This is a genomic window from Pseudonocardia acidicola (assembly GCF_012911935.1).
In the GTDB taxonomy this organism is placed as follows: Bacteria; Actinomycetota; Actinomycetes; order Mycobacteriales; family Pseudonocardiaceae; genus Pseudonocardia; species Pseudonocardia acidicola.
The window spans coordinates 1-55,736 of sequence record NZ_JAAXLA010000034.1 but is presented as its reverse complement, the minus strand read 5'-3'; the positions used below and the strand labels follow the sequence as shown (position 1 = coordinate 55,736).

Sequence of the window (55,736 nt, the reverse complement as noted above, 5' to 3'; positions counted from 1 at the left end):
AACCCGTCCGCCACGATGCGGCGCAGCACCGACCGGCCGATCGAGTCCCGCCGCCGCCCGGCCCCGATGACGACGATCGACCGCGGCTCCAGCAGCGGGCGCAGGCTCTGCGCGTCGGCCCGGCTCTCCCGCTCCAGCACCGCGTCCCGGTAGCCGCGCGGCGGCGTGCCCGGCGGCAGCTCCAGGACCAGATGGGTGATCTCGCCGTCGACCCGGCGGGTGACCGGCAGCCCGGCGTCGGCGAAGACCCGCAGCATGTCGTAGTTGATCGCCAGCACGTCGGCAACCAACCGGCGGACCCCACGCAGCCGGGCCAGCGAGGTCAGGTGCTCCAGCAGCAGCGTCGCCACCCCCTTGTGCTGCTGGTCGTGGGCGACGGCGAAGGCGATCTCCGGGTCCTCCGGCGCCGTGCCCTCGCCACTGCGCCGGTAGTGCGCCACCCCGATCAGTCGCGCGGACCGGAACGCCCCCACCGCCACGCTGTCCGGACCCACGATCGACCGGGCCGCCGTATCGGAGCCGGCCCGGGAGGCCGTGAAGAACCGCAGATAGTGATCGTCGAGGGGCAGTTCGCGGTGCAGCCGCTCCACCTCAGCCAGGTCGTCGGCACCGAGCCGGCGCACCAGGACCGGGGTGCCGTCGGCGAGCAATGCGCGGTGCCGCAGCGCCGCGGCGCCCGGTGCGGCCGCCGTGCTCACCCGAGCACACCCGGCGGACGACGCCGCAGCTCGGCCATCACCGCCCCGGGCGGCGCGGGCCGGGGGCCGGGTTCGCGCCGGAAGCGCCGGCGGGAAGTCGCCATCCGCCGACCCTGGCACCCGGGGGCGCCACAGCGCCTGCGCACTAGGTCCCGTTCCGAACGGGCCGTCCGACCCCGGCCCGGGCCCCGGTCGGCCGTGGAGCGGCCGGCCACCGGGCGCACAGGCTCTACCGATGCGCATCCGGGTGATGCAGTTCGACCTGGTGGCCCGGACGCCGCCGGACCGGTGAGCGGTGCGCCGGGCACGGGGGCGCGACCCGGACGGTGGTCCGCCACCGCACTGCGGCCCGGCCTGACCGCGCTGCTCCACCACCTCAGCGACGAGCTCGAGCGGCGCGGGATCGTGCCCGCGCCGGCGCGGGTCGAGAAGGAACTGCTGGCCGACCTGCACAGCGTCGGCCTGGTGGAGCGGATCGGGCCACAGCGGATCTTCCCGACGCTGCCCACGGCGGTCGCGGGCGTCAGCAGCAGAGCCGTCAGCCCGGCGGTCAGCACCCCGGTCCAGCGGCCCACGGCGCTCATCCCACCCCCGAGGACTCGGTGGCCGTCGACCCGGTCGCGGCCCCGCGCACATCGGCCGCCGCCGCGAAGTCGGACTTCGTGACGATCACCGGGCAGGCCGCGAACTCGACCAGCGCACGGCTGGTGGACCCCAGCAACATCCCGCTCCCCTCGGCCGAGCCGCGGTGCCCCACGACGGCCAGCCGGGCGGCCCGGCAACGGTCGATCAGGGCCCGCAGCGGGCTGTCCCCCACGACCTCGCTCTCCACCGCCAAGCCCGGGTGGCGCTCCCGCACCGGCTTCAGGTGCGCGGCCAGCAACTCGGCCCCGCGGGCGCCGAGGGTGTCCCAGTCGACGGGCAGCCGCCGCACCCCGCCCGCGGCGTCGGCGACGACGTCGGCCCAGGTGTGCAACGCGAGCAGCCGGGCCCCCTCGGCGGCGGCCAGATCCGCGGCGAACTCGAGCGCGGCGTCCCCCGCCGCAGAGCCGTCCACCCCGACCAGGATCGGGCCGCCCCGCGGCGGCGGCACCTGCGGCGAGGTGCCGCGCACGATCGCGACCGGGCACGCCGCCCGCCCGACGAGTGCGAGCGCCGTCGGCCCGGCCAGCATCCCGGACCACGCACCGTCGCCGTAGCTGCCGACCACCAGCAGCCGCGCCGACACCGAACGCTCGACCAGCTGCTCGATGGCGCTGCCGGACACAACCTCGGCCCCGGCCCCGGTGACCCCGCACCGCTCGGCGGCGTCGACCAGCTCACGCAGCCAGTCCGGGACGGTGCTGATCGGCGGCGCATCCGGCTCACCGAGCACGGTGTGCACCAGCCGCAGCGGGACCTGCCACAACGACGCGAGGTCACCGGCCCACTCGGCGGCGTCGCGGGCCGAGTCGGACTCGTCCACCCCGACGACGACCGGCCGCCGGTCGGGAGGCCCGGGGGTGGGCGTGCTGGCGTCCATGGAGGGACCTCCTCGTGATCACCCGCGGCCTGGTCGTCACCAGCGTCGTCACCCCGGTGCCCCGGCCCCAGAGCAGCAGGTCCGCCGCGTAGGGGCCCAAAGCCCCCCGCCCGGCGCGCGACCCTCGCGCGGCCCTCCAGCCGGACGCCGGTGCGGTCTGCTCAGTACAGCGGTGTGCTCAGTACATCGGTGTGCTCAGTACATCGGTGCCACGGCGGAGTCGGCCACCCGCTCGTCCACCTCGTACGTCAGCCGGTCGACCACGCCGACGACCCCTTCGAGGCGCTCGGCGAACCGGACGGCCAGCCGCGCGTCGGCCCGGGTTCCGACCGTGCCGGCCAGGGTGACGACGCCGTCGTCGACCTGCACCTCGACCCGGCCCGGGGCGAGGTGCAGGGTGTCTCGCAGCACCTCGTCGGCGACCTCGCCACGGATCTCCGCGTCCTCACGCAGGAACACCGTCAACAGGTCGGAACGCCCGACCACCCCGATCACCCGGTTGTCGACGTCCACCACGGGCAACCAGCCGAGGCTGCGGTCGTGCATGATCCGGGCCGCGCGGGCGATGCTCAGGTCCGCACCGGCCGTCACCGCCGGTGCGCTCATCAGCTCACCGGCCGTGGTCCGGCCGGTGGCGTCGCGGCGCTGCGCGAACCGGCTGCGCAGCCCGTGCGCCTGGTCGTCGCCGGCCCGCTCGACGGTGCGCAGCAGATCGCCTTCGGAGACGACGCCGAGGAGTCTGCCGTCGGCGTCCACGACGGGCACGGCGCGCACCGCATTGCCGTACAACTCCCGCGCCACTTCGGTGAAGGGAGCGTCCGGTGACACCGAGACCACCGCGGTCGTCATCACGTCACGGACGGTGGTGCGTCGCACGGCACCGCCCCTCAGGCCGACGCCGGTACGGCGGTGCCGGATTCCGTGGCCGGCTCGTCCACCGGGACCTCGGCCGGCCGGACGATCGTCACCGGGCAGGCCGCATGCAGCACGCACTGCATGCCGACCGAGCCGAGCAACGCGCTGGTGAACCCGCCCCGACCGCGGTGGCCCAGCACCAGCAGCTGAGCGCCCTGCGCCTGATCGATCAGCGTCTTCGCCGGCGCACCCGCCAGGGCCCGGATGTCGACCGGCACCCTCGCCAGGCCGGGGTGTTCGGCCACCACCGCGGCGACCATCTCCTCGGTGCTGGTCTCGACGTCCGCCGCCACCTCCTCAGGTGTGGGTGGCGCCGCCATCCCGTAGGCGATCGCCCAGTACTCCGGGGGTTGGAACACCGAGACCACACGTACCCGCGCAGTGCGGCGGGCAGCGTCCTCGAGGGCGTGCCTCAACGCGGCCCGCGACTCCGCCGACCCGTCGACGCCCACCACGATCGTTCCCGACTCGTCCATCCCGTCTCCTGTTCGCCGTCGCGGCCGGACCGCCCGGACGTCGCTGACCACCGTGCCGGGCCGCACGGCGACCGGCGACGGGCGGAAGCCCCCGGTCGGCAGGTCGGTGGTCCCCGCCCGCCTGCCGGTCGGCAGGTGACCACAGGCCGATCCGCCCTACACCCCGCCCCGGCCACGGTGGACACTGATTCGCGGCCGATCGGCCGCGAATCATGGAGGTCACTCAGATGCGCCACGCCAGCACGGCCTTCGCCACCCGGCCGACCGGTCGCGTCGGCCCTGGTCGCGTGGTGGTCGTCGTGGACCCGGCGGCCGGCGGTTCACCCGCGCCGGAGTGGGCCGTGACATGGTGCCGGCGTTCCGGCCGGGAGTTGGTGCTGCATCCGCTGGAGACCACACCTGCCGGGTTGCTCGTCGCGGATCGCTGCGCCCAGGCCGCCGCGCACGTCGCGGCCCTGCTCACCGAGGCCGACGGGACCGCAGTGCTCGTGCCGCGGCGCACCATCGCCCACGCCGGCCCGCCCCGCGTCGTCGCCGCCCTGCGGGACCTGCCGGACGACGCCGCGGTGCTGGCCGACGCCGCCGACAGCGCCGCGCAGCTCGCGGCCGGGCTCACGATCGTGCACGGGGTGCCGACCTCCTTCGGTGAGCGCAGCGTCGGGCTGGCCGCCGCCGTCGACCACGGCCGGCGACTGCTCGACGCCGGGGTCGAGCAGGTGGCCGCGTTCGCCCCCGAGCTCGCCGTGACTGCGGACCTGGTCCGCGCCCGCCCGCACGAGCTCGTGGGTGAGGAGCTGGAGGCGGACCTGCTGGTCCTCGGCGGTCCGCGGGCCGGTGGCCGGGGCGAGCTCGGCCTGGTCGCCCGCACCGCGCTGCACCACGCGCCCTGCCCGGTGCTCCTGGTGCCGCGCCCGGCCTGAAGCGGGCAATGAGCCGGCCCGCCGGGCCGGATCGCAGCCGGGCATCGGCCGGGTCAGGCGCTGCTCGACGGGCAGGTGCCCGCGGTGGAGAGATCAGGACTCGGCGTGCTGGGGGCTCCCCACCCCGGTCCGCCGCCGCCACACGTCCTCCGAGGTCAACTCGCCCCGGGCCACCACCCGCAGCACGTCGCGACGGCTCACGATCCCCACCAGGACCCCGTCCTCGACGATCGGAACCGACCGAACCTGCTCCTCGAGCATCAGCGAGACGACGTCGGCGAGGTCGTCCTCGGGCCGCATCGTCACCGGCACCGGGGTCATCACCCGCTCCACGGGCGGGTCGGGACGCTCGGCGGCCCGCGGCCAGCCCTCCGGACGGATCCGGTCACGAACCAGGTCGGCCTCGGTCGCGATGCCGGTGATCCGGCGCTCGGCGTCGACCACCGGCGCGGCCGTGAACCCGTGCGAGACCAGCAACGCGGCGGCCGCCCGCGCCGGGGTGTCCGGACGCAGGGTGATCACCGGGGCGCTCATCACGTCGCGTGCCTTCATCGCCTCTCCCCTTCATCTACCGCGGGCGCCGCGACGGCCCACCGCCACCACACGCCGTCGCCGCGACATACCGACACAGTGGCCGGGCGGGTGAGCACGGGCACGGGCCGAACGACCCCTCTGCGCCCCGGCGGCCTGGGCCCGGCGAAGGCCTTGGGCCCAGGCCGGACGCCGCCGCCGGAGGCCGGAACGACCGGGCCTGCGATCACAGGCCAGAGGTCCCCCGACCTCACGCCTTCGGCCCCTGCGCAGCGACCCCACCGCGGACCAAGCTCGCCACGACGGTCTGCAGGGCGGAGGAGAGCGACATGCGAGACGCGAAGCGCTGGACGGTCATCGTCGACATCGATGAGCACGACGGGCGAACCCGCGCCGTCGCCAGCCTGCACACACGCGACACCGAACGGCTCGTCGGCGTCGGGACGGCCCGGTTGAACCCCGCCGACAAGGACGTGCCCGAGATCGGCGACGAGCTCGCCACGGCACGCGCCCTGTCGGAGCTGAGCCACCGGCTGCTGAACACGGCTGCCGAGGACATCGAGCAGGTCACGGCGCAGCCGGCGCAGCCGCACCTCTAGGCCCGGTCCGGCGTGCCCTTGGGGGGACGACAGGGCCGCAGATGGCGGGCGGCGGGGGCCCTCGCCGCGGCGCTCGTGGTGGGTTACGGCGCGGCGATACTGCTGCCCGGCGCCCACGATGCGGCGCACCGGCTGGAGCGGATCGGCCCGGTGTACCTGGCCGCCGGGCTGCTCCTGGAGCTCGCCGCACTGTTCACCTATTCGCTGCTCACCCGCACCGTCGTGCCGGTGGGGCACCGGCCACCGCTCAGTGTCCTGTTCCGCATCGATCTGACCAGCCTCGGTGCGAGTCATGTGCTGCCCGGGGGAGCGGCCACCGCGGCGACGTTCCGGTTCGGGCTGCTCATCGCCGCCGGAGTCCGCCCGGCGGACACCCTGTTCGTCGCGACGGTGCAGGGCATCGGCTCCGCGATCGTGCTCAACCTGCTGCTCTGGGCGGCACTGGTGATCTCGGTCCCGACACACGGCGGCGATCCGCTGTACGTGGTCACGGCGGCGTTGGGCGCGGTGCTGATGCTGGCGGTCGGTGTGGCGGTGATCGGCGTGACCCGCGGCCAGGACCAGGTCATCCGTGCCTTGCGGGCCGTGGCGGCCCGCACCTCGCGGATCGACCCGGACCGCATCGAGCGGGTGATCCGCCGGGAGGCCACCAGGCTGCGTGACTTCGGCACCGACCGGCGCCGGCTCGTCACCGCAGTGAGCTGGGCCGGCGCGAACTGGCTGCTCGACGCGGCGTCGCTGTGGGTGTTCGTGGCCGCGTTCGGCCACCACACCCCGCCCGCGCTGCTGCTCATCGCGTTCGGGCTGGCGAACGTACTGGCGGTGCTGCCGGTGACCCCGGGCGGGCTCGGTGTCGTCGAGGGTGTGCTGATCCCGGTGCTCGTCGGGTTCGGCACACCCGCCGGCACGGCGATCCTCGGCGTGTTGAGCTGGCGGCTGGCGAGCTTCTGGCTACCGATCCCGGTGTCGGGGCTGGCGTACCTGTCGCTGCGGATGGGGCCGTTGCGGCGCCGGGAGCAGCCGCCCGACCCGGCCCCGGCGGGGCGGATGGTGCCGCCGGGCGGGTGAGAGGTCCGTGGGCCCGCGGCCCCGGGACGACCGGCCCTGCCGCCGCCGGACGCCGACGCCGCAGGCTGGGCGATGTGAACGAGCAGCATGGTGGGCACGACTCGTCCGGCGTGGTCGTCGGCGTCGACGGAACCGACATCGCCCTACGGGCGGTCAGCTGGGCGACAGCGGAGGCCCACTCCCGCGGGTTGCCACTACGGATCGTGCACGCCGCGCCCTACGCGGCGGAACCGGCCGGGCCGGGGCGGCGCCGGGCCGCCACCATCCTGGCCCGCGCCTACACCGTGGCGCACCGCCGCGAGCCCGACGTGCCGGTGCGCACCGAGCGCACCGACGACCCGGCGGTCCGGGCGCTGCTCGACGAGAGCGGCCGGGCCCGGCTGCTGGTGCTCGGGATGGGCGGCGGCCAGCGGCTCGAGGAGGCGCTGGCCGGCTCGACCGCGCTGGCCGTCAGCGGGCACGCCGACTGCCCTGTGGTCGTGGTGCGTGGGCATCACCGCTCCCGCGCGTCCCGCCGGCCGGTGCTGATCGGGCTGGACGACCCGCATTCCGAGGCCGCGGTGCTCACGGTCGCCTTCGACGACGCCCGGCGGCGCGGGACCGGGCTGACCGTGCTGCACGCCCGGCACGGCGCCGGCCCGCTGCGTGACCACCTCCTCGGCCACGACGAGGAAGCGCACGCCGAGGCGGTGCGCCGGCTGAACGCGGCGCTGCGGCCCTGGCGGGCCCGCTACCCGGACGTCCCGGTCGAGCTGCGGGTGATCCGGGGCCAGCCGACCGACCACCTGCTGGAGGCTGCAGCGGGGGCCCGGCTTCTGGTGGTCGGGACCCGCGGGCGGGGCGCGCCGGTGCGCGCGCTGTTCGGCTCGACGAGTCGTGAGGTGATGCGGCGCAGCCCGTGCCCGGTCGAGGTGGTCCGCCCGGGCATCACGATCACCGAGGACGGCGACCGGCCGATGGCGGCGGCGGAGCACCGGACCCTGACGCCCGGTGGCCCGCCGCAGTGGCTGGAGCACCCGCACGACCTCGGCGAACTCTGGTGACGGGGATGCCGCCCGACCCGTTCGCCGCCGTCCGGGAGACCCACATCGGGGTGGTGTTCCTGCTCGGCGACCGCGCGTACAAGCTGAAGAAACCGGTCCGCACCGGCTTTCTGGACTTCAGCACGACGGCGCGGCGGCTCGCGGCATGCCACCGCGAGGTGGAGCTGAACCGGCGGCTGGCCCCCGACGTGTACCTGGGCGTCAGCGACGTGACCGAGCCGATGCACGACGCAGAGGGTCGGGCGGCGGCGATCGACCATCTCGTCGTGATGCGCCGGATGCCGGGCGAGCGGCGGCTGTCGACGCTGGTCCGGTCCGGGGCGCCGCTCGGTCCCGGGCTGCGCGGGCTCGCTCGGCTGCTGGCCGCCTTCCATGCGCGCGCACGGCGCGGACCGCAGATCAGCATCGAGGGCGGCCGCGAGGCCCTGCACCGTCGGTGGGCGGACAATCTGGCCGAGACCCGCCCGGTGCGCGGCGCGGTGCTCGACGACGCCGTCGCCGACACCATCGAGCGGCTCGCGCTGCGCTTCCTGGCCGGTCGCAGCGCCCTGTTCAGCGACCGGCAGGCCCAGGACCGGATCGTCGACGGCCACGGCGACCTGATCGCCGACGACGTGTTCCTGCTCGACGACGGCGCCCGGGTGCTGGATTGTCTGGAGTTCGACGACCGGCTGCGCTACGTCGACGGACTCGACGACGTCGCGTTCCTGGCCATGGACCTGGAGCGGCTGGGCCGCCCGGACCTCGCCGAGGGTTTCCTGGGGGCCTACGTCGCGTTCTCCGGCGACCCGGCGCCGGCCGGGCTGCGCCATCACTACATCGCCTACCGCGCATTCGTGCGGGCCAAGGTCGCGGCGATGCGCCATCAGCAGGGGGACCCGACCGCGGCCGAGGAGGTCGCCCAGCACGCCGAGCTGGCGCTGCGCCACCTCGACGACGGGGCGGTCCGGCTCGCCCTGGTCGGCGGCCTGCCCGGGACCGGCAAGACCACCCTGGCCGGTGGGCTGGCCGACCGGTTCGGCGCCGTGCTGCTGTCCAGTGACCGGATCCGCAAGGAGCTGGCCGGTCTCGATCCCGGGGCGCCCGCCCCCGCCGGGTTCCGGCAGGGGCTCTACGACCCCGCGCACACCGCTGAGCTCTACGACGAGCTGCTGCATCGCGCGGGCGAGCTGCTGGTGCGCGGCGAGTCGGTCGTCCTGGACGCCTCCTGGACCTCGGCGAAGTACCGGCACGACGCCGCGGAGCTTGCCAGGCGCACGCACAGCGACCTGCTCCGGTTGCAGTGCCGGACCACCGCGGAGTCGGCGGGCCGCCGGATCCGGACGCGCCCGGCCGGCCCGTCGGACGCGACCGTCCCGGTGGCCGCCGCGATGGCGGCGGAGGCCGATGAGTGGCCGGAGGCGGTGACCATCCCGACCTCCGCGACGATCGAGGAATCGCTGGCCCGGGCGTCGTCGGTGTGGCGCTTGGCCCCCGCGCGGACGGAGGCGCATCGATGAGCGCGACCCGGGTCGACCGTGACACGCTGCGGACGGCACTCGAGCTCGCCTCCCGGGCGCCGTCGGTGCACAACACCCAGCCGTGGCGCTGGCGGGCCGGGGACCGGACCCTGCATCTCTACGCCGACCGCACCCGCCAGCTGTCCGCCGCCGACGCCGACGGCCGCGATCTGGTGGTGAGCTGCGGCGCCCTGCTGCACCACGCCCGGGTCGCACTGGCCGCGGTGGAGGTGGCCGCAGTCGTGCACCGGCTGCCGAACCCCGCCGACCCCGACCACCTGGCCGCCCTGGAGCTGTTCTCGGGGCACTGCCCCGGCGCCGACCTCGGTCTCGCCGGCGCGATCACCGCGCGTCGCACCGATCGCAGGCGCTTCACCGACTGGCCGGTGCCCGACGGGTTCGAACACGAGCTCGTGCAGCGGGCCGCCGACCAGGGGACCGCGCTGCGCCCGGCCACCGACCCGGGTGTGCGCCGCCGGCTCACCGCGGCCATCCGGGCCGCCGCGCAGCTGCAGGAGGCGGCGGCCGGCTACCCGGTCGAGCTGGCCCTGTGGAGCGGGGTCGTCGCCGGCGCAGACGGGGTGCCCGTGGCCAACGTTCCCGGCGATCTCTCCGGCTACGGTGACCTGTCGATGCGCCGGTACGCCGGCACCGGCCTGCTCGCGCAGACCCCGGCCGCCGGGGACGTCGACGGCGCCACGCTCTACGTACTGGCCACGGCCTCCGACGACCCGCTGTGCCGGCTGCGGGCCGGCGAGGCGGCCAGCGCGGTCATGCTGCACGCCACGGAGCTCGGCCTGGCCGGCAGCCCGCTGAGCCAACCGCTGGAGATCGGCCGGACCCGGGCGATGGTCCGCGAGGAGGTCCTCGACTGCGCGCTGTGTCCCCAGCTGATCCTGCGTATCGGGTGGGCGCCGACGGGGTCCGCGCCGCCGCCGCTGACGCCGCGACGCCCGATCGACGAGGTGTTCGGCCACCTGCCGCGCTGAGCCCCCGCTGATCCGGCGGGCGTCAGCGGATCCGCCGGGACCACTGCGGTTCGACCCGCTCCCACTCCCGCGTCCAGCGGGCGTCGTTGCGGGCCGCGATCAGGTGCCGGCCGCCGACCCACAGCGAACCCAGCAGCGTCCAGCCGGCCCCCAGCACGCCGAGCGCGACGATGACGGCCGAGATCCCCGCGGACGCCGCCGACGACGGCGCGGGGGCCAGCGCCCCGCTCCGGTCGACCCAGGAGCGCACCGTGGCGCCGGCCTTCAGGATCCCGCGGACGGTGACGAGGCCGGTGTGCGGCTTCCCGTCGGGCCCGGTCCAGCTCGCGGGCACCCGGGACGGCGCCAGCCACGGGCTCCCCTGGGACGCGGGCAGCACCGGTGAGGCGGTGAGCAGCACCGCGTTCACCGGTGTGCGCTCGCCGTTCTCCCGCTGGACCCGTGCCATCTCCCGGCCGTGCACGGCGAACCCGGCGAGGATCGCGGCGAGCAGCACGAGCAGGGCGAGCGAGCTGAGCAGCCAGGCCAGCGCGTCCTCGACCCGGTCGGTGTGACGGCGCGGCATCCGCCCCCCGGCGGACGAGTGGCGGCGACGGTACGGTTCGGCGCGCACGGTCCTCACCGCCTGCCGGGGCCGGCCTCGCGAGCCATCACGCGGTCCCGTCGTCGGTGGGGCGGACGATCGCGACCGGGCACACCGAGTGGTGCAGCAGCGCCTGGCTGACCGACCCCAGCATCAGCCCTTTCATGCCGCCGCGGCCGCGGGATCCGACGACCACGAGCTGGGCGCGGCCGGACTCCTCGACCAGCGCCCGGGCGGGACGGTCCCGGGTGACGAGCCGCTGCACCACGACGTCGGGGTACTTCTCCCCCCAGCCGGCCAGCCGCTCGGCAAGCTGCAGCCGCTCGTCGGCCTCGATCGCCGGCCAGTCCAGCAGCGGAGCCATGGTGGGGTCCACGAGGAGGTCGTGCCAGGCGTGCACCGCCACCAGCGGCACCCGCCGGGCGTCGGCGGCGGCATAGGCGAAGGCGAGCGCGGCCTCGCTGAGCGCAGACCCGTCGACACCGACCACGACCGGGCCGTCCTCCGGCGAGTGCCCGTCCTCGCCATCCCGGACCACGACCACCGGGCACGCGGCGTGCGCGGCCAGTGCGATGGCCACCGAGCCGGCGAGCAGCCCGGAGAAGCCGCCGAGCCCCCGGTTGCCGACCACGACGAGCTGCGCGGAGGCCGACTCGTTGGTCAGCACCGCCACCGGGTAGCCGCTCGACACCTGCCGGTCGATCTGCACGCCCGGCGCGGTCTCCGTGGCTGCGGCCGCGGCCCGGGCCACCTCGTCGCGGGCGGCGTCGAGGAGCACCTCGCGATAGCTGTCGCCCAGCCCGGGGTCGGTGACGCGCTCGGTGGACATCCAGCCGAAGGCGTTGACCAGCCGTAACGGGCTTCCGCGCCGGGCGGCCTCCCGCGCGGCCCAGCGCACGGCCTCGAGGGCCGAGTCCGACCCGTCGACGCCGGCCACCACTGGCGCGCCCGCCCGAAATCCGCTCATGATCATCCTCCTCGGTGTCTGGTCGCGACGCTTCCAGCGCGCCCGAAGCGGCGGCAGCGGCTCCCGGCCCGAGCGGGGCGGGCCGTTCGACCCGGTCCGGCCGAGCCGGTTCTGCCCGGCGTCAGGCCGGTGTGGTCTCGCGCGCGCCCACCCGCAGCACGACCTGCGGGTGCAGTCCCGGCCCGACGAGTCCGGTCAGCGTGCGTCGCACGTCCGGGTCGTCGACGGCCACCGGGAGCACTGCGGTGTCGAGTCCCAGAACGGACGCGGTCAGCTCGACACGGCGCATCGCCTGACCGGCCTGCAGCTGGGCGACGGGGCGGTCGTCGTAGCCGCCGAGCACGACGGTCAGCGGGACCGGGCCGCCGGCGGGCGGGGTCTCCCCGGTGGATCGGGAACGGGTCGTCGGCACGGTGCGCAGCCAGGCGCCCTCGGTCTCGGCGGCGCGGCGCAACAGGGCTGCGGCGCGCACCGGGGGCACCGCCGGGCGGGGTGCGAAACCGTCCGCCGCGGCCTCGTGGAGCGCGAGCTCCTCCGGCGTCGGACGACCCCGCTCGCCGATGCGCAGCACCGCCAGCAGGCCGGGCTGGGACGGGTCGGGGACCAGCGTCGTCACCGGTCGCCGGCCCTGCACCGACACTCCGAGCCGGATCTCCAGCAGCGCCGCCCCGGACACCAGGCGCAGCTCACGCGCGCCCGGGTCGTCGTCGGGCAGCGAACGCCGGTTCGCGCGCAGCTCGAAACCGCGGTCGACCCAGCGCAAGCGCCAGGGCAGGCCGGCCCGGTGCGCCGGTACGGCGGCGGCGAGGATCGCTGCGGAACCCCGGCAGGCCGCCTCGGCCGGTGTCGAAGGGCCGATCGCGGCGACCCGACCGTGCGGGCCCGCGCGTTCTGCCGTCATATCCGGAAGTCTGCGGGCCGCCGCGGACACCGACGAGGGTCGAAGGTCCCGCGGCCTGGCGCCGTCCGACCACGGACGTCGGGTCAGGACCTCCGGTGGCCGGGCCCGGGCCGTGTGGCCCCTGGCCCGGTGCCCGGCGGCGCCGGAGCCTGGACGGACCGCGGGGCTCCGCCCGCCGGGGCAGGGAGGAACAGCCATGGCCACCCGTCCGACGACCGGCGGGCCACCGATCACGGTGTGTGTCGACCACCGGGCACCGGGACGCACCGCGGTGCGCTGGGCCGCGGCCGAGGCCGCCCGCACCGGGGCCCGGCTGCGCATGGTGCTCCCCGACTGCCGATCCCGGCCACCGGCCAACCGCGCGGCGTTCGCGCTGGCGCTCGCCACCGCCCGCGGAGTGGCCCAGGACATCGAGGTACAGGTCGAGACGACCGCCGCGGCCGCCGCCGAGGCGCTGCGGGCCCTGTCGATCGAGTCCGCGATGGCTGTGGTTCCCGGCGACGTGCCCGACCTGCGGCGGCTCGTCGCCCACGCCTACTGCCCGGTGGCGGTCCTGCCGCCGGTGGCCCGCGACGACGACGGACCGGTGGTGGTGGGGGTCGCGCCGTGGACCCCGGAGGCGGTCGTCGAGCTGGCGTTCCGGGCCGCGGACGCCCGCGGCGCTCCGCTGAGTGCGGTGCGGGCCTGGACCGAGCGGGGGATCGATCTCGGCCGGATCCTGCCCGGGCGGCTGGCCCGCTGGGACGCCACCCAGAACCGGGTGCGCCGCGAGCTGGAGATCGCGTTGTCGGCCTCGGCCACCGCGCATCCGGAGGTCGCGGTGACGCCGATCGTGGTCAACGACCGGCCGGCCCAGTTCCTGCTCGCGCTGTCGCGCCGGGCCCGGCTGCTGGTGCTGGGTCGCTCGCTGCGCGGGCCCCTGTTCTCCGGGATCGCGGGCTCGCCGGTCGAGGGGCTGGCCCGCAGGGCGCGCTGCCCGGTGCTCCTGGTCCCCGGGGACGGCCCACCGCGGTGGGTCTGGCTGCCCAGCCGGCGCCGCGGCCTCGCCGAGGTCGGCACGTGACCGAGCGCCGGCGGCCGCGCACCGCTGCGGTCCGACGTCATGGTCGACCGGCTCGGCCAGGGCAGCCGGTGGTGTTCCGGAGGGGGTCATCACGACCGCCGTCACCCCGGCGCCGGCCCCGTGCGGGGCAGCGGCTGCTGGCTGTAGCGCCCGGTCCAGACGGCGTGGGCCCCGGAGTCGCCGACCCGGTAGCACTGCACCACCGTGCCGGCCGCGACCACCACCGCCAGCACCCCGACCACCGCGCTGAGAAGCACCCACTGCCGGTGGCCTGCCGGGGCCCTGCGCCGCTCCGCCAGGAGCGTCGCCACCCGGGTGCGGCCCGGCTCCGGTGCGGCTGAGCCGGGCTGCGCCGCACCGGGGTCCGGCGGCGCGCCGGGCGCGGCGGTGCCGGCCGGCCGGGCCGGCAGCGGCTCGACGAAGCGCAGGCCCCATACCGCGAGCGCGGCGATGAACAGCGCGATCGCCCAGGGCAGCATGTCATCGCCCAGCCGGACGTGGGCCAGCACCAGCGGGGTGAACGGCACCCGGTGCAGCAGCCAGCCTCCCGCGTTCGTCGTCACCGGCACGCTGATCACCATGACCAGTGCGAGCAGCGGCAGGCCGATGCCGAGACGGTGACGCACCGCGGGCCAGAACGCTGCGGCCACGGTGAGCAGTGCGGTCAGGGGGACCAGGACGACCACGACATGGACGAGCAAGGCATGCGCAGGCAGTCCGTTGATCTGTGTCGGTCCCATGCTCCAGATCCCTCGCCAAGGCGTCGGGAGGGGACTGGCCGTCGGATCCGGGGACGACCGGTCGGCTCGTGCTGCTGGCTTCGTCGCTGCGGCTTCGCCCCCGGGAGTGAGCGCCCGGCAGACCCCGGGCGTGCGACCGTCCCCTCCCCCAGGGTCGTCCGACCCTGACACTCGATACGGTCCGGCCGTCCGGATGGATTGCGCGCCCGGCGATTCGCCGGAGATCGGCACCTGCGCTGCGCCCGCCGACGGGCGGGCCTGCCCGCGCAGCGCCGATCCTCTCCGTTCGGGCCTTTCGGTCCTTACCGCGGACGACCCCACAGGGGACGCTCGGGCCTGAGCTCATCCACCAGCGGACCCGGGGGGCCGAGGTGAGGAGGCCCATATGCGCCGTACGAGGCTGTTCGTCGCACTCGGACTCGTCCTGTTCGGCATCACGTTCCTGTGGTTCACCCCCGCCTTCGCCGGCACGCCTGCGCCGCCGGTGGGGCCGGCCTGGGTGGTGATCCGGGTGCTGGCCCCGGTGACCGTGCTGGTCTTCGCCGCGGCGGGGTGGGCCGTGTACCGGGCGCTGACCTGGTGGCGGGCGGTCGCCATCATCGGCTCGATCCTGGCCGCGGCGCTGATGCTGGTCTGGTGGATCGCGGTCTCCGGGGTCCCGGGCGTCCCCAACGTGCTGACGAACCTCGGGTTGCACTGGGCCGGCGCGATGGCCGTGCTCGTCCTGGCGTTGCTGGCACCGGGCGCCGACCGCCCGCTCGGCGCCGGCCGCTGCGCACCCCCGGGCCCGGGCCCGGACCGATGAACGGCCGGGCCGGGCAGCCGGCCAGGACCTGGGGCCGAGAGGCACCCGGATCACGGTTGCGCCTGCGATGCGGTGGTAACCGGGAGGCGCCGTGACCGCTCAGGAGAGGCCTGAGGACCGTGCCCGCTGCGCCGCCGTCGATGTTGCTGGTCGCCGTGCCCACCGCCGTGGCCGCAGCGGCGAGCTTCGGGCTCGCCAGCGCGTTGCAGTGGCGTGCCACCAAAGAGGTTCCGGCCACCGGCGTGCTCAGCCCGCGGCTGCTGCTGGAGCTGATCCGTCAACCGCTCTGGGTGCTCAGCACCGGCATCGTCGTCCTCGGGCTGGCTCTGCAGGTTCTCGCCCTCGCGTTCGCGCCGCTGGCTCTGGTCCAGCCGCTGCTGGTGACCGACATCCTGTTCGGCACGGTCTTCTCGGCGTGGCTGGGCCACCGCCGCCTGGACCGGCAGATCCTGCTGGGGGCGTCGGCCTGTGCGGTCGGGCTGGCGGCGTTGCTGTCCCTCGCCCAGCCGAGCGGCGGCAGCGCCGACCTTCCGCCGTTGCCGGAGGTGCTGCCGCTGGCGGTGGTGCTCGTGGCGATCGTGGTGGGGTGCCTGGTCGTCGCCGCGGCGTCGCGGTTCTCGGGCAACGCGCACGTGGCGGCCTTGGCCGTGGCCACCGGGGTGTGTTACGGGGTCACCGCCGGCCTGATCAAGGTCGTGACCGGGGAGATCCGCAGCGGGGGGCTGCCCGAGATGTTCTCCCACCCCGCGTTCTACGTCGTCTGCGTCATCGGACCGATCGGGTTCCTGCTCAGCCAGCACACGTTCCAGCAGGGTGTTCTCATCGCCCCCGCCCTCGCGATCATCACGATCGTGGACCCGCTGGTCGGGATCGCCATCGGGGTGGCCTGGCTGGGCGAGCGCTTGGACATCTCACCGCCCGCCCTCGCCGGTGAGGCGATCTCCGGGGTGGTCGTGATCGCCGGTGTCGCGCTGCTGGCTCATCGCGGCACCCAGCTACGCCACGACGTCGACCGGCAGGCAGAGGCCGGCACGGGCGCACGATCCGCCGGATGAGGAGGAGGTCGCGGGACGGTGCCACCGCCGAGCTCCGCTCTGGACGTGATCGCGCTCGGTCAGATCGCGCGGGATCTCGCCGTCCTGGTCGACGCGCTGCCCGGGCCGCACGGGACGACGCCGGTGCGGGAGCGGCGCGAGATGCTGGGCGGCAAGGGGGCCAACCAGGCTGTCGCGATGGCCCAGCTGGGGCTGCGGCCGGGGATGGTCGGGGTGGTCGGTGATGACGCGGTCGCCGACCGGCTGCTCGAGCAGCTGGCGTGTGACGGCGTGGCGGGAACGTGGGTGACCCGTCGGCCCGGCGCGGCCACCGGCCTGGTCGTCGACGTGGTGGACTGCGGCCGGAGCTGGCGCTACCTGGAGGATCTGCCGCCCGAGGTGCTGCTCGGCGAAGCCGACCTCACAGCGGCGGCGGACGCGTTGGCCGACGTGCAGACCGTCGTCATCCAGCTGCAGCAGCCGGCGCCGGTCGCGCTCACGGCGGCCCGGATGGCACGCCGGGGCGCGACCACGGTCGTCTTGGACGGCGCGCCGCAGGACCCCCGGCTCCGCCCGGCGCTGCTGGCCGAGGCCGACGTGCTGCGCGCGGATCATCGCGAAGCCGAGCTGCTGGCCGGCCGGCCGCTGCGCGGGGCGGACGACACCGTGCGCGCCGCACGGGAGCTGCTGGAGTGCGGCCCCGGTCTGGTGGTGCTCGACGCCGGGCAGGAGGGCAACGTGCTGGTCTGGGACGGCGGTGAGGTGGTCGTGCCGTTGGCCGACGTCGTCGTGGTGGACACCACCGGCGGGGGTGACGCCTTCGTCGCCGGCCTGGTCGCCGGGCTGGCATGTGGCGCGGGGCCGGAGCAGGCAGGCCGGCTGGCCACTGCGGCGGCAGCGTCGACCGTTCGCCGGCTCGGCGGACGCCCGCACCTGACGCCCGTCGGGGTGGTCGAGCAGCTGGCCCGAATGCAGGGGCGCGCCTGGCACACGTGACGGGAACCGCCGGCTCACCCACCGGATGGGTGCCGCGGCACCGGAGCACGAACGAGTGCCGGGCCGGTGAGCGGGTGCCGAGGGGATGGTCAGCGCAGCTCGGGGAGAACCTTCTCCGCCCAGGCGTCGAAGAACGCCTCCTGGTTGCGGCCGATCTGCTGCACGTAGACCTCGTCGAACCCGGCGTCGGCGTACTTCCACGCGGCGACGAGATGGCGCTCCGGGCTCGGGCCGCACGCGATGTGCGCGACGACGGCCTCCCTGGATATCAGGCTGCCGGCCTGCTCGAAGTCCTGTGGCCGGGGCAGCGTCGAGCGGAGCCGGCCGGGCAGCAGCTCGCTGGCCCACAACCGGTGTGCGGTCGCCACCCCGAGCTCCTCGGTTTCCGCCCAGCACACCTTCAGCCCGCCCTGCACCGGCTTGTCCCCGCCACCCGAGGAGCGGAACAGCTGCACCATCTCGGGATCGGGGTCGGCGGTGCAGTACCCGTCGCCGATCCGCCCGGCCAGCCGGGTGGCGCGCGGCCCGAACCCGGCGACGTAGATCGGCACCGGCCGCTCCGGGCGGGTGTAGATCCGGGCGTTCTCCACGGTGTAGTACCGGCCGTGATGGCTCACCTCACGGCCGGTGTGCAGCTCGCGGATCACACCGATGGCCTCCTCGAGCATCGCCTGGCGCACCGCGGCCGGCGGCCAACGATCACCGAGGATGTGCTCGTTGAGTGCCTCGCCGGTCCCCACCCCGAGCACGAACCCGCCCTCGCACTGGGCTGCTGCGGTGGCGGCGGCCTGCGCGATGAGCGCGGGGTGGATCCGCATCGTGGGGCAGGTGACCGCGGTGCTGATCGGCAGCGTGGTCACCTCCGACAGGGCGCCGATCACCGACCACACGAACGGGCTGTTGCCCTGTGCGTCGTTCCACGGGTGGAAGTGATCGGAGATCCACAGCCGCTCGAACCCGGCCTGCTGGGCCAGTCGGGCCTGCCGCACCAGCTCCCGGGGGCCGAACTCCTCGCAGGAGAGGAAGTAGCCGACGCTCACCATGGCGATCGACCCCGGTTCTCGTCCTGAGCCTTGTGGGCCACCACGACCGGGCACCGGGCGTGAGCCACGCAGTACAAGCTCACCGAGCCGAGTGTGATGCCGGCAACGGTATTGCGGCCCCGGTTTCCGACGGCCAGTACATCGGCGTCCTGGGCTTCCCGCACGAGCACGAGGGGCGGATAGCCCTCGAACACCGACGTGCGGACCTTGACCTCCGGAGTGGGGCCGAGCACCGTGTCCACGGTCTCCTTGAGGACGGAGAAGGCATCAGCGGCGAAATCCGTGTCGATGCCGACCGGCATCTCCAGGCCGAACATCACCGGAGGTTCCCAGGCGATCACGGCGTGCACCGTCTCGCCCATCGCCTTCGCATAGCGAACGGCCCACCGCAGCGCGCTCCTGGACGGTTCCGACCCGTCGACGCCGACGACGACCGCCGGCTGGTCACGGGCCTCTTGCGTCTCGGTCATGATGCGATCCGTCCCGGCTGTCGACCTGGACCGCTGCGCCGATCGGGGTGGCGTCCGTCGCTTCGGTGTCACGCTGCGGAGCAGCGGTCCAACGCTCTACGTCTATCGCGGAGCCGCGGCCGCGGAAAGGACTCGCCAGGTCGACCCCGGGCGCCGGATCTCACACCCCGAGGACGAGGGCCGCCCCCGGCGAGCGAGAGTGGCTCACCCTGCATCAGATGCAGCCGACGCCACTTTCGCTCCACGGAGGTTTGATCGGCGCGGTGCGGGTCACCCGGGTCGGTCCCGTGCAGGATCCGACACCACCGGATGGGCAGCCATGGACTACGACCGATTCCTCTCGATCGTCGCTCGTGAGGCCGGTGTCGATCACGACACCGCCGAGCGGGCGACGCGCGATGTGGTGGTGGCCCTCGCGCACCGCGCCCACGAGGGGCCGCTGGCCGAGGTCACCCGGCATGCGCCCGAGCCGATGCGGCCGTGGTTCTCGCCGAAGCATCCCCGTGAGACCTTCGACGCCGAGGAACTCGTGAGACGGGTCGCCGAGAAGGAGAACCTCGACATCGCCCAGGCCGCGCGGCGCGTCCGGGCGGTGTTCTACGCGTTGAGCCGGGCCATCCCGGCCGACGTCCTCGACCCGCTGGTCGCGGAGCTGCCGAAGGACTTCGACCCGTTGCTCGGCCCGGCCCGGCGGCCCGCCCCTCCGTGGCCGATCGAGGAGTTCCTCAGCCGGGTGGCCGATCGGGCCGGGATCGACCTCGAGGCCGCCGCCCGCGCCACCGAGGCGACGCTGGAGATCCTCGCCGAGCGGATCGCCGGCGGCGAGGTGCGCGACCTCTCCCGCGAGCTCCCGCCCGAGCTGCACCCGCCGCTCCAGCGCGGCGACGAGGCCTCCGGCGGGCTCGCCACCAGGATGACGCTCGACGAGTTCGTCGAACGCATCGCCAAGCGCGAGGACGTACCCGTCGACGTGGCGCGGGTGCACGCCCGCGCCGTGCTGTCGACGGTGCGCGACGCGGTGCAGCCCAAGGAGTTCCACGACCTCGCCTCGGAGCTGCCGCGCGTCTACATCGACGAGCTGTGCTACCCCTGAGGGCGCCCGGCGGCCTGCCGGTCCTCCGCCCTGACCACGAGCACCGGGCACGGCGCCTTCTTCAGGACCGTCCGCGAGGTGCTGCCGAGCAGCAGTTCGCTGAGCGTCCCGTGCCCGTGCGCGCCGATGACCAGGACCGCGGCGTCGAGCTCGTCGGCCTCCCGGATGAGCGTGTCGGCCACACTCCGGTCGTCGGCGACGGTGCGCCCCTCGGCGTCCAGTCCCCCCTTGCGGGCCAGCGCGGCGCCCTGCTCGGCGAGCCGCCGGGCGGCCTCGTACATCGCCTGGTCGAGCTCCACCGCGGTGCGCAGGTCGAGCGGGGCGAGGTCGAGGGCCTTGCTCGGGATGTCGACCAGGTCGTAGGCCCGGCCGGCCTCCCACACCACGACCACGACGGCCGGGCGCGGCGCGAACAGCTCGGCGGCCTTCTGCAGGGCGTTGCGCGAAGCGGGGGTGCCGTCGAAGGCGATGAGGACGGGGCCGGTCGGCATGCCACCCGACGCTACGCCGCCCGGGCCGGTCGGCGGGCGCGGTCGGCCCGCGCGGGCCCTGCGCCCCGCCCGGCCGGCGCGTCCCGGTCGACGATCGGGCCGGCCGGGACGATCCGCCGCGGGTTCACCGTCGGGTGCGTGCCGTAGTAGTGCCGGCGGATGTGGTCGAGGTTCGTCGTCTCCCGGAACGCCGGGATCCGATAGCGGTCGCGGGCGTAGCCCCAGAGGTTGGGGTAGTCGGTGAGCCGCCGCAGGTTCGCCGTGAAGTGGTGGTGGTACACCGCGTCGTCGTAGGCGGCCCGGGTCGGGGCGAACCCGCACTTGTGGACGCCTTGTTGACGGTGTCGTACACGCTCTGGTTGAGCGCGTCGATCTCGTCGCGCAGCGGCTCCGGGTAACGCCGCCGCCGCCTTCCGCGCCGGCGGGGAGTAGTCGCCGTAGGCGTCGAAGTCGACCGGGCTCGCGGGGGGTGCGGTGGTGGTCGTGGGGACAGCCTCTACCCCAGTACCCGGATCGGCGTCCCCCGGAGGAAGGCGGCGATGTCCTCCACGGCGTCGCGGTAGAAGACCTCGTAGGTGCCGTGGGTGACATAGCCCAGATGCGGCGTGGCCAGCACGTTCGGCAGGGTCCGGAACGGGTGGTCGGCGGGTAGCGGCTCGACGTCGAACACGTCGAGCGCGGCACCCGCGATCCGGCCCGCCCGCAGCGCCGCGATCAGCGCGTCCTCGTCGACGATCGGCCCGCGCGAGGTGTTGACCAGGTACGCGCCCGGGCGCATCACCGCCAGTTCGCCCGCGCCGACCAGCCCCCGGGTCCCGGGCCCCAGCACGAGGTGGATCGTGACGACGTCGCTGGTCGCGAACAGCTCGGCCTTCGACGCGGCGAGCCCGACACCGGCCGCGGCCGCCCGCTCGGTGGTCAGGTGCGGACTCCACGCGACGACGTCCATGCCGAAGGCCAGCCCTACCCGCGCGACCTGGCTGCCGAGCCGGCCCAGGCCCAGCACCCCGAGCCGCGCGCCGGCCAGATCGGTGCCGAGCGTGCTCTGCCACGGCCCGTCGGCGCGCAGCGCCGTGTTCTCCGCGGTGATGCTGCGCGCCAGGTCGAGGATGAGCCCCCAGGTCAGCTCCGCGGTCGGCTGGGCCCGCCCCTGCGTCCCGCACACGACGACCCCGTGCCCCGCGGCCGCGGCCAGGTCGATCGCGGCGTTGCGCATCCCGGTCGTGACCAGCAGCCGCAGCTGCGGCAGCCGGGCCAGCAGCGTCGCGTCGAACGGCGTGCGCTCACGCATGATCACCACGATCTCGTGGTCCCCGATCGCCTCGACGAGCGCGTCGGGGTCCGCGATGTGCTCCCGGAACACCTCGACGTCGACCGCGTCCCGTACCGGGGTCCAGTCGGCGACGTCGAGGGCGACGCCCTGGTAGTCGTCGAGAACCGCGCAGCGAGGTCGCACCACGCCCCTAACCTAGGCCAACGCGGCACCGCGCCGACATATGGCCGAGACAGTCGATCGAGGACTACTTTCACAGAATGTGCGAAAGCGCCGAACAGGCGCCATTTCGGCACATTTCGAGGAATTCCGCAGGCATCCTAGAATTCGCGCGTGCAGGAGACGATCTCGGCGGGAACCCGGCAGGCGGACGATTCGGCGACCGAGCAGCGGCCACCGCTGTGGCGCCGGCTGCGCACGGCCTACGCCGACCACGTGGGCCGGACCGAGCGCCCGCTGCTCATCGCCTGGGCGGCCTTCGCGGCCACGTTCGGCATCACCCGCGCGGTCACCTACTGGCTGCACACGGGCCACGGCCCGTCCAGCGGCGGCATCACCGCGGGCGGGCGGCACCTGCACCACTACAACATCGGCATCATGCTGCTCGGCGCCGTCGGCGCGGTCGCCGTGCGCGGGCGGGCCGATCACCACCGGCACCCGATGACCGCCGCGGCGTACGGCAGCGGGGCGGCGCTGATCATCGACGAGGCCGCGCTGCTGATCGATCTCAAGGACGTCTACTGGGCCAACGACGGCCGCAAGAGCGTCGACGCCGCGATCGCCACCATCGCTCTCGGTGGCGCCTACCTGGCCGCGGTTCCGTTCTGGAACGCCGCCGCACGCGAGCTCTCGCACCCCACCCGCCGCCCGCGCTGACCCGGCGCCGGATTCCCGCAGGGCTGCGCTGACAGGCCGGATCGTCCGGTCACGGATGGCACCCCCGGGCCGAGGCTGGTCGCAACCGCCGCGTCGCACACTCCGGTCACGGGGTGGTCGCCGGAGCGGAGGGTCGACATGGCGAGCACGGCCGGCGGAACGGCGGACAGCACGACACAGCCGTCAGCCGCCTTGTCCGCGGTGGCGCACGGCGCGCGCCAGGCGCACCGGGAGCAGCCCGACCAGCGGAGCGCGCCGGCCGAGGTCGGCGCGATCCTCGCGGTCGAACGCCGTGGCGTACCGACGGGCCGCCGCCGCACTCGGGTAGGTCTTGGCGCCGCCCGCTCCACAGCCGCGCTGGCAGGTCCAGCGCATGGTGTCGCCCTCGCTGGAGAAGCGAAAGCGATGGCCGAGAACCCGACACCGGAGCATTGCCATCGATGCTAGCCCGGGTCTACCTCCGAGCGCGGCCGTCCGTGCCGGGAGAAACCGACCGTTACGAAAGCCGGCTACCGCCATGACGACCGCCAGCGAAGAACGGATGATTCGCACCGACATACCGGCCCGCCTCGATCGGCTGCCCTGGTCGCGTTTCCACTGGAGAATCGTGATCGGCCTCGGGACCGTGTGGATCCTCGACGGTCTCGAGGTGACGATCGTCGGTGCGGTGGCCTCCCGGCTCACCGAACCGGGCAGCGGCATCAGCATGACCTCCGCGGACGTGGGTCTCGCCGCGGCCCTCTACGTCGCCGGTGCATGCGTCGGTGCGTTGTTCTTCGGCCAGCTCACGGACCGCTTCGGGCGCAAGAAGCTGTTCATGGTCACGCTGGGCATCTATCTGGTCGCCACCGTGCTGACCGCGTTCGCCTTCGCCCCCTGGTACTTCTTCCTGTGCCGGTTCTTCACGGGGGTCGGCATCGGCGGGGAGTACTCGGCGATCAACTCGGCCATCGACGAGTTGATCCCGGCGCGCAACCGCGGGCAGGTCGACCTGGCCATCAACGGCAGCTTCTGGGTCGGGTCGGGCATCGGCGCACTGGTGGCGCTGCTGCTGCTCGACGAGTCGATCTTCCCGCCGAACATCGGCTGGCGGATCGCGTTCGCCGCCGGGTTCGTCATCGGGCTGGGGATCATGTTCGTGCGCCGGCACGTTCCGGAGAGCCCGCGCTGGCTGTTCCTGCACGGCCGGGTGGAAGAGGCCGAACGCATCGTCGACCGGATCGAGGCCGAGGTGCGCGCCGAGACCGGCGTGCAGCTGCCGCCACCGGCCTACCGGATCACCATCCGGGTCCGCGGCTCGATGCCCTACCGCGAGCTGGTCACGATCGCGTTCAAGCGCTATCCCAACCGCGCGATCCTGGGGCTCTGCCTGTTCATCGGCCAGGCCTTCCTCTACAACGCCGTGACCTTCGACCTCGGCACCCTGCTGCACGGCTTCTTCGGGGTCGATTCCAGCGCGGTGCCCTACTTCATGGTCCTGTTCGCGGCGAGCAACTTCACCGGCCCGCTGCTGCTGGGCAGACTGTTCGACACGGTCGGCCGGATCCCGATGATCTCCGGCACCTACCTGGGTTCGGCCGCCCTGGTGGTGGCCCTGGCCGTCCTGTTCCGCAGCGGCGGCCTGACCACCGTCTCGTTCATGGCGCTGATCATGGCGACGTTCTTCCTGGCCTCGGCCGGGGCGAGCTCGGCCTACCTGACGGTCAGCGAGGTCTTCCCGATGGAGACCCGCGGGCTGGCGATCGCCCTGTTCTACGCGACCGGGACGGCCGTGGGTGGCATCACGGGCCCGCTGCTGTTCGGCAACTTCATCCACAGCGGCAACCCGAGCCTGGTCGCCACCGGGTTCTTCATCGGCGCGGGCGCCATGGCGCTCGGCGGCATCGCCGAGCTGATCTTCGGCGTGCGCGCCGAGGGCAAGTCGCTGGAGAACATCGCCACCCCGCTCACCGCCGAGGAGGCCGAGGCCGACCCGCGGCGCCAGGGCGAGATCCAGGCGGCCCGCGAACTCAACCGGAGAACCGACCAGGAACACGAGGCGGCCCGCGCCCGGAACATGCGGATCCTGCGCCGCGCCGCGGAACGGGCCGAGCACGAACGGGCCGGGTTGCGCCGGGCCCGCCCGGGCACCGGCGCCGCGTTCTACTCCCCCGGCCAGATCGGTACGGCGGGGACCACGAGCCGCTGGCATGCCGCGTCCGACGAGGAGCTGGACCGGGAGCTGAACGTGATCACCCAGGCCCTCGAGGAGCACGGGCCGACGGAACGCAGCACGCTCGCGGGATACGTCGGCGGCCGCTACTGGGGACCCCGGCGCTTCACCCAGGCCCTCCGCGAGGCCGTGGCGCAAGGTCGCGTGCGTCGGCTGACGCGCGAGCGCTACGCGCCGGCGGGCCCGCGGGGCGAGTCCTGGTCGATGACCTCCTCCGACTGCTGACCACCGGGGAGGCCACGGTCGATCGGGTCAGTCGGTGGCCGCGATGCCGCGGCCGGCCCGTGGCCGGGACGGGAACGTCACGACGGTGAGCCCGTCGACGCCCGGTCCCGCCACCGGGCCGGTCCCGGGCCCGGCTCCCGGCCCCGACGCCGGGTCCAGGACCGGCCGCAGCATCGACACCGGCGCGGCCCCGGACCGCGGCAGGGCCTGCGGGTACTCGGTCCGCAGGAACGCGATGAGCTGCTCGCGGATCTCGCAGCGCAGGTCCCACGAGCTCGGGCCGTCGGCGGCCGAGGCCAGCACCCGGATGACCATCGACCACGGCGTGGAGTCCACGACCTGCAGGACCCAGTCCCGGCGGTCCCACAGCGGGGAGTTCTCGACGATGCGGCGGGCCTCGGCCCGCAGTTCGCGGACGGGGGCCCGGTAGTCGAGGTGCAACAGGACGGCGCCGAGCACGCGCGACTCGTTGCGGGTCCAGTTCTGGAACGGGTTGGTCACGAAGTAGGTGGTGGGCAGGACCAGTCGGCGCTCGTCCCACAACCGCACGACGACCCGGGTCAGCGTGAGCTCCTCGACCCGGCCCCACTCCCCCTCGACGACGATGACGTCGTCGAGGCGCAACTGGTCGGTGAGGGCCAACTGCAGTCCGGCCAGCACGTTGCGCAACGTGGTCTGGGCGGCGAGACCGGCGACCGCTCCGGCGACCCCGGCCGAGGCCAGCAGTGAGGCGCCGAAGGCGCGCAGCGGCTCGAACGTCATGAGCATCGTCGAGAGCGCGATCACGGTGACCGCCGCCGACGTCAGCCGGCGCAGGACCGCGACCTGGGTCCGGACCCGCCGGTTGCGCCGATTGTTGGCGACGTCGATGCGCAGGCTCGTGAACGCGAGGTCCTCGACGACGTAGAGCAGCCGGACCACCAGCCAGGCCGCGGCGCCGATGAGCACGAGCAGCAGGACGTGCCGGATCGCCGCGGTCACGTCGTTGACCTCGGGCATCGCGGTGTAGACCGCCCAGACCAGCAGCAACGTGACCCACGGGTAGTGGCAGCGCTGGTGCAGCAGCACGAGCAGCCGGTGGTCGCCGTGGTGGCCCAGCCAGTTCACCAGCACCCCGGACAGCCAGCCGATCACCGCCGCGCCGGTGGCCCATATCGCGACGACTCCGGCCGCGTGCAACCATTCCTGCCCCGGCATCGACCGGCGTCACCTCCCCGTGTCGCAGAACTGCCCGGTGTCTCGTTCGAGGTCCCACATCCGCCGGTACGGCCCGCCGCCGGCGAGCAACCGGAGGTGCGTCCCGCGCTCGACGACCCGGCCGCCGTCGAGGACGACGACCTCGTCGACCGCCTCGAGCACCGCCAGCCGGTGGGTGACCAGCAGCGTGGTGCGCCCGGCCGTGGCGGCCACCAGTTCGGCCGCGAGCGCGTCGGCGACGGCCACGTCGAGGTGCTCGGTCGGCTCGTCGAGCAGCAGCACCGGAGGGTCGGCGAGCAGCGCGCGGGCCAGCGCGATCCGCTGCCGCTGGCCGCCCGAGACGCGGCAGCCGTGCTCCCCGACGGGGGTGTCGAGCCCGGCGGGCAGCCCGTCGACCCAGTCCAGGAGCCGGGCGCCGGCCAGCGCGGCCCGCACCTCGTCCGGCCCGGCGTCGCGGCGGGCGAGCCGCACGTTCTCCCCGATGCTGGTGTCGAAGACGTGCGCGTCCTGCGCGCAGAGCTTGACCACCCGCCGCACGTCGTCACCGGCCAGCGTGGTGATGTCGACGCCGCCCAGGGTGACCCGACCGGCGGTGGGGTCGAGGAACCGCAGCAGCACCGCCACGAGCGTGCTCTTGCCCGCGCCGCTCGGGCCGACGACCGCGACGCGGCGGCCCGGCCCGAGCTCGAGGTCGACGCCGTCGAGGGCCGGGCGGGCGGCCCCGGGCCAGCGCACCCGCAGCCGCTCGACCCGCAGCGCGTGCGGCGGCTCCGGCAGCGCGGCGGGGGTGGCGGGCTCGGCCGCGGGTTCGGGCCGGTCCAGGACGTCGACCACCCGGGCCGCGCCGCGGCGGACCGTGTCGAGGTCCTGCGGGGCCTGCGACAGCGTGGTCGCCGCCTCGAACATCGCCAGCGGTGCGAGCGCGACGACCGCGAGCGCCACCCCGTCGAGGGCGCCGCCCCGCACCGCGGTCACACCCAGCGCGAGCGCCGCCCACACCGCGCCCCCGGAGGCCAGGGTGGCCAGGCCGGCACCGAACCCCGCGGTGGCCGCAGAGGCTCCCTGTGCGCGGCTCACGGCGCGGTCCAGATCGGCCACCCGGGCCAGGGACCGGCCGGCGGCGCCGCAGGCCAGCAGGTCGGGGACGCCGCGCAGCAGTTCGACCGTGGCGGCGGACAGCTCGCCGCGCAGCGGCGCGAGCCGGCGATCGGTGCGGGCGCCCGCCGGCCCGGCGAGCCACGGAGCCACGACGGCGGCGACGACGAGAGCGACGAACAGCGCGAGCCCGGCCCCGGGCAGCAGCCACCACAGCAGCCCGACCGCGCCCGCTCCGGCGAGCCCGGCGACGGCGTACGGCACGAGCACCCGCAGGAACAGGTCCTGCTGGGTGTCCACGTCGGCGACGAGCCGGGCGAGCAGGTCCCCGGAGCGATAGGCCGGCAGCCCGGCCGGCGCGATGCGCTCCAACCGGTTCCACACCCCGACCCGCAGCTCGCGCAGCACCCGGAAGGCCGCGTCGTGCGAGACCAGCCGCTCGGCATAGCGGGCGCAGGCCCGGGTGAGGCTGAACGCGCGCACCGCGACGACCGCGACCAGCAGGTACAGGATCGGCGGGTGCTGCGCCGCCCGCGCGATCAGCCACGCCGAGGTGGCCATCAGCCCCACCGCGGCGCCCAGCGCCACCGCGCCGAGGACGGCAGCGAGCGCGAGCCGGCCGCGGGCCGGCCGGCCGAACGCCGCGACCCGCTGCACCGGCCCGCGCGTCATACCGGCACCGCGGCCGGTCCCAGCCGCACCACCCGGTGAGCCAGCGCCAGCATCGCGGGCCGGTGCGTGACGAGCAGCACGGTGCGCCCGGCGAGCACCGCGCCCAGGCGGCCGACGACGGTCTGCTCGCTGGCGACGTCGAGTGCGCTGGTCGGCTCGTCGAGCACGAGCAGCCCGGCGTCGGGCAGCAGCGCGCGGGCCAGCGCGACCCGCTGCCGCTGACCGGCGGACAGCCCGGCCCCGCGCTCACCGAGCGGGGTGTCGATCCCGTCCGGCAGGCGATCGACGAAGTCGGCGCCGGCGTCGGCCAGCGCGCGGCGCACCGCGGCGTCGGTCGCCGCCGGGTCGGCCAGCCGGACGTTGCCGGCGATCGTGCCCGCGAACAGCCGGGGGTGCTGGGGCAGGTAGGCCAGCCGGCGCCGCCAGCCCTCGGGGTCGAACCCGCTCAGGTCCACCCCGCCGACGGTCACCCGGCCCCGGGTCGGCGTCACGAACCCCACGAGCAGCGCGGCCAGCGTCGACTTGCCACACCCGGACGGCCCGACCAGCGCCACCGTCTCTCCCGGCCTCAGCTCCAGCGACGCGCCGGCCAGCGCCGGCCCGGCGGCGCCCGGGTAGCGGACCGTGACGCCCTCGACCCGGACCGGGCGGACCCGCAGGTCCGGCACCGCGACCCGGGCCCCCGCGGCCGGCACCGGCGTCTCGAGCACCTCGACGACCCGGCCCGCGGCGGCGAGGCCCTCGACGCACGCGTGATGGTGGACGCCCACCTGCCGCAGCGGCCGGTATGCCTCCGGCGCGAGGATCAGCACCACCAAGGCGGTGTCGAGGTCGACCGTGCCGGCGAGCAGCCGCAGCCCGATCCCGACCGCGACCAGCGCCACGGACAACGTCGAGGCCAGCTCGAGCACCAGCGCGGACAGGAACGCCACCCGCAGCGTGCCCATCGTCGCGCGCGCGTGGTCGTCGGTGACGGTCCGGATGGTCTCGGCCTGCGCTCTGGCCCGGCCGAACACCTTGAGCGTCGGCAGCCCCGCGACGACGTCGAGGAAGTGTCCGGCCAGCACCGACAGGGCCTGCCACTGCCGGTGCGCCCGGTGCCGGCTCGCGAGCCCGACCAGCACCATGAAGACGGGTATCAGCGGCAGCGTCACGGCGATCGTCAGCCCGGCCGCGAGATCGACGCCGAACACCCGCAGCAGCACCGCGACCGGCACCAGCACCGCCAGCACGAGTTGCGGGAGGTACCGGGAGAAGTAGCCGTCGAGGGCGTCGAGCCCGCGGGTGGCGAGCGCGCCGAGCTCCCCGGAGCGTTCGGCGGACAGCCAGCCGGGGCCGAGGCGCACCACGTGCTCGAGCAGCTTGGCCCGCAGCTGCGAGATCACCGCCGCACCGGCCCGGTGCGCCGCGACCTCCTGGGCCCAGTCCAGCACCGCGCGGCCGGCGACGACCGCCCCGAGCAGCAGCAGCGGTGTCCGCAGCGCCGCCAGGCCGGCGCCGCCGAGGAACGCGGCGGTGATCATGCCGGCGAGCAGCGTGGCCTGTGCGACGAGCAACGCGGCGACGGCGAGACCGAGGCCGATGCACAGCACCAGGTAGGCCCGCGCGGCGCGGGCGTGATCGAGCAGCCGCGGATCCAGGGGTCGCACGCCGGTCTCGCCGGACGATGGCATGCCGGCGCCCTACCGGTGCCCCGACCTCGCCGCCGCCGGTCGTTTCGGCGTGGGCCGTCGCTGCGGTGGGCGCTGCGCCACACCGATCCGCCGCGCGAACACCCAGTATGTCCACGCCTGGTAGGCCAGCACGATCGGCAGCACGATCACCGCCGCCCAAGTCATGATCGTCAGCGTGTAGTGGGTGGAGCTCGCGTTGTGCACGGTGAGGCTGTACGCCGGGTTGATCGTCGACGGCAGGACATCGGGGTACAGGCCGATGAACAGCGTCGCCGTGGCCGCGACGATCGCGAGGCCGGTGAGTGTGAACGCGGCCCCGGCGGGCCCGATCCGGTTCAGCGCCCACGCCCCGATCAGCGCGGCAACGGCCACCGCCGCGGTCACGACGGTCACCACACCACCCCGGTGGACCTGGGTCCAGGCCAGGAACCCGGCGACGACGAGCACCGTGGCCGGGCCGATCCACCGGGCGGCCTGCCTGGCTCGGACCCGGACCTCGCCGAAGGTGCGCAGGCGCAGGAACAGCGCGCCGTGCAGCAGGAACAGGGTGAGCGTGGCCAGCCCGCCGAGCACCGAGTACCAGCTCACCAGGTCACCGGGGCCGCCGGCGTACTCGTGGCGGGCGTCGATCGGCACCCCGCGCACGATGTCGGCGAACGCGATGCCCCAGAGCACGGCCGGGACCAGGCTGCCCGCGACGATGGCGCGCTCCCAGTTGGCCCGCCACCGCCGGTCCTCGCGGCGGCCGCGGAACTCGAACGCGACCCCGCGCAGGATGAGCGCCACCAGGATGATCAGCAACGCCACGTAGAAGCCGGAGAACATCGTGGCGTACCAGAGCGGGAACGCGGCGAACGTCGCGCCGCCGGCCACGATGAGCCATACCTCGTTGGCGTCCCAGACCCCGCCGATCGTGCTGATGACGGTGGTGCGTTCGGCGTCGGTGCGGCCGAGCACCGGGAGCAGCATCCCGACCCCGAAGTCGAAGCCCTCCAGGAAGAAGTAGCCGGTCCACAGGACCGCGATGGCGACGAACCAGAGGGTGGCGAGGTCCATGACGAGTCTGTCCGGTCAGTAGGCGAAGGTCGGTCGGCGTTCCGCGTCGGCGGTCTCCGGCTCGGGCTCGGCCGGCAGCGGGCCCGTGGCCTCGCGGCGCAGCAGCGCGAACCCGATGACCGCCAGCGCTCCGTAGAGCAGCGTGTAGACGATCAGTGACGCCAGCACCGTGCCGGCGGGGACGGCCGGGGAGACCCCGGCGGCGGTGCGCATCTGTCCCCAGACGATCCAGGGCTGCCGGCCCATCTCGGTGAAGATCCAGCCGAAGGAGCACCCGAGCACCGGCAGCACGGTCCCGATCAGTGCCCACCGGTAGAACGCCGGGCGCGACGCGTACCGGCCCCGCCGCATGATCCACAGCCCGATCAGGGAGACGAGCGCCGCGAGTCCGCCGAGCCCGATCATCAGCCGGTAGCTCCAGAACGTGACCGGGACGACCGGCCGGTAGTCACCGGGCCCGAACCGCTGGACGTACTGGTTCTGCAGGTCGTAGATGCCCTCCACCCTGCCGTTGAACGTGCCGGTGGCCAGGAACGACAGCAGCCCGGGGACCTTGAGGCTCCAGATCTCCCGGGAACCGTCCAGCGTGCCGATCGTGATCAGCGAGAACGACGCGGGCTGCTCGGTGTGGTAGAGCGCCTCGGCCGCCGCCATCTTCATCGGCTGCTGCCGGGTCATGACCACGCCCTGGGTGTGCCCGGAGAGCATCACGGCGAGGCCGGCGATCACGGTGAGCCACATCCCGGCCTTCGCGGCGCGGCGGAACGACGGCGCGTCGGGAGTGTGCCCGCGCCGCCACAACTGCCAGGCGCTCACCCCGACGACCAGGGCGCCGGCGCTGAGGAACGCCGCGGTGACGGTGTGCAGCACCGCGACGATCGTCGTCGAGCTGGTGAGGACGGCGCCGAAGTCGGTGAGCTCGGCCCGGCCGGCCGAACGGTCGACGGTGAAGCCCACCGGGTGCTGCATCCACGCGTTGGCGGTGAGGATGAAGTACGCCGAGACCAGCGACCCCACCGCCGTCAGGTAGATCGTGGCGAGGTGCAGCCGGGGGCCGAGCCGGTCCCAACCGAAGATCCACAGCCCGATGAAGGTCGACTCCAGGAAGAAGGCGACCAGGCCCTCGAAGGCCAGCGGCGCGCCGAAGATGTCGCCGACGAAGCGTGAGTAGTCGCTCCAGTTCATCCCGAACTGGAACTCCTGGACGATCCCGGTGACCGCGCCGAGCGCGAAGATGATGATGAACAGCCGGCCGAAGAACATCGTCAGCTGCCGGTAGGACGGGTTCCGGGTGCGCACCCAGGCGGTCTGGAACCCCGCCACCACCCATCCCATGCCGATCGTCAGCGGGACGAAGAAGAAGTGGTAGACGGTCGTGATCCCGAACTGCCACCGCGCGAGATCGAGTTGGCCCACCGGCTCCTCCTTGCCGCTACGGCCCGGGAACGTCCCTCCCCCGGCCTACCGGACCATCACCAGTTTTCGGCGGTGGACGACGGTGCACCTCGGCCCCGCGGCGCGAGTTCGCGCGGCGAAGCCGACCTGCCAGGACAGCAGCCCGCGGTTGGTCCCGCGCCGCCGGGGAACCCCGGCGCATGGCCGGCGTCGACGAGCGCATCGCAGCGCTGCAGCAACGGGTCCGCCTCGGCGGGGGCTTCCGGGAGGCCGACCGCGAACGGGTTCTGCGAGGCCTGTCCGGTCTCGCGAAACACCTGGCCGGCTGGAATCCCGACCAGGTGGACATCGAGGTCTCGGTGAAGGACCGCGACAAACCCGAGCAGCGGGTCACGGTGAACCTCCGGCTGACGGGACGGCCGCACCTGGTGGCCGGCGCGTCGCGGCCGGACCTGGACCAGGCACTGGCCGAGGCGCGCAAGGAGCTGACCCGGCAGGTCGACGACGAGAAGTCCCGGCGGGCCCCGCAGCACCGCCGCCCGTGAGCGGAGGCGGACCGGCCCTCACCGCACGCTCAGCGTCCTCTCACCCGCGAGGGCGACACTGGTGGTCGCCCCGGAGAGGAGCCTGCCGTGAGTGCGATCGGATCCCTGCTCGCCACCGTCCTGCTGCTGTTCCAGATCGTTCTGCTGGCCCGCGTCGTCGTGGACTGGCTGAGCGTGCTGGGCGGCGAGAACCGGGCGTTGTCGACCGCCCGGCGACTCACCCACTCGGTGACCGAGCCGGTGATCGCGCCGGTGCGCCGGATCCTGCCGCCGGTGCGGCTCGGCTCCGTCGCGATCGACCTGGCGTTCATCGTGGTCTTCGTCGCCGTGCTGGTGCTGCGGTCGGTCGCGCTGAGCCTGTGAGCCTCAGGCCGGCTCGCCGGCCCCGGCGGCCGGTGCGGTCGCCGCGGCGGCGAGCGACGGCTGGTCGCCGAGCCAGCCCTGGTCGGCCACGTCGAGCTGGTAGGGCACGTTGACCACGACGACCCCGGGGACGAACAGCAGCCGCGCCTTGAACCGCAGCGCGGTCTGGTTGTGCAGCAGGTTCTGCCACCACCGCGTGGTCACGTACTCCGGGATGTACACCGCGACCACGGTGCGGGGAGCCGTGCTGCGCAGCTTGATCACATAGTCGAGCAGCGGGCGCACCGCGTCCCGGTAAGGGGCCTCGAGCACCTTCAGCGGAACCGGGATCTCGCGCCGGCGCCATTCCTCGAGCAGCTCGCGGGTCTCGTCCTCGTCCACCGCGAGGGTCATCGCCTCCAGCCCGTCCGGGCGGGTCGACCGGGCGAAGGCCAGCGCCCGCAGCGCGGGCTTGTTCATCCGGGAGACGAGCACGACACCGCGCACCCGGGAGGGCAGCGTGGTCGGGGTGTCGTCCGGGCGGATCCGCTCCTCGACGCGCGCGTAGTAACGGTTGATCCCGCGCATCAGGAAGAACGCCACGATCATCGCGGCGACCGCGAGCCAGGCCCCGTGGGTGATCTTGGTGGCGAACACGATGACGAGCACCACGGCGGTCGTGGTCGCACCGAGCAGGTTCACCGCCTGGGACCGGCGGATCCGGCCCCGCGACAGACCCTCGGCGCCGGAGGCCAGCACCGAGCTCCAGTGCCGGACCATCCCGAACTGGCTCAGGGTGAAGCTGGTGAACACACCGATGATGTAGAGCTGGATTAGCTTGTCGATGTTGGCGTCGAACCCGACGATCAGCGCTGCGGCGAAGCCGGCGAGCAGCAGCACGCCGTTGGAGAACACCAGCCGGTCACCCCGGTTGTGCAGCTGGCGGGGCAGGTAGCGGTTGTGCGCCAGGATCGAGGCCAGCACCGGGAAGCCGTTGAACGCGGTGTTCGCGGCGAGGATCAGGATGCCCGCGGTCGCGGCCTGGTACAGGAAGAACAGCGCCGACGAGCCGCCGAAGACCGAGGCGGCGATCTGCGAGATGACCGACGGGTTGCCGTCCGGGTTCGCGTGGGCGTTGAGCACGAGCGCGAGCAGCGTGATGCCGCCGAACATGCTGATCGCCAGCCCGCCCATCATCACCAGCGTCATCGCGGCGTTGCGGCTCTTCGGCTTGCGGAACGCCGGCACCCCGTTGCTGATCGCCTCCACTCCGGTCAGCGCGGTGCAGCCCGAGGCGAAGGCGCGCAGCAGCAGGATCAGCGTGAAGACCCCGCCGACGTGCACCGTCTGCTCGAGCGGGATGTTCGCCGTCTCCGCGGGCGGCAGCCCGACCGTCAGGTCCTTCACGATCGCCACGGCGAACATGAGGAACGTCAGGCCCACGAACGCGTAGGTGGGCACCGCGAACAACTTGCCCGACTCCTTGGTGCCGCGCAGGTTGCCCAGCACCAGCACGGTGACGAAGGCGACCGAGATCAGCACCGCGTGCGGGGCCAGCGACCGGAACGCCGAGGTGATCGCGACGACCCCGGACACCACCGACACCGCCACCGTCATCACGTAGTCCACCAGCAGCGCGCTGGCCGCGATCAACGCCGCGGTCTCGCCGAGGTTCTCCTTGCTGACGGCGAACGCGCCGCCGCCGTTGGGGTAGGCGTAGCAGGTCTGGCGGTAGGAAGCGACCACGACGGCCAGCACCAGCGCCACGGCCAGCCCCACCCACGGGGTCAGCGTCAGCGCGGCCAGCCCACCGGCGGCCAGCACGAGCACGATCTGCTCGGTCGCGTAGGCGACCGAGGAGATCGGGTCACTACAGAAAATTGGCAGCGCCAGCCACTTGGGCAGCAGCGTCTCCCCGAGGTGAGCGCTCCGCAGGGGGCGACCCACCACCAGTCGCTTCAGTACTCCGACCACACGGACGAGAGTGACAGCCCCGGCCGGGCGATTTTCGTGATCTTGACGCGTTCCTAGCGGTCGGCACGGGTGACGATCGGCACAAGCGACCGTATGCGGCGCGTAGGATCACGACCCATTTCCGGCGGTACCGCGACTGCGCGCCGATCGCCGGGAACCGGCGGGAGCGGCCCTGCAACGATCACCGAACGCTCACAACATCCCGGAGAGCACGAGAAGGGCCCAGATCGTCACCCCGACCCCGACCACGATCCCGTCGATGCCGGCCCACTGGCCACGCCTGTCGGCGCTGCGGTCCAGCGCCACGGCGAGCGTCCCGAGGACGATCGCGATCGGAGCCAGGACGATCGGGAAGAACAGCACGGACGCGAGCGCCCCGGCGAGCGAGACGTAGGACAGCGCGGCGGTGCCGCGGGCGAGCGGCCTGCGTATCGGCTCGCGCCGCCTGCCGGCCACGGCGACGGCCCACGGGGCCGGGCGGTGGAAGGTGATCTGCTTCAACGCGCGAGTCGACTGCCGGGCGGGGGGTGCAGGCGTGCTCATGGCGGGGGTCTCCACGGTTCGTCGTGTGCACCCTCGCAGTCGCTGCGCCAGTTGGTTCCGTTAACAACCATCCGGGCGGATCGTCACTTTTGACGATCCGCCCTCACACGGTGCCGCTCGGATCGTCGTTCTCCTCGAACGTGTAGATGATGTCGAAGGGCTTGTTCGTGATGAACAGGACCGTCACGTCGTTGTCCTGGGTGGCCCCGTGCTCCATCTCGATTCCCTCCGGGAACCACACGAAGCTGCCGGGGCCGAACGAGCCCGCGTGCGTCTGCAGGATTCCGTCGAGGACATACATCCCGTGGGCGCAGTTGTGCCGGTGCCACGTGTTCGTGAACCCGGCCTCGTACTTGATCTTCTGCACGGACATGCCCGTATCGGGGTCGGAGATGAATTCCTTGATCGGGATCCCCACCTTGAGCTGCTCGATGAACAGCTCTCCCCAGGGCATCGTGTTGGAGTCGAAGCTCAGCACCTCGCGGTTCGACGCCGCGTCGCTCATGTCGGTCCTCCTGGCAGCCGGCCCTCGGTCAACGGGACCGTCGCAGCACGTCAGGCACCTGTCCAGGGGCCGTTCGGCACCGGTCAGGATCCGTGCGACCCGGATCCGGCGAGCGTGTACGACGTGCCCACCGCGTTCGGGACGAACGCGGTGGGCAGCGCGGCGGCCAGCCGGTGCTGGGCCTTCCAGCCCGTGCAGTGCGCCGGCACCAGCAGGTCGGGCGTCATCTCGGCCAGCGCCGCCACGGTCGGTTCGATGATCGGCTCGAAGGCCGGGCCGGTCAGGTGGAAGCCGCCGAGCAGGGCGTGCAACCGGTCCACCCCGGTCAGCCGCAGGGCGTGCCGGGCGATGTTCACCGCGCCTGCGTGCCCGCACCCGGTGATCACCACCAGCCCTCGCCCGCGCACGTGGACCACCACCGACTGATCGTCGAGGATCAGCGGGTCGGGCTCCCAGCGCCCGTCGAGCCAGGCCTCGTGCATCGGCAGCCCGCGCTCGAACTCGGTGGTGCGGTCGACCTCTCCGGTGATGAGGATCGAGCCGTCCAGCAGCAGCGAGGGCTGCCGCCGCTCGATCACCTCGAAACCCTCGGCCTGCAACGCGGAACGGCTCAGCGTCGGCAGCTCCCACGGCGGCCGGTCGGCCGGGGCGAACCGCCGCCGGCTCCAGACCAGCGGATGCACGGTGAGCGGCAGTCCGCTGCGGCCCCGCAGGCGGGCGAGCCCGGCGAAGCCGCCGGCGTGGTCGAAGTGGCCGTGGCTGAGCACCACGGCCTCGATCGCGCCGGCGTCGAGGCCGAGCCGCTCGATGTTGACCGCCAGCCCGCCCGGTGACACGCCGGTGTCGAACAGCACGGTGTGCGTGCTCGCCCCGCGCCGCGTGGTCACCAACGCGGAGAAGCCGTGCTCGGCGACCAGCCCGGGGAGGGTCGCGCCGTCGGTGAACTGCGGCGCCGGCACGGCCGGCACCAGCGGGAACGGCGCGCGCCGGGCCGGGCCGGTGTCGCCCATCAGCGCGTCGTAGCTGTTGTCGACGAGCATCGTGACGACGACCTCGTCGACGGGTTCCAGCGCGATGGGGTCCACCGCGGGCCCCGCCGCCTGCCGTGGGCGGGCCGCGGCGGCCTCTGCGGGCGTCCCGATGTCGCACACGGCGTGTGCCGGCCGTCGTCACGCGCTGCGGCGGGGGTGAACCCGCCACCCCGGCGCCGGGTCGGCTCCGTCGGCGTCCGGGCCCGCCGGTGACCGGTGCGCGCTCTCCCTGCGCCGGCCCAGCCGCGAGCCCAGCCGGGTCCGGCGCAGTTCCTCCACCGCCGGGATCGGCAGCGGGGCCAGCGGCTCACCCACCACCCAGCCCAGCAGCAGGTCCGCGAGCTGCGGGTTGCGCGCCAGGACCGGTCCGTGCAGGTAGGTGCCCAGCACCCGGCCCTGCACCGCGCCGTCGACGGGGATCCCCGCGCCGTTGCCGACACCGGCGCGCACCCGGCCGAGCGGGCGCGCGGCCGGGCCGAGCCGGGTGGCTCCGCGATGGTTCTCGAAGCCGGTGAGCGGTTCGTCGAGCAGCGCCCGGTCGGGCTCCACGACCACCTCCCCGACGGCGCGCTGCCGCCGCGGCGTGGTCACCAGATCGAGCAGGCCCATGCCCGGGAGGGGCTCGCCCTGCGCGCCGGCGAACTCGCGGCCGAGGATCTGCATGCCGGCGCAGACCGCGAGTGCCGGAGCCCCCCGCTCGACGGCCTGCCGCAGCTCCGCGCCGTAGCGCACGAGCCGTTCGACGGCCAGCCGCTGAGCGGCGTCCTCACCGCCGCCGAGCAGGTAGACGTCGCAGGAGGCCGGGATCGGGTCCTCCGCGGTCACCGGCAGCACCCGGCTGAGGATCCCGCGCCACTCCAGCCTTCGCTGCAGCACGGCGGCGTTCCCCGAATCGCCGTAGGTGCCGAGCAGGTCGGGGAACAACTGCGCGATCACGACCGTCGAGTCAGCGCACATCGGGTGCTCTCCGTAGCTGGTGCGCCGCACCGCGGAAGGCGGTGTAGTCGGCGACGAGGTCCACCGGGCCGTCAGGCAGGGCCTGCACGCCCGCCACCGGGTCGGGGGCGACGACGTGCGGCAGGCCGGCGTAGGTCAGCCGGACCGACACGTCCGCGGCGCGCTCCCCCGCCGCCACCAGGGTCCGGGTGGCCAACGCCTCCACCGGGACGTCCCAGATCCACGACGGGTCGCGGCCGTCGGCCTCCCGGGCGTTGAGCGCGAGCACGAGCCCGCCGCGGCTGCCCGCCAGCAGGTCGAGCATCTCCTGCCAGCCGGCCGGGTTCTTGGCCAGCAGCATGCGGACGCGATGCCCGCCGACCGCGACCGTCCGATAACGGCCGTGCACCTGGCGCACGTCGCTCAGCAGGGGCAGCGCGTCCGGCCACGGCATCCCCATCGCGTCCGCCGCGGCGAGGGCGTGCACCGCGTTGCTCGCGTTCATCCGCCCGGGCAAGCCCAGCACCAGCCGGGCGCGGCGGCCGTCGGGGACCCGCACCTGTTCACCGTGCAGCTCCCAGTCCGGGGTGGGCCGACGCAGCCCGCAGCTGCAGCTCCATGTACCCGTGTCGCGGACCAGCACCCCACCGCACGCCGGGCACTGGGTGCTGTCCCCGGTCCAGCCGGTCCCGGCCGCGACCCACACCTGCCGCCGGGCCCGCTGCGCCGCCCAGACGACCAGCGGGTCCTCCACGTTCGCCACGACCACCGCGTCGGGCCGGTCGTCCAGCGCCTGCCGGATCCGCTCCGCCAGCTGCCGGGTCTCCCCCACCCGGTCGAGCTGGTCGCGGGTGAGGTTGAGCAGCACCACCACGGCCGGCCGGCACGCCATCAGCACGCGCGGCAGGTAGGGCTCGTCCACCTCGAGCACAGCCCGGGGGGCAGTGGGCCGTTCCAGCAGCGCCGACACCAGCCCGTCGGGCATGTTGGCCCCGCCGATGTTGGTGGCGACGGCGTCGACGGCGCCGCCCAGCGCGGTCGCCAGCAAGGTCGTCGTCGTGCTCTTGCCGTTGGTTCCCGAGACCAGCGCGATGGATCGTCCGGCGGCCAGCCGGGCGAGCGCGTCCGGGTCGGCCGCCAGCGCGACCCGTCCGCCGATCATGCCGCCGTGGCGACCCAGACGGCGCGACGCCCACGCTGCGAGGAGGCCGAGCCGGCACGCCAGCCGTGTCCTGGGGGGGAGCTGTGAAACTGCTGTCACGGAACCAAGATTGCCGACCCGCGGGTTAGCAGACCTCCAACCCGCAGCGTGCAGGGCACGCCCCGGACCGGCCTCCCAGGCCGTGCGCACCGCGTCCCGCACCGTCATCGCGCACCCCTGTCGAGCGCCGGTCCGGGCGGGATGCGCATGAGCGCGGACGCAGCGAGCGGTGCGCATGGCACCGGCGCCGACCCGACGACGACGACGACGACGTCGTGCATTACTCCTCCCACCGCTGATCCGAAGCCCTGAAGCGGGAGGGTGGCGCCGGTCGCAGAGGCGGCCCAGGGCACAAGGTCCCCGACTGCGGGCCTTCTTTCGCCCCTGGTGCCGGCCGTCCGCACGACGCCCGTGCCCAGAAATCGGCCGGAACTGTCAGACTGGACGACTCAGTCGAGGGGCCGCACGGTCCGTGCCGCCCCGGGCCGCATGGAGGGCCCCGATGTTCTTCGCCCAGTACTACCTGGAATGCCTGTCCCAGGCCTCCTACCTGATCGCGGACGAGACGACCGGTCGCGCCGTCGTCGTCGACCCGCGCCGGGATGTCGCGGAGTACCTCGCGGACGCCGCCGAGCACGGCTTCCGCATCGAGGGCGTCATCAACACCCACTTCCACGCCGATTTCCTCGCCGGGCACCTGGAGCTGGCCGAGGAGACCGGCGCGTGGATCGGCTACGGCCGCCGCGCCGAGACCGCGTACCCGGCCCGCAAGCTGGCCGACGGGGAGCGCATCTGTCTCGGCGACGTCACGCTGCAGATCATGGAGACTCCGGGCCACACGCGTGAGTCGATCAGCATCCTGGTCTTCGAGCACGCCACCGACGACGTCCCGTACGGCGTGCTCACCGGCGACGCGCTGTTCATCGGCGACGTCGGCCGGCCCGACCTGCTGGTCTCCAGCGGCTGCACCGCGGATGCGCTCGGCCGGATGCTCTTCCACAGCATCCAGGACACACTGATGAGCCTGCCCGACGAGGTCCGGGTGTTCCCCGCCCACGGCGCCGGATCGGCCTGCGGCAAGAACCTGTCGACCGAACGGCAGTCCACGATCGGGGCCCAGCGCGCCACCAACTGGGCCTGCCGGCAGATGGACGAGGACGAGTTCCTGTCCGTGGTCACCACCGGGCAGCCCGTCACACCCGGCTACTTCGCCCACGACGCCGCGCTCAACCGCGAACGGCACCCGACGTTCATGGCGGGCACGGTCCCGCCGCGGCTGGAGGCCGGGCGGTTCCTGGGCCTGCGCCGCGGCGGGGCGCTGGTCCTGGACACCCGCGACCCGCAGGAGTTCGCCGCCGCCCACCTGCGCGGCGCGCTGAACGTGCCGCTCGACGGCCGGTTCGCCGAGACCGCGGGCACGGTGGTGCACCCCGAGCAGGACATTCTCGTCGTCGCCCCGCCCGGGCGTGAGGAAGAGGTGTCGCTGCGACTCGGCCGGATCGGGTTCGACCGCATCCTCGGGTACCTCGCCGAACCCGAGGCCGCGTTCCTGGCGATGCCGGCGGAGGTCACGCGGGCCAGCAGGGTGACGGCGAGCGAGCTCGCCGACGCCCTGCGCGGCGAGATCCCCCCGGCCGTCCTCGACGTGCGCAACCCCGGCGAGCTGGCGGCCGGACGGATCGAGGGTTCGCTGCACATCCCGCTGGCCGAGCTGCCCCGACGGCTCAGCTCGGTCCCGCTGAACCGGCCGGTCGTCGTGCACTGCGCCGCGGGCTACCGGTCGAGCGTGGCCGCGAGCGTGCTGCGGCACGCCGGCTGGCCCGACGTCTCCGATCTGGTGGGTGGTTACACGTCCTGGGCGGCGCTGGAGCCGGCCGCCGCGGCTGACCCCACCGGCGCGCGCCCGACCTAGGTGTTCGACACCTCCACCGCCCGTTGCACCGAGCTGGGCCCTCCGGTTCCCGCTGGCCGACGCCGATCGGAGCCTCTTGCACCGGACACGCAATTGGGCGTGCGACCCCCCGCCGGGCATGAGCCGATTACCGCGTCATCCGGGGAGAATCCTGGCGTGTCCATCACCGTATTCCTGGTCGACGACCACGAACTGGTCCGCCGCGGCATCGCCCAGGTGCTGGAGACCGAGGACGACATCGAGGTCGTCGGGGAGGCCGGCACAGCCGCACAGGCACTGGCCCGCATCCCCGCCCTGCGCCCCGATGTCGCGATCCTCGACGTCCGGCTGCCCGACGGGGAGGGGGTGTCGGTGTGCCGGGACGTCCGCTCCTCGGTGCAGCCCCCACCGGCGTGCCTGATGCTGACGTCCTACTCCGACGACGAGGCGCTGTTCGGCGCGATCATGGCCGGTGCCGCCGGCTACCTGCTCAAGGAGGTCGCCGGGATCGACCTCGTGGACGCCGTGCGCACCATCGCGGCCGGCGGCTCGCTGCTCGACCCGAACGCGACCGCGGTGGTGCTGGAGCGGCTGCGCAAAGGCGACGACCCCCCCGATCCGCGCTACGACGCGCTCTCCCCCCAGGAGCAACGCATCCTCAACCTGATCGCCGACGGGCTCACCAACCGCCAGATCGGCGCCGAGATGTACCTGGCCGAGAAGACGGTCAAGAACTACGTGTCCTCGCTGCTGCACAAGCTCGGCTTCGCCCGGCGCACCGAGGCCGCGGTCTACGCCGCGGAGCGCAGGCGCGCCGGGGGTCGCCGGCGCGGGGCCTGAACGGCGGGGCCGGCTCCGGCCGGCCTCAGCGCCGGCCGGACCACTCCGGTTCCACCAGCGCCCAGTCGGCGGCCCACGCCGTGGCGTTGCGGTTCTCGATCCAGCGCCGGGCGGCCGCCCAGGCCGCGGACAGGAGCAGCCACCCGCCGGCCAGCACGCCGACGCCGCCCGCGATCCCGATGATCGTGGCATCGGCGGAGGTGCCCGGCGCGGACACGACGGCCCCGTGCCGGTCGAGCCAGGCGGTCACCACGGCGCCCGCCGGCCGGGGTCCGCTCACCAGGATCCGGCCGGTGTGCTCCACCCCGTCGGGGCCCACCCACCGGGCCGGCACCCGCAGCGAGACCGGCGCCGGGCCGCCGTCCACCCCGTAGACGGCCTTCGCATCCTCGAGCAGCACCGCGGACACCGCGGTGCGCTCGGCGGCCTGGGCACGTACCCGGTCCATGCCGTCGGCCCGCAGGCTCACCCCGGTCACGATCGCGAGCAGCACGGTGAGCAGTGCCAGCGACGTCAGCAGCCAGGCGATCGCGTCCTCCCACCGGTCGGTGCGGCGACGTGGCAGGCGGCCGCGTGCGGACGGGCGCCGACGATCCGGGTCAGTGCGCATACGACCATGATCGCCGCCGCGCCGGGCCGCGGAGAGGGGCGAACGGCCTCCGGGGGCCTCCGCTCACCCGGTCGGGGACCGGGACCTCCGGCCTCTCGCCCCGGGGACCTCGGCCGCGGACGGGTCACCCCGTCCCGATGTCGAAGATCATGCCCCGCATCGCGCGGACGACCTCGTCCAGCCGGCCGATCTCGGCCAGCAGCCGGTCCCGGGCCTGCGGCGTGGGCTGCTCGGACGCGAGGCCGCTCAGCCGCATGCCCAGGGCGCTGAGCCGTGTCATCAGCGTGTCGTTGAGGTCGAACGCCAGCGCCTCGCGCTGCCGGACCTGCTCCAGCACGGCCCGGTGGTTCCGGTCCTGGGCGATCTGCAGGGCGAGGCCCGCCTGCTCGGCCAGCGCTCCGACGATGGCGACCTCGCTGTGCAGGTAGCGGCTGCTCTGCCCGGTCCGGGTCACCACCAGCAGCCCGGCGGTGTCCTCGACGTAGGCGAACCGGGCGGCCAGCACCGGCCCGATCTCGGGTGCCTCCTGCGCGGCGAGGCCGACATGCGGCGCAGCCCGCACGTCGTCGATCACCGCGGTGGGGGCGTCGTGGCGCATCACCGCGTCGAACAGCGACCCGGCCCGGGCCTGCTCCTGTCCCCGCCATGCGGCCAGGCCGCCGACGGCATGGGTGACCCGCACCCGGTCGGCGCCCACCGGGGCCACCATCAGGATGGCGCCGTAGGACCGGGTGAGCTCCTGGGCGGCCTGCAGCAGGTCGGCGAGGCCGTCGTCGACGTCGTACCCGGCGAGCAGGTGCGTGGCCAGCCGGGAGATGGCCTCCTGGGCGGATGCGCGGCGCTGCGCCTGCTCCAGCAGGGTGCCGTACTCGACGGCGGCCCCGGCCGAGCCGGCCAGCGCGAGCATCAACTCCTCGTCGTCGTCGCTGAACCCGTTCGCCCCCTCGCCGGTCTTCCCGGCCAGGTACAGTGCCCCGAACACCTCCCCGCGCACGTGGATCGGGACGCCCAGGAACGACCGCATCAACGGGTGGTGCTGCGGGAACCCGACGGCAGCCGGATGCTCGGCGAGGTCGGTGAGCCGGATCGGCTCCGGCGCGGAGGCGAGCAGCCCCAGCAGGCCCTTTCCCTCAGGCAGGTGCCCGATCAGGTCCACGGTGTCCCGGTCCATCCCGGCGTGGATGAATCGCGCCAGCTGGCCCTGCTCGATCACTCCAAGGGCGCCGTATTCGGCACCCACCAGGGTGCGCGCGGCCTTCACGACGTCGGCGAGCAGATGGTCCAGGTCCTCGGTGCGGGCGATGGCCTGAGTCGCCTGGAGCAGCCCGCGCAGCCGGCGATGCGTCCGCTGCATCTCGCCGGCCCGGTCGATCAGCTGCATCAGCAGCTCGTCGAGACTCAGACGCGCCACAGTGGGGAAGACCGGCTCCGCCGACCGTCCGCCGTCTGTGTCCTGTCCAGGCACTCAACCTCCCAGCGCGGGCATGCAGGACGAGAGGCCCAGTCTCGTAGTGCCCGCGACCTGCACATACGACTGAAGAGGGCAACCCCCGGAAACCGTTGGTGCGCCGGACAGGCCAACCCTGGACGCCCGACCGCTCACGATCTGGCATCCACCTCGCAGGCCTGCCGCAACGCCCGGCGCTGCAGCACCTTCGCGTTCGCGACCGTGACGCCCAGCTCGGCGGCGGCCTCCTTGAGCGAACAGGAACAGAGGAAACGAAGCTCCAGAATGCGCCGGTGCCGACCGCTCAACGCGGCGAGGATCCGCTCCACCCGGGCCCGCGCGGCGGGACCCGGCTCGGCCGGGGCCGGCATCAGCTCGAGGTGCCCCTCGTCGAGGGTGGTGATCGGATGTCGCTGGATCCGCTGCCAGTGCGCGGCCAGCGCGGTCCTGGCGGTCGCGAAGAGGTAGGCGCGCACCTCGGGGGCGCTCGCCGAGACCCGCAGTGGTCGCAGCGCGGCGAGGAACACGTCCGTGGTGAGGTCCTCGGCGTCGGCCCGGTTCCCGACCCTCGCGTACATCAGCCGGTACACCCGATCCACGTTGTCCTGGTAGACCGCTTCCCAGTCGGCGTAGACCTCACGGCCGGCCGGCCGCAGCGGCGGGCCGCCCCGCGTGGCCGGCCCAGCCGCCGACTCCGAGGCCCCGGATCGACGCACCACCGCTCACCACCCACTCCGGCCGGTGCCGCTCAGGTTGCTCCGGATCGGTGGTCATCTCCAGGTCCGGGTCGAGCGCATACGGGCGTTGCGGGGCAGGAATGCGGCGTAGCCGTCATCGGACTGGCAGACTGAGCCGCTGTTGATGTCGCTGCTGTTGATGTCGCCGCTGTTGATGTCGCCGCTGTTGATGTCGCCGCTGTTGATGTCGCTGCCGCGGAAGGGGACCGGATGAGCTGGCGCATGGTCGACGAGGGCTGGGGACGGCGGGCCGCGGAGTTCGCCGCGCTGCTCGAGCCGTCGTCGGTGCGGGAGTACCTGGTCGTGCATCGTCGCCTCGGGATCACCGAGGGCGACCGGCTGCTCGACATGGCCTGCGGGGCCGGCCTCGCCATCGAGCTGGCCGGGTTGCAGGGGGCGGTGTGCTCCGGGATCGACGCCTCACACCGGCTCGTCGAGGTGGCGCGGCTGCGCAACCCCGAGTGCGACATCCGCGTCGGGGACATGGCCGAGTCGGGCTTCGACGACGACTCCTTCGACCTGGTGACGAGCTTCCGCGGCATCTGGGGCACCACCCCGGCGGCCCTCGCCGAGGTCAGCCGGGTGCTGCGCCCGGGTGGGCAGGTCGCACTGACGTTCTGGGGCGACATGGCGGCCACCCCCGGCGGCCGGCTGTTCGCTCCGTTCCGGCTGGCGACCGAGCAACAGGTGGCGCACCAGTCGGAGATGGTCGCCCTCAAGCACCCCGGCGCCGCCGAGCGGTTCCTGGCCGACGCCGGTCTGGAGCCCGGGGAGCTGTTCCGGGTGCCCTTCGTCCTGGAGTTCGCCGACGCCGAGCACTACGCGCGGGCGCTCTCGTCGTCCGGGCCGGCCTACGAGGCCATCCAGACCGCCGGCGAGGAGGCCTTCCATGCGGCGTGCCTGGAGGCGGCTCGGCCGTTCGAGCGCGCCGGGGTGCCGATCCGGGCCGAGATCAGCCTGTGGGGGATCATCGGCCGGGCGCCGAAGTAGCCCGCTCAGCCGATCGCGACCCCCAGCGCCCGCCCGACCCCGAAGGTCACCGCCGCCGCGAGCAGCCCGAGCACCATCTGCCGCAGGCCGGACTTCCACATGCCCTGGCCGGTGAACAGTGAGGCCGCGGCGCCGAGCGCGAACAGTCCCAGACCACCGGCGATCGCGCTGACCAGCACGCCGGTGCGGGTGTCGAGCCAGAAGAACGGCAGCACCGGGATGATCGCCCCGATCGAGAACAGCAGGAACGACGTCAGCGCGGCCGTCCACGGGTTCCCGCCCCGCTCGTCCGGATCGATGCCCAGCTCCTCGCGGGCCATCACGTCGAGGGCGTTGTCGGGGTCGTCGAGCAGCCGCTTGGCCAGCGAGTAGGCCTCCTCCTCCGGCAGCCCCCGCGCCTGGTAGATCAGCCGCAGCTCCTCGGCCTCCTCCTCGGGCAGGGCGGCGAGCTCGTCGGCCTCGATCGCGAGCTGCCGCTCGGCGAGCTCCCGTGAGCTCTGCACCGAGACCCACTCCCCCAGCGCCATCGAGAACGCCCCGGCCAGCAACCCGGCAAGACCGGTCACCAGGACCGCGGTGCCGGGCAGCACCCCGCTGCCGGCGACCCCGGTGACCAGGCTCAGGTTGGACAGCAGCCCGTCGTTCGCGCCCAGCACCGCGGCCCGCACGGCGTTGCCGCCCGGGGTCCGGTGCCGGCCCTCCAGCCGGGCCAGCGACGAGCCCGGCACTCCCCCGCGGATCTCGCCGAGCAGGAAGGCGTGCGAGCGCTCGTCGCTGGGCATCGACGTGGCCGCGGCCTCGGGCTGGTCGTCGTACATGTTCCGGCCGAGCCGCTCGGTCCGGGCGACCGTGGGCACCAGCAGGCCGGCCCCGAATCGGCGGGCCAGCCCACTCAGCAGCCGCGTCCGCACCGAGGGCCGCGGCGGCGGCGCGGGCGACCCGGCGGCGCGGATCCGCTGCGCCCAGAACTCCGCGTGCCGCCGTTCGACGTCACCGAGCCTGCGGTAGACCCGGGCCAGCTCGGGGCTCTCCTCCCCGTCGGCCATCGCCTGGTACAGCGCGGCCCCGTCGACCTCGTCGCGGTAGTTGCGCCGGAACCGCCGCACGTCGTCCCGAGAGCCCTGAGAGTCATCGGCCATACCACCATCTTTCCCGGATCAGGGCCCCGGCTCACCTCGGCTCACCTGGTTCGGGTGGTTCCGCAGGCCCCGCCGTGCCGCCAGACTCCCGCCGCGCGAACCGCGCTGCGGGAGTCGGGAGGACGGTCGTATGTCGGATGTGGAGTTCACGCGCAAGGGATGGCTGGCCCGCGAGGATGCCGCCCGATGGCTGTCCGCGCTGGCCGCGGCGCTCGCCAAGGGCGGCGACGTCGACATGGAGGTGGGCGGGAGCCGGGTCCGCCTGACCGTCCCGGACCACGTCCGGACCGAGTTCGAGGTGGAGGTCGACGGCGACGAGATCGAGCTGGAGCTCGAGCTGAAGTGGTCGACCGCGGGCCGTGCCGACGCCGCCACCGCGACTCAGGCGGCGGCTGGGGCCGCCCCCGCACCTCCGCGCAGCGCGGTGTAGACGTCCTTGACGATCGCCTCGACCACGGCCACCACCACGGCCGCGACCAGGGAACACAGGAAGGTCTCCATCAACAGCTCCTCTCGCCGGAGCGGAGCATTCCCTGCCGGGATGTACGCACCGGTGCGCACCGGGGAACACGGGCTGAACAGGTCGCCAGCTGCGTCAGGGGTGCCCGTATCCGCCGCCGCCGGGCGTCTCGATCACGAAGACGTCGCCGGCGCCGACGTCGACCGAGTCGCAGCCGGCCATCCGCGTGACGCGGCCGTCCGCGTGCTCCACCCGGTTGGCGCCGAGCGCCCCGGCTGACCCGCCGGCCAACCCGTACGGCGGGCGGCGGCGGTGGCCGGACAGCGTGGACACCGTCATCGGCTCCAGGAACCGGATCCGGCGGACCGCGCCGTCGCCGCCGCGCCAGCGCCCCGGGCCGCCGCTGCCCCGGCGGATGGCGAACTCCTCGAGCAGCACCGGGAACCGCCACTCGAGGACCTCGGGGTCGGTGAGCCGCGAGTTCGTCATGTGTGTCTGCACCACGGACGCGCCGTCGAACCCGTCGCCGGCCCCGGAGCCCGAGCTCACCGTCTCGTAGTACTGGTGCCGGGCGTTGCCGAAGGTGACGTTGTTCATCGTCCCGGAGCCCTCGGCCTGCACGCCCAGCGCCCCGTACAGCGCGCCGGTGATCGCCTGCGAGGTCTCGACGTTGCCGGCGACGACCGCGGCCGGATACACCGGCGCCAGCATCGACCCTTCCGGGATGACGACGCGCAGCGGGCGCAGGCAACCGTCGTTGAGCGGGATCTCGTCGGCGACCAGGGTGCGGAACACGTACAGCACGGCCGCCGTGGCCACCGACGATGGCGCGTTGAAGTTCGTGTCCAGCTGCGGGGACGTGCCCCCGAAGTCGATCACCGCGGAGCGGGTGGCCCGGTCGACGGTGACGCGGACCGCGATCACCGCGCCGGAGTCCATCTCGTAGCGGAACTCCCCGTCGTCGAGGGCGTCGATGACCCGACGGACCGCCTCCTCGCCGTTGTCCTGGATGTGGCGCATGTAGGCCTGCACCACGTCGAGGCCGTAGTGGTCGATCATCTTGCCGACCTCGCTGACGCCCTTGGCGTTCGCGGCGACCTGGGCGCGCAGGTCGGCGAGGTTGGTCTCCGGGTCGCGGGACGGGTACGGCGCGCCGGTGAGCAGCGCCCGGGTCTCGGCCTCCCGGAACCGGCCACCGGTCACGAGCAGCCAGTTGTCCAGCAGCACGCCCTCCTCGTGCACCTCGTGGCTGGTCGCCGGCATCGAACCCGGGGTGAGCCCGCCGATCTCGGCGTGGTGGCCGCGCGAGGCGACGAAGAACAGGATCCGATCACCCGGTGCGTCGAAGACCGGGGTGACCACGGTGATGTCGGGCAGGTGGGTGCCGCCGTGGTACGGGTCGTTGACCGCGAAGACGTCGCCGGGCCGTATCCGCCCGGCGCTGCGGCGGATCACCTCCTTGATCGTGCTGCCCATCGAGCCCAGGTGCACCGGGATGTGCGGCGCGTTGGCGATCAGGTCGCCGTCCGGGTCGAACAGCGCGCAGGAGAAGTCCAGCCGTTCCCGGATGTTGACCGACTGGGAGGTCGACTCCAGCGCCGCGCCCATCTGCTCGGCGATCGACATGAACAGGTTGTTGAAGATCTCCAGCAGCACGGGGTCGGCCGCGGTGCCGACGTCGGCGTCGGCGCGGGCCGCGACCCGCGCCACGAGCAGGTGCCCGTCCGGGGTCGTCGTCGCCCGCCAGCCCGGGTCCACCACGGTGGTGGCGTTGGCCTCCGCGATGATCGCCGGTCCGGTCACGGCCGCCCCGGCCGGCATCCGTTCCCGGTGCAGCAGCAGCGCGTCGTGCCAGCGCTCACCGGTGCACAGCCGCACCGTCACGGCCGGGGCCGGCGGCGCGTCCGGCTGCGGCCCACCGAAACCGGTCAGGTCGGGCTGCTCGGTCAGGCCGGTCGCCTCCACCGAGATCGCCTCCACGATCAGCGGCCGGTCCATGAGGAACGAGTAGGTCTGCCGGTAGCTGTCCTCGAACGCGGCGGCCATCGCGCCGAGATCGAGCGGGTCGGGCAGCGGCACCTGCACCGCGGTGTCGGTGCCGTCGTAGCGCAGATGCGCGCGCCGGGTCACCTCGACCCGGTCGGCGGGCACGTGCTCGTCGCGCAGTTCGGTGCGGGCCGCCGACTCCAGGTCGTGGGCGACCTCGCGCAGCCGTGCGCCGATCCCCGGCTCCAGCCGGGCCTCCACCGACTGCTGGCGCATCACCGTGATGTCGGCCAGGCCGATGCCCAGCGCGGACAGCACACCGGCCATCGGCGGGACGAGCACCGTGCGGATGCCCAGCGAGTCGGCCACCGCGCAGGCGTGCTGACCGCCCGCGCCGCCGAACGTGGTGAGCACGTAGTCGGAGACGTCGTGGCCCTTCTCGACCGAGATCCGCTTGATCTCCGCGGCCATGTTCGCCACCGCGATCTGCAGGTATCCCTCGGCGACCTGCTCGGGCGAGCGGTCGTCGCCGGTCGCGGTGCGGATCTGCGCGGCCAGCCCGGCGAACCGCCGCCGCACGACGCCGGCGTCCAGCGGCTGGTCGCCGTCCGGGCCGAAGACGTGCGGGAAGTGCGCCGGCTGGATGCGGCCGAGCATCACGTTGGCGTCGGTGACGGTCAGCGGCCCACCGCCGCGGTAGCAGGCCGGGCCGGGGGTGGCGCCGGCCGAGTCGGGGCCGACCCGGTACCGGCTGCCGTCGAAGTGCAGGATCGACCCGCCGCCCGCGGCGACGGTGTGGATGTCGAGCATCGGTGCGCGCAGCCGGACACCCGCGATCTGGGTCTGGAACACCCGCTCGTACTCGCCGGCGAAGTGCGACACGTCGGTGGACGTGCCGCCCATGTCGAACCCGATGACCTCGTCGAACCCGGCCAGCTGCGACATCCGCGCCATCCCGACGATGCCGCCGGCCGGCCCGGACAGGATCGCGTCCTTGCCGCGGAAGTGCCCGGCCTCGGCGAGCCCACCGTTGGACTGCATGAACATCAGTCGCACGCCGTGCATCTGCTCGGCCACCTGCCCGACGTAGCGGCGCAGCCCCGGCGACAGGTACCCGTCGACGACGGCGGTGTCGCCGCGGGGCACCAGCTTCATCAGCGGGCTGACCTCGCTGGACAGCGAGACCTGGGCGAACCCGATGTGCTCGGCGAGCTTGCCGATCGCCTGTTCGTGCGCCGGGTGCAGGTGGCTGTGCATGCAGACCACCGCGAGCGCGGTGAAGCCGTCGTCGTGGGCGCGCTGCAGGTCGTCGGCCAGCCGGTCGAGATCGGGCACCCGCAGCACCGTGCCGTCGGCGCGGATGCGTTCGTCGACCTCGATGACGCGGGCGTACAGCAGATCGGGCAGCACGATGCGCCGCGCGAAGATCCGCGGCCGGTTCTGGTAGCCGATCCGCAGCGCATCGGCGAACCCCGTTGTGATGACCAGGGCGGTGCGCTCGCCGGTGCGCTCCAGCAGTGAGTTGGTGGCCACCGTGGTGCCCATCCGGACCTGCTCGACCTCGGCGGGCGGGATCGGATCCGCGGGCCCGAGGCCGAGCAGCGCCCGGATCCCGGCCACCGCCGCGTCGGCGTAGCGGGCCGGGTCGTCCGACAGCAGCTTGTGCGTGAGCAGCTCACCGTCCGGGCGCCGCGCCACGACGTCGGTGAACGTCCCGCCGCGGTCCACCCAGAACTGCCAGCCTCGACCCGGCACGGCGCCTCCCTGTCCTCGGTGTCCTCGCCGGAGCCGGGTCAGCGCAGCTCGGCGAGGAAGGCGACGTGCCGGGCCACCGCGACCGCACGACCGGCCCCGCGCTCGTAGCAGCGGCCGACCAGTGTGAGGTCGATGGCGGTGCGCACGTCGATGCCCCCGGACAGCAGACGCCGGTCCAGCGCTTCGCGCAAGCGGCCCGTCTGCGTCCCGATCCGGACCGCTTCGGCCACCGCGGCCGGGTTCACGGACTCCATGGCGTCGGCCGTGGCGGCGATCGTGTCCAGGCACGACCGGGCCGTCGCGGCGACGGCGGCGTGCAGCCGGGCGGGGGCCGGCGGACGGTCCCAGCGGGATCGGGCGATGTCACCGACCAGCCGGGCCAGCTCCCCCATGGACTCCACGTCGGTGCTGATCGGGACCCCGGCGACGACCGCCCGCAGGTCGTCCGCCTCCGGCGGGTCGGTGCCGGCCCGCAGCGCCGCGGCGTGCGCGTCGAGCTCGGCGGCCAGCCTGTGCAGGGCGTCGTCCGTGGCGCGGGCGCCCTCGATGACAGCGGCCGGACCGAGCAGCGCCGCCGTCGCGCTGCGCATCGCGGCGTGCGCCAGCCGGATCGCCGCGGACAGCCGGTCGTCCAGCCGGACGAGCTGCTGCTGATCGGCCTGAGGCATCGCTGAACCCCCCGATACCCGGATACGAGCGATCCTCGCCCCGGCGGCCGGCCGCGGGCCAGGGCAGAAAGGACCGACAGGAGGGACGAAGTCCCCCAGGACGGGCACATCAGGGACCTCCCGCCTCCCGCACACCGGTCGCAGGTCCCTGTCCACACCGAGCCGCAGCCGGAAGCCTGAGCCCCCGACGCCGTTTCACGGCGCAGGAGGAACGAGCAGCGATGCGCGGAACAGAAGCGGGAATCGCCCCGGCCGAGATCGTCGTGGAACTGCCCGCCGAGGTCGCCCCGGACCTGGCCGACCACGTGCGCGAGCGCATCGGCGCCGCGCTCGCGCACAGCGGGCAACCGGCGCTGCACGTGCGCGTCCGGGTGGTCCGGCACGGCGACCCGGCGCGGCAGCAGCCGGTCACCGCCCAGGTCAACGTCGACCTGAACGGACGGTTCATGCGGGTCCAATCCGCCGCCGGCAGCCCACGCGAGGCCGTGGACCGGCTCGTCGGCCGCCTCGAGCACCGGCTGGAGCGGGTGGCCCTGGACTGGGAGGCGCGCCGGCGCCGGGTCTACCACCGCAGGCCGCACGAGTGGCAGCACGACGCACCGCCGACGCAGCGGAAACCGTACTTCCCCCGCCCGCCCGAGGAACGCGAGATCGTCCGGCACAAGACGATCGGGCCCGCCCGGTGCTCGATCGACCAGGCCGTCGCCGACATGAACGACCTCGACCACGAGTTCCACCTGTTCGTCGAGGACGCGAGCGGGCTCGACAGCGTCGTCTACCGTGCCGGCCCCACCGGCGTGCGGCTGGCCCAGGTCGACGTCGCGCCGGACCGGATCGGCCCGTACACGGTGCCGCTGACGATCAGCAGCCGGCCCGCACCGCTGCTCGACCTCGGCGAGGCCGTGGAACGGCTGCGCCTGCTCGACCTGCCGTTCCTGTTCTTCCTCGACGCCGACCACGGGCGGGCCAGCCTGCTCTACCGCCGCTACGACGGGCACTACGGCCTCGTCGACCCGCCGGACGCGGCGCGCCAGCCCGCCGCGCGTCAGAGCTTGTAGCCGACCCCGCGCAGGAGTGACCGGCGCGCGGCCTCGTCCTCGGGGGTCTCGACCCCGACCGGCCGGGCGCCGTCGATGACGCCGAGCACCCCGCGGCCGGCTTCGGTGTCGGCCACCACGACCTGCACCGGGTTCGCCGTGGCGCAGAAGATCGTGCACACCTCGCTGACCTGCTTGAGCGCGTTGAGCACGTTGATCGGGAACCCCTCGCGCAGGAAGACGACGAAGGAATGCCCGGCCGCAACGGCCTCGGCCGTCCGCGTCGCCAGATCGACGAGCCCGTCGTCGTTGCCGGAGCGGCGGATCAGGCAGGCACCCGACGCCTCACAGAACGCGACACCGAAGCGCAGGTGCGGGCTCGAGCCGACGAGGGCCTCGTGGATGTCCTCCACGGTCTTGATGAAGTGGGCCTGCCCCAGGATGACATTGACGTCCTCGGGTGTGTCGACCGGCACGGTCATGAGGTCCATGGCGCCTCCCCGCAGAAGTCACCTCATACGAAGGTTGTAGCACCCGGCCGGCACGCTCTCCGGTGACCGGCTCGTCGCCACTCACTACGGCCTCCGCAACACGGTGTGCGGGATCGGGATCATGCTCGGCAACCTCGGCACCGGCTGGGCCCTGGACCTCGCGCGCGGCTGCGGGCCGACGGCGGTGCCCTGGCTCGCGCTGATCGCCGTCGTCGGCGGGTGCGCGGTGGCCCTGCGGTCGTCGCGGTCCCGTGGGTTGCCGCCCGCCGAGCCGGAGGCGCCCCCGGCCGGTCAGCGCCGCAGATAGACGCGGGTGGTGGTGCCGTCCGGCCCGATGTGCCCACGGACCAGGTCGGCGAGGTGGTGGACCATCAGCAGGCCGCGGCCGCCCTGCTGGTGGGCATCGGCGGGACGGCGCCCCGCGAGCGGGTCGGTGATCCGCCCGGCGTCGCGCACCTCGCATACCAGGTGCCCGGGTTCCGGCCAGATCCGCAGCACGCCCGTCCCGCCGCCGTGCCGCAGGCTGTTGGCCAGGAGCTCGCCGGCCGCGAGGACGAGGGCGTCGACCTGGTCGTCGGACAGGCCTGCCCGCCGGCCGCGTTCGGCCACCAGGTGCCGGGCCTGCCGCAGGTTCCCGGCGTCGACCCCCAGTTCGGCGGCACCCGCCGGTTCGGGCAACGGCCGGTTGCACCGGGCCAGGACGCCCTCGGGGGCGAAGTCCGCACTCGGCCGCCGGCCGCCGTTCTCGATGAGCACCGGGTGGGTCGCGGCGGCGTCCGCGAGGATCCGGGCGTCCAGCCCCGCTGCGTCGTAGGGACACAGCACGGTGGCCGCCCGGTCGCGGAACGCCAGGTTGATCAACGCCTCGTGCAGCAGGCACGCGGGATACTCCAGCTCGCTGCGGCCCGGCCAGATCGGCTCGCCGATGATCCGCACCCGCTGTCCCGGATGGCGGTGCACCACGGCCAGCAGGACCTCGGCGATGATCCGCCCCGGATTGCGCCCGACCTCGGTCATGTCGAACAGCTGGACCCGGGAGGCGTCCCCGCCCAGCTCCGCCCGCAGGAGATCCAGATTCCCGCCCGGGACGGCCACTGCGACGGGCTCCCCCGCGGCGAGCCCGCTCAGCACGAACGGCACCGTGCCGGCCAGGAGCTCCGCGGTGTCCCGGTAGAACAGGGCGGGATGCGCGAATGCGAGGTGGTCGGCGGTACCGGTCACCCGTCCCCCACCCGGCTCGCCTGCATTCCGTGAGACTACGACGAAGCCCTGGCGTCGGGGAGTGGTACGTCCGGGTCACGGCAGCTGCGCGCGGAGGGCGAGATGGTCAGAAGATTCCCTTCAACCGTCCACCGGACACAGCCAACGTGGACCCGTGCAGCGCCCGGGCCTCGGCGTCGAGCAGGATCGTCGCCGCCCATGCGACCTGGTCGACCGTCACGAGCTCGCCGAGCGAGGAGCCCTTGCGGTACTCGTCCATGGCCTCCTCCAGCGTGATGCCGCGCTCCTCGGCGATCCGGCGACCGATGGTGCGGATCCGTTCGGTGTCGACCGGCCCGGGCGACACGGCGTGCACGGTGGTGCCGCGGGGGCCGAGCAGCTCGGCGATCTGCCGGACCAGGTTGTGCACCGCGGCGTTGATCGCACCCGGTGCGGCCTCGTGGGCGGTGGGCTCCGCCGCCAGGAACCCGGTGATCACGACGAGGCGGGAGTCCTGCCCCAGGCCGTGCTCGACGGCGCGCAGTAGCCGGACCAGACCGTCGACCTTGATGTTGGCCGCGGTCGCGAGCCCGCCGGTCTCGATCGTCAACGCGGATCCGCGCACCGGCAAGCCGGCGCACATGACGGCCATCCGCACCGGGCCGCCGATCGCGCCGTTGATCGTGTCGATGGCCTCGTCCGTGGCGATGTCGGCCCGGCACGGCACGACGAGCTCGGACTCGCCGGCCAGGCGCGCCAGCTTCTCCCGGTCACGTCCGACCGCCACCACCCGCAGGCCGCGCTTGGTCAGGCGACGCGCGATGGCCCCGCCGAGGGTCCCGGTCGCGCCCACGACCACCGCGTACTCATCGGTCTGCTCCGCCATGGTGACCCTCCAGCTCAGATCGACCCGTCGCCGGGAGCCAACCAGAAATCCGGGCTAGCGGGGCGCCGGAGCGCTGCTCGGCGCCGGAGCGCCGGTCGGCGACGCGGGCCGCGATGCCGGTGCCGTCGGCGACGTCGGTGAGGTCGGCGACGTCGGTGAGGTCGGCGACGTCGGTGAGGTCGGCGCGGCCGGTGCGGCCGGCGCGGTCGCGGCCGGGCTGCTCGTTCCCCCGGGTGTGCTCGCCGGGATCGTGGCCGGCGGCGGGGTCCTCCGCGACGGCGCCGGCGGGCCGGGGGTCGTCGGCTGCCCGGGGAGCGGGTGGTGATCGTGCCGGTGTCCCGTCGTCGCGGGCGGGCCGGCGGCGGGCCCCGGGTCGGGTGCGCGCGGCGGCACGGGCGGGTG

At 74.1% G+C, this 55,736-nt stretch carries 56 protein-coding genes and 1 pseudogene (1 of these 57 running past the window's edge); 21 read left to right on the top strand and 36 right to left on the bottom strand.

Annotated features, from left to right (window positions below; all coding sequences use genetic code 11):
- The 4 genes from HF526_RS18670 to HF526_RS18655 all read right to left on the bottom strand — a co-directional run.
- Positions 1-698: the 5' end (the start) of a bifunctional acetate--CoA ligase family protein/GNAT family N-acetyltransferase gene (locus HF526_RS18670; protein ID WP_338051570.1), read on the bottom strand. The gene continues 2,068 nt to the left of window position 1, outside the view; the window shows 698 of its 2,766 coding nt (coding positions 1-698); it begins with the start codon at positions 696-698; its stop codon lies beyond the left edge, outside the window.
- A gap of 580 nt (positions 699-1,278) precedes the next feature.
- Positions 1,279-2,220: a universal stress protein gene (locus tag HF526_RS18665; RefSeq protein ID WP_169382800.1), complete on the bottom strand. Its 942-nt coding sequence runs from the start codon at positions 2,218-2,220 to the stop codon at positions 1,279-1,281.
- Positions 2,221-2,415: 195 nt separating this feature from the next.
- Positions 2,416-3,096 carry a CBS domain-containing protein gene (locus HF526_RS18660; protein WP_211177448.1) on the bottom strand — a complete coding sequence of 227 codons (681 nt, stop codon included), beginning with the start codon at positions 3,094-3,096 and terminating at the stop codon, positions 2,416-2,418.
- An 11-nt stretch (positions 3,097-3,107) separates the two neighbouring features.
- The gene (locus tag HF526_RS18655; protein ID WP_169382799.1) at positions 3,108-3,611 is read right to left on the bottom strand and encodes a universal stress protein; all 504 of its coding nucleotides are present in this window, start codon (positions 3,609-3,611) and stop codon (positions 3,108-3,110) included.
- Positions 3,612-3,838: 227 nt separating this feature from the next.
- On the opposite strand from HF526_RS18655, the gene HF526_RS18650 reads away from it, so the two are divergent.
- Positions 3,839-4,531 (top strand): universal stress protein, encoded by a 693-nt coding sequence (locus HF526_RS18650; protein ID WP_169382798.1) that lies wholly within the window; start codon positions 3,839-3,841, stop codon positions 4,529-4,531.
- Between the two features lie 93 nt (positions 4,532-4,624).
- Here HF526_RS18650 and HF526_RS18645 read toward each other — a convergent pair whose 3' ends face one another.
- Positions 4,625-5,083, bottom strand: a complete 459-nt coding sequence (locus HF526_RS18645; RefSeq protein WP_169382797.1) for a CBS domain-containing protein — start codon at positions 5,081-5,083, stop codon at positions 4,625-4,627.
- Between the two features lie 308 nt (positions 5,084-5,391).
- Between HF526_RS18645 and HF526_RS18640 the strand changes: the two genes are divergently transcribed.
- From HF526_RS18640 to HF526_RS18620, 5 genes are all read left to right on the top strand, one after another.
- Entirely contained in the window at positions 5,392-5,661 is a 270-nt protein-coding gene (locus HF526_RS18640) for a DUF1876 domain-containing protein (protein ID WP_169382796.1), read from the top strand.
- A gap of 18 nt (positions 5,662-5,679) precedes the next feature.
- Positions 5,680-6,729 carry a lysylphosphatidylglycerol synthase transmembrane domain-containing protein gene (locus tag HF526_RS18635; RefSeq protein ID WP_169382795.1) on the top strand — a complete coding sequence of 350 codons (1,050 nt, stop codon included), beginning with the start codon at positions 5,680-5,682 and terminating at the stop codon, positions 6,727-6,729.
- A 74-nt stretch (positions 6,730-6,803) separates the two neighbouring features.
- Positions 6,804-7,772 carry a universal stress protein gene (locus tag HF526_RS18630; RefSeq protein ID WP_169382794.1) on the top strand — a complete coding sequence of 323 codons (969 nt, stop codon included), beginning with the start codon at positions 6,804-6,806 and terminating at the stop codon, positions 7,770-7,772.
- A 5-nt stretch (positions 7,773-7,777) separates the two neighbouring features.
- Complete coding sequence (locus HF526_RS18625; RefSeq protein WP_169382793.1) at positions 7,778-9,271, top strand: bifunctional aminoglycoside phosphotransferase/ATP-binding protein; 1,494 nt, start codon at positions 7,778-7,780, stop codon at positions 9,269-9,271.
- Positions 9,268-10,260 (top strand): Acg family FMN-binding oxidoreductase, encoded by a 993-nt coding sequence (locus HF526_RS18620; RefSeq protein ID WP_169382792.1) that lies wholly within the window; start codon positions 9,268-9,270, stop codon positions 10,258-10,260. Before HF526_RS18625 ends, HF526_RS18620 begins: the two co-directional genes overlap by 4 nt.
- A gap of 22 nt (positions 10,261-10,282) precedes the next feature.
- Here HF526_RS18620 and HF526_RS18615 read toward each other — a convergent pair whose 3' ends face one another.
- The 3 genes from HF526_RS18615 to HF526_RS18605 all read right to left on the bottom strand — a co-directional run bounded on the left by HF526_RS18615 (position 10,283) and on the right by HF526_RS18605 (position 12,711).
- Entirely contained in the window at positions 10,283-10,825 is a 543-nt protein-coding gene (locus tag HF526_RS18615; protein ID WP_169382791.1) for an Rv1733c family protein, read from the bottom strand.
- 85 nt (positions 10,826-10,910) lie between these two features.
- Complete coding sequence (locus tag HF526_RS18610; RefSeq protein WP_169382790.1) at positions 10,911-11,810, bottom strand: universal stress protein; 900 nt, start codon at positions 11,808-11,810, stop codon at positions 10,911-10,913.
- Positions 11,811-11,931: 121 nt separating this feature from the next.
- Positions 11,932-12,711, bottom strand: coding sequence for a hypothetical protein (locus tag HF526_RS18605; protein WP_169382789.1), 780 nt, complete (start codon positions 12,709-12,711; stop codon positions 11,932-11,934).
- A 196-nt stretch (positions 12,712-12,907) separates the two neighbouring features.
- Here HF526_RS18605 and HF526_RS18600 point away from each other — a divergent pair, with 196 nt between their 5' ends.
- Positions 12,908-13,774 carry a universal stress protein gene (locus HF526_RS18600; protein ID WP_169382788.1) on the top strand — a complete coding sequence of 289 codons (867 nt, stop codon included), beginning with the start codon at positions 12,908-12,910 and terminating at the stop codon, positions 13,772-13,774.
- 101 nt (positions 13,775-13,875) lie between these two features.
- Here HF526_RS18600 and HF526_RS18595 read toward each other — a convergent pair whose 3' ends face one another.
- Complete coding sequence (locus HF526_RS18595) at positions 13,876-14,514, bottom strand: hypothetical protein (protein WP_169382787.1); 639 nt, start codon at positions 14,512-14,514, stop codon at positions 13,876-13,878.
- A gap of 385 nt (positions 14,515-14,899) precedes the next feature.
- Between HF526_RS18595 and HF526_RS18590 the strand changes: the two genes are divergently transcribed.
- The 3 genes from HF526_RS18590 (at position 14,900) to HF526_RS18580 (ending at position 17,349) form a co-directional block, all read left to right on the top strand.
- Positions 14,900-15,319, top strand: a complete 420-nt coding sequence (locus HF526_RS18590; RefSeq protein ID WP_169382786.1) for a hypothetical protein — start codon at positions 14,900-14,902, stop codon at positions 15,317-15,319.
- A 119-nt stretch (positions 15,320-15,438) separates the two neighbouring features.
- Entirely contained in the window at positions 15,439-16,374 is a 936-nt protein-coding gene (locus HF526_RS18585) for a DMT family transporter (protein WP_338051569.1), read from the top strand.
- 18 nt (positions 16,375-16,392) lie between these two features.
- The gene (locus tag HF526_RS18580; protein WP_338051568.1) at positions 16,393-17,349 is read left to right on the top strand and encodes a PfkB family carbohydrate kinase; all 957 of its coding nucleotides are present in this window, start codon (positions 16,393-16,395) and stop codon (positions 17,347-17,349) included.
- Between the two features lie 89 nt (positions 17,350-17,438).
- On the opposite strand, the gene HF526_RS18575 is transcribed toward HF526_RS18580, so the two are convergent.
- Positions 17,439-18,392 carry a TIGR03557 family F420-dependent LLM class oxidoreductase gene (locus HF526_RS18575; protein ID WP_169382785.1) on the bottom strand — a complete coding sequence of 318 codons (954 nt, stop codon included), beginning with the start codon at positions 18,390-18,392 and terminating at the stop codon, positions 17,439-17,441.
- Entirely contained in the window at positions 18,386-18,862 is a 477-nt protein-coding gene (locus tag HF526_RS18570) for a universal stress protein (RefSeq protein ID WP_169382784.1), read from the bottom strand. The genes HF526_RS18575 and HF526_RS18570 overlap by 7 nt, the downstream gene beginning before the upstream one ends.
- Before the next feature lie 319 nt (positions 18,863-19,181).
- Between HF526_RS18570 and HF526_RS18565 the strand changes: the two genes are divergently transcribed.
- Complete coding sequence (locus HF526_RS18565; RefSeq protein WP_169382783.1) at positions 19,182-19,955, top strand: DUF2267 domain-containing protein; 774 nt, start codon at positions 19,182-19,184, stop codon at positions 19,953-19,955.
- Here HF526_RS18565 and HF526_RS18560 read toward each other — a convergent pair.
- The 3 genes from HF526_RS18560 to HF526_RS18550 form a co-directional block, all read right to left on the bottom strand.
- The gene (locus HF526_RS18560; RefSeq protein WP_169382782.1) at positions 19,946-20,446 is read right to left on the bottom strand and encodes a universal stress protein; all 501 of its coding nucleotides are present in this window, start codon (positions 20,444-20,446) and stop codon (positions 19,946-19,948) included. The two genes, HF526_RS18565 and HF526_RS18560, sit on opposite strands and share 10 nt — an antisense overlap.
- 11 nt (positions 20,447-20,457) lie before the next feature.
- On the bottom strand, positions 20,458-20,727 hold the full coding sequence (locus tag HF526_RS18555) for a glutathione S-transferase family protein (protein ID WP_169382781.1): 270 nt from the start codon (positions 20,725-20,727) through the stop codon (positions 20,458-20,460).
- Positions 20,728-20,942: 215 nt separating this feature from the next.
- Complete coding sequence (locus HF526_RS18550; protein WP_338051567.1) at positions 20,943-21,905, bottom strand: D-2-hydroxyacid dehydrogenase family protein; 963 nt, start codon at positions 21,903-21,905, stop codon at positions 20,943-20,945.
- Between the two features lie 147 nt (positions 21,906-22,052).
- Here HF526_RS18550 and HF526_RS18545 point away from each other — a divergent pair, with 147 nt between their 5' ends.
- The gene (locus HF526_RS18545; protein ID WP_338051566.1) at positions 22,053-22,595 is read left to right on the top strand and encodes a hypothetical protein; all 543 of its coding nucleotides are present in this window, start codon (positions 22,053-22,055) and stop codon (positions 22,593-22,595) included.
- 183 nt (positions 22,596-22,778) lie between these two features.
- Here the strand turns inward: HF526_RS18545 and HF526_RS18540 are convergent, their stop codons facing one another.
- On the bottom strand, positions 22,779-23,027 hold the full coding sequence (locus HF526_RS18540; protein WP_169382780.1) for a hypothetical protein: 249 nt from the start codon (positions 23,025-23,027) through the stop codon (positions 22,779-22,781).
- An 85-nt stretch (positions 23,028-23,112) separates the two neighbouring features.
- Here HF526_RS18540 and HF526_RS18535 point away from each other — a divergent pair, with 85 nt between their 5' ends.
- On the top strand, positions 23,113-25,032 hold the full coding sequence (locus tag HF526_RS18535; RefSeq protein ID WP_169382779.1) for an MFS transporter: 1,920 nt from the start codon (positions 23,113-23,115) through the stop codon (positions 25,030-25,032).
- Positions 25,033-25,059: 27 nt separating this feature from the next.
- On the opposite strand, the gene HF526_RS18530 is transcribed toward HF526_RS18535, so the two are convergent.
- The 5 genes from HF526_RS18530 to HF526_RS18515 are packed head-to-tail and all read right to left on the bottom strand — an operon-like array spanning position 25,060 to position 32,141.
- Complete coding sequence (locus HF526_RS18530; protein ID WP_169382778.1) at positions 25,060-26,229, bottom strand: mechanosensitive ion channel family protein; 1,170 nt, start codon at positions 26,227-26,229, stop codon at positions 25,060-25,062.
- 9 nt (positions 26,230-26,238) lie between these two features.
- On the bottom strand, positions 26,239-27,996 hold the full coding sequence (cydC, locus tag HF526_RS34660; RefSeq protein ID WP_211177447.1) for a thiol reductant ABC exporter subunit CydC: 1,758 nt from the start codon (positions 27,994-27,996) through the stop codon (positions 26,239-26,241).
- Positions 27,993-29,669 (bottom strand): thiol reductant ABC exporter subunit CydD, encoded by a 1,677-nt coding sequence (gene cydD / locus HF526_RS34655; protein WP_211177446.1) that lies wholly within the window; start codon positions 29,667-29,669, stop codon positions 27,993-27,995. The genes cydC and cydD overlap by 4 nt, the downstream gene beginning before the upstream one ends.
- 9 nt (positions 29,670-29,678) lie before the next feature.
- A complete protein-coding gene (gene cydB, locus HF526_RS18520; RefSeq protein ID WP_169382777.1) occupies positions 29,679-30,725 on the bottom strand; it encodes a cytochrome d ubiquinol oxidase subunit II in 1,047 nt (348 codons plus the stop codon).
- 15 nt (positions 30,726-30,740) lie between these two features.
- Positions 30,741-32,141, bottom strand: coding sequence for a cytochrome ubiquinol oxidase subunit I (locus tag HF526_RS18515; RefSeq protein ID WP_169382776.1), 1,401 nt, complete (start codon positions 32,139-32,141; stop codon positions 30,741-30,743).
- 179 nt (positions 32,142-32,320) lie between these two features.
- Here HF526_RS18515 and HF526_RS18510 point away from each other — a divergent pair, with 179 nt between their 5' ends.
- Entirely contained in the window at positions 32,321-32,665 is a 345-nt protein-coding gene (locus HF526_RS18510) for an HPF/RaiA family ribosome-associated protein (RefSeq protein WP_169382775.1), read from the top strand.
- A gap of 87 nt (positions 32,666-32,752) precedes the next feature.
- Entirely contained in the window at positions 32,753-33,028 is a 276-nt protein-coding gene (locus HF526_RS18505) for a YggT family protein (protein WP_169382774.1), read from the top strand.
- 3 nt (positions 33,029-33,031) lie between these two features.
- Here HF526_RS18505 and HF526_RS18500 read toward each other — a convergent pair whose 3' ends face one another.
- The 6 genes from HF526_RS18500 to HF526_RS18475 form a co-directional block, all read right to left on the bottom strand.
- Positions 33,032-34,981, bottom strand: coding sequence for an amino acid permease (locus HF526_RS18500; protein WP_169382773.1), 1,950 nt, complete (start codon positions 34,979-34,981; stop codon positions 33,032-33,034).
- A 192-nt stretch (positions 34,982-35,173) separates the two neighbouring features.
- Positions 35,174-35,524, bottom strand: coding sequence for a hypothetical protein (locus tag HF526_RS18495; protein ID WP_169382772.1), 351 nt, complete (start codon positions 35,522-35,524; stop codon positions 35,174-35,176).
- 103 nt (positions 35,525-35,627) lie between these two features.
- Positions 35,628-36,029, bottom strand: coding sequence for a cupin domain-containing protein (locus HF526_RS18490; RefSeq protein WP_211177445.1), 402 nt, complete (start codon positions 36,027-36,029; stop codon positions 35,628-35,630).
- Between the two features lie 83 nt (positions 36,030-36,112).
- The gene (locus tag HF526_RS18485; protein WP_338051565.1) at positions 36,113-37,114 is read right to left on the bottom strand and encodes an MBL fold metallo-hydrolase; all 1,002 of its coding nucleotides are present in this window, start codon (positions 37,112-37,114) and stop codon (positions 36,113-36,115) included.
- 84 nt (positions 37,115-37,198) lie between these two features.
- Positions 37,199-38,017 (bottom strand): type 1 glutamine amidotransferase, encoded by an 819-nt coding sequence (locus HF526_RS18480; protein ID WP_169382771.1) that lies wholly within the window; start codon positions 38,015-38,017, stop codon positions 37,199-37,201.
- Positions 38,007-39,158 (bottom strand): Mur ligase family protein, encoded by a 1,152-nt coding sequence (locus HF526_RS18475; protein ID WP_239028845.1) that lies wholly within the window; start codon positions 39,156-39,158, stop codon positions 38,007-38,009. The genes HF526_RS18480 and HF526_RS18475 overlap by 11 nt, the downstream gene beginning before the upstream one ends.
- Positions 39,159-39,699: 541 nt before the next feature.
- On the opposite strand from HF526_RS18475, the gene HF526_RS18470 reads away from it, so the two are divergent.
- Positions 39,700-41,109 (top strand): rhodanese-like domain-containing protein, encoded by a 1,410-nt coding sequence (locus tag HF526_RS18470; protein WP_169382769.1) that lies wholly within the window; start codon positions 39,700-39,702, stop codon positions 41,107-41,109.
- Positions 41,110-41,265: 156 nt separating this feature from the next.
- Positions 41,266-41,928: a response regulator gene (locus HF526_RS18465; RefSeq protein ID WP_169382768.1), complete on the top strand. Its 663-nt coding sequence runs from the start codon at positions 41,266-41,268 to the stop codon at positions 41,926-41,928.
- A gap of 25 nt (positions 41,929-41,953) precedes the next feature.
- Here the strand turns inward: HF526_RS18465 and HF526_RS18460 are convergent, their stop codons facing one another.
- From HF526_RS18460 to HF526_RS18450, 3 genes are all read right to left on the bottom strand, one after another.
- Positions 41,954-42,538 (bottom strand): Rv1733c family protein, encoded by a 585-nt coding sequence (locus tag HF526_RS18460; RefSeq protein WP_169382767.1) that lies wholly within the window; start codon positions 42,536-42,538, stop codon positions 41,954-41,956.
- Positions 42,539-42,662: 124 nt separating this feature from the next.
- On the bottom strand, positions 42,663-43,949 hold the full coding sequence (locus tag HF526_RS18455) for a GAF domain-containing protein (protein WP_169382766.1): 1,287 nt from the start codon (positions 43,947-43,949) through the stop codon (positions 42,663-42,665).
- 188 nt (positions 43,950-44,137) lie between these two features.
- Entirely contained in the window at positions 44,138-44,704 is a 567-nt protein-coding gene (locus HF526_RS18450; protein ID WP_338051564.1) for an RNA polymerase sigma factor, read from the bottom strand.
- A gap of 228 nt (positions 44,705-44,932) precedes the next feature.
- Here HF526_RS18450 and HF526_RS18445 point away from each other — a divergent pair, with 228 nt between their 5' ends.
- Positions 44,933-45,712: a class I SAM-dependent methyltransferase gene (locus HF526_RS18445; RefSeq protein ID WP_169382765.1), complete on the top strand. Its 780-nt coding sequence runs from the start codon at positions 44,933-44,935 to the stop codon at positions 45,710-45,712.
- 5 nt (positions 45,713-45,717) lie between these two features.
- On the opposite strand, the gene HF526_RS18440 is transcribed toward HF526_RS18445, so the two are convergent.
- Entirely contained in the window at positions 45,718-46,851 is a 1,134-nt protein-coding gene (locus tag HF526_RS18440) for a VIT1/CCC1 transporter family protein (protein ID WP_169382764.1), read from the bottom strand.
- 130 nt (positions 46,852-46,981) lie between these two features.
- Between HF526_RS18440 and HF526_RS18435 the strand changes: the two genes are divergently transcribed.
- Positions 46,982-47,281 carry an amphi-Trp domain-containing protein gene (locus HF526_RS18435; protein WP_169382763.1) on the top strand — a complete coding sequence of 100 codons (300 nt, stop codon included), beginning with the start codon at positions 46,982-46,984 and terminating at the stop codon, positions 47,279-47,281.
- Positions 47,282-47,446: 165 nt separating this feature from the next.
- On the opposite strand, the gene HF526_RS18430 is transcribed toward HF526_RS18435, so the two are convergent.
- Both HF526_RS18430 and HF526_RS18425 read right to left on the bottom strand, forming a co-directional pair.
- Positions 47,447-51,052: a hydantoinase B/oxoprolinase family protein gene (locus tag HF526_RS18430; protein WP_169382762.1), complete on the bottom strand. Its 3,606-nt coding sequence runs from the start codon at positions 51,050-51,052 to the stop codon at positions 47,447-47,449.
- A gap of 38 nt (positions 51,053-51,090) precedes the next feature.
- Positions 51,091-51,720 carry a phosphate signaling complex PhoU family protein gene (locus HF526_RS18425; RefSeq protein ID WP_169382761.1) on the bottom strand — a complete coding sequence of 210 codons (630 nt, stop codon included), beginning with the start codon at positions 51,718-51,720 and terminating at the stop codon, positions 51,091-51,093.
- Between the two features lie 221 nt (positions 51,721-51,941).
- Between HF526_RS18425 and HF526_RS18420 the strand changes: the two genes are divergently transcribed.
- Entirely contained in the window at positions 51,942-52,778 is an 837-nt protein-coding gene (locus HF526_RS18420; RefSeq protein ID WP_169382760.1) for an HPF/RaiA family ribosome-associated protein, read from the top strand.
- Here HF526_RS18420 and HF526_RS18415 read toward each other — a convergent pair.
- Entirely contained in the window at positions 52,766-53,248 is a 483-nt protein-coding gene (locus HF526_RS18415; RefSeq protein WP_169382759.1) for an adenosine-specific kinase, read from the bottom strand. The two genes, HF526_RS18420 and HF526_RS18415, sit on opposite strands and share 13 nt — an antisense overlap.
- Before the next feature lie 121 nt (positions 53,249-53,369).
- On the opposite strand from HF526_RS18415, the gene HF526_RS34650 reads away from it, so the two are divergent.
- Positions 53,370-53,555 carry a hypothetical protein gene (locus tag HF526_RS34650; RefSeq protein ID WP_211177443.1) on the top strand — a complete coding sequence of 62 codons (186 nt, stop codon included), beginning with the start codon at positions 53,370-53,372 and terminating at the stop codon, positions 53,553-53,555.
- On the opposite strand, the gene HF526_RS18405 is transcribed toward HF526_RS34650, so the two are convergent.
- The 3 genes and pseudogenes from HF526_RS18405 to HF526_RS18395 all read right to left on the bottom strand — a co-directional run.
- A complete protein-coding gene (locus HF526_RS18405) occupies positions 53,540-54,469 on the bottom strand; it encodes an anti-sigma factor RsbA family regulatory protein (protein WP_169382758.1) in 930 nt (309 codons plus the stop codon). The genes HF526_RS34650 and HF526_RS18405 overlap by 16 nt on opposite strands.
- A 106-nt stretch (positions 54,470-54,575) precedes the next feature.
- Positions 54,576-55,334, bottom strand: coding sequence for an SDR family NAD(P)-dependent oxidoreductase (locus HF526_RS18400; RefSeq protein ID WP_169382757.1), 759 nt, complete (start codon positions 55,332-55,334; stop codon positions 54,576-54,578).
- A pseudogene (locus HF526_RS18395) lies at positions 55,315-55,736 on the bottom strand (hypothetical protein); the annotation flags it as partial. The gene HF526_RS18400 and the pseudogene HF526_RS18395, both read right to left, overlap by 20 nt.

Bases quoted from the DNA above. Each gene is read 5' to 3' on its own strand.
- HF526_RS18665 (WP_169382800.1), bottom strand. From the start codon at position 2,220: ATGGACGCCAGCACGCCCACCCCCGGGCCTCCCGACCGGCGGCCGGTC.
- HF526_RS18655 (WP_169382799.1), bottom strand. From the start codon at position 3,611: ATGGACGAGTCGGGAACGATCGTGGTGGGCGTCGACGGGTCGGCGGAG.
- HF526_RS18650 (WP_169382798.1), top strand. From the start codon at position 3,839: ATGCGCCACGCCAGCACGGCCTTCGCCACCCGGCCGACCGGTCGCGTC.
- HF526_RS18645 (WP_169382797.1), bottom strand. From the start codon at position 5,083: ATGAAGGCACGCGACGTGATGAGCGCCCCGGTGATCACCCTGCGTCCG.
- HF526_RS18640 (WP_169382796.1), top strand. From the start codon at position 5,392: ATGCGAGACGCGAAGCGCTGGACGGTCATCGTCGACATCGATGAGCAC.
- HF526_RS18625 (WP_169382793.1), top strand. From the start codon at position 7,778: ATGCCGCCCGACCCGTTCGCCGCCGTCCGGGAGACCCACATCGGGGTG.
- HF526_RS18620 (WP_169382792.1), top strand. From the start codon at position 9,268: ATGAGCGCGACCCGGGTCGACCGTGACACGCTGCGGACGGCACTCGAG.
- HF526_RS18615 (WP_169382791.1), bottom strand. From the start codon at position 10,825: ATGCCGCGCCGTCACACCGACCGGGTCGAGGACGCGCTGGCCTGGCTG.
- HF526_RS18610 (WP_169382790.1), bottom strand. From the start codon at position 11,810: ATGAGCGGATTTCGGGCGGGCGCGCCAGTGGTGGCCGGCGTCGACGGG.
- HF526_RS18605 (WP_169382789.1), bottom strand. From the start codon at position 12,711: ATGACGGCAGAACGCGCGGGCCCGCACGGTCGGGTCGCCGCGATCGGC.
- HF526_RS18600 (WP_169382788.1), top strand. From the start codon at position 12,908: ATGGCCACCCGTCCGACGACCGGCGGGCCACCGATCACGGTGTGTGTC.
- HF526_RS18595 (WP_169382787.1), bottom strand. From the start codon at position 14,514: ATGGGACCGACACAGATCAACGGACTGCCTGCGCATGCCTTGCTCGTC.
- HF526_RS18590 (WP_169382786.1), top strand. From the start codon at position 14,900: ATGCGCCGTACGAGGCTGTTCGTCGCACTCGGACTCGTCCTGTTCGGC.
- HF526_RS18575 (WP_169382785.1), bottom strand. From the start codon at position 18,392: ATGGTGAGCGTCGGCTACTTCCTCTCCTGCGAGGAGTTCGGCCCCCGG.
- HF526_RS18570 (WP_169382784.1), bottom strand. From the start codon at position 18,862: ATGACCGAGACGCAAGAGGCCCGTGACCAGCCGGCGGTCGTCGTCGGC.
- HF526_RS18565 (WP_169382783.1), top strand. From the start codon at position 19,182: ATGGACTACGACCGATTCCTCTCGATCGTCGCTCGTGAGGCCGGTGTC.
- HF526_RS18560 (WP_169382782.1), bottom strand. From the start codon at position 20,446: ATGCCGACCGGCCCCGTCCTCATCGCCTTCGACGGCACCCCCGCTTCG.
- HF526_RS18540 (WP_169382780.1), bottom strand. From the start codon at position 23,027: ATGCTCCGGTGTCGGGTTCTCGGCCATCGCTTTCGCTTCTCCAGCGAG.
- HF526_RS18535 (WP_169382779.1), top strand. From the start codon at position 23,113: ATGACGACCGCCAGCGAAGAACGGATGATTCGCACCGACATACCGGCC.
- HF526_RS18530 (WP_169382778.1), bottom strand. From the start codon at position 26,229: ATGCCGGGGCAGGAATGGTTGCACGCGGCCGGAGTCGTCGCGATATGG.
- cydC (WP_211177447.1), bottom strand. From the start codon at position 27,996: ATGACGCGCGGGCCGGTGCAGCGGGTCGCGGCGTTCGGCCGGCCGGCC.
- cydD (WP_211177446.1), bottom strand. From the start codon at position 29,669: ATGCCATCGTCCGGCGAGACCGGCGTGCGACCCCTGGATCCGCGGCTG.
- cydB (WP_169382777.1), bottom strand. From the start codon at position 30,725: ATGGACCTCGCCACCCTCTGGTTCGTCGCCATCGCGGTCCTGTGGACC.
- HF526_RS18510 (WP_169382775.1), top strand. From the start codon at position 32,321: ATGGCCGGCGTCGACGAGCGCATCGCAGCGCTGCAGCAACGGGTCCGC.
- HF526_RS18495 (WP_169382772.1), bottom strand. From the start codon at position 35,524: ATGAGCACGCCTGCACCCCCCGCCCGGCAGTCGACTCGCGCGTTGAAG.
- HF526_RS18490 (WP_211177445.1), bottom strand. From the start codon at position 36,029: ATGAGCGACGCGGCGTCGAACCGCGAGGTGCTGAGCTTCGACTCCAAC.
- HF526_RS18480 (WP_169382771.1), bottom strand. From the start codon at position 38,017: ATGTGCGCTGACTCGACGGTCGTGATCGCGCAGTTGTTCCCCGACCTG.
- HF526_RS18475 (WP_239028845.1), bottom strand. From the start codon at position 39,158: ATGATCGGCGGACGGGTCGCGCTGGCGGCCGACCCGGACGCGCTCGCC.
- HF526_RS18470 (WP_169382769.1), top strand. From the start codon at position 39,700: ATGTTCTTCGCCCAGTACTACCTGGAATGCCTGTCCCAGGCCTCCTAC.
- HF526_RS18460 (WP_169382767.1), bottom strand. From the start codon at position 42,538: ATGCGCACTGACCCGGATCGTCGGCGCCCGTCCGCACGCGGCCGCCTG.
- HF526_RS18445 (WP_169382765.1), top strand. From the start codon at position 44,933: ATGAGCTGGCGCATGGTCGACGAGGGCTGGGGACGGCGGGCCGCGGAG.
- HF526_RS18440 (WP_169382764.1), bottom strand. From the start codon at position 46,851: ATGGCCGATGACTCTCAGGGCTCTCGGGACGACGTGCGGCGGTTCCGG.
- HF526_RS18435 (WP_169382763.1), top strand. From the start codon at position 46,982: ATGTCGGATGTGGAGTTCACGCGCAAGGGATGGCTGGCCCGCGAGGAT.
- HF526_RS18425 (WP_169382761.1), bottom strand. From the start codon at position 51,720: ATGCCTCAGGCCGATCAGCAGCAGCTCGTCCGGCTGGACGACCGGCTG.
- HF526_RS18420 (WP_169382760.1), top strand. From the start codon at position 51,942: ATGCGCGGAACAGAAGCGGGAATCGCCCCGGCCGAGATCGTCGTGGAA.
- HF526_RS18415 (WP_169382759.1), bottom strand. From the start codon at position 53,248: ATGGACCTCATGACCGTGCCGGTCGACACACCCGAGGACGTCAATGTC.
- HF526_RS34650 (WP_211177443.1), top strand. From the start codon at position 53,370: ATGCTCGGCAACCTCGGCACCGGCTGGGCCCTGGACCTCGCGCGCGGC.
- HF526_RS18400 (WP_169382757.1), bottom strand. From the start codon at position 55,334: ATGGCGGAGCAGACCGATGAGTACGCGGTGGTCGTGGGCGCGACCGGG.